58 protein-coding genes and 1 pseudogene (2 of these 59 cut by a window edge) are annotated in these 57,671 nt (G+C 37.9%); 30 read left to right on the top strand and 29 right to left on the bottom strand.

Going from position 1 to position 57,671, the window contains the following annotated elements; genetic code table 11:
- The 5 genes from rbbA to PSF67_RS13690 form a co-directional block, all read left to right on the top strand.
- Positions 1-2,026, top strand: partial view of a ribosome-associated ATPase/putative transporter RbbA gene (gene rbbA / locus PSF67_RS13670; RefSeq protein ID WP_272677091.1) — the 3' portion only. It extends 731 nt beyond the left edge of the window; 2,026 of the gene's 2,757 nt are visible here — the last part of the coding sequence; its start codon lies beyond the left edge, outside the window; it ends in the stop codon at positions 2,024-2,026.
- A 5-nt stretch (positions 2,027-2,031) separates the two neighbouring features.
- The gene (locus PSF67_RS13675) at positions 2,032-3,156 is read left to right on the top strand and encodes an ABC transporter permease (protein ID WP_168222884.1); all 1,125 of its coding nucleotides are present in this window, start codon (positions 2,032-2,034) and stop codon (positions 3,154-3,156) included.
- 188 nt (positions 3,157-3,344) lie between these two features.
- Positions 3,345-3,908 (top strand): alkyl hydroperoxide reductase subunit C, encoded by a 564-nt coding sequence (gene ahpC, locus PSF67_RS13680; RefSeq protein WP_166267479.1) that lies wholly within the window; start codon positions 3,345-3,347, stop codon positions 3,906-3,908.
- Between the two features lie 117 nt (positions 3,909-4,025).
- A complete protein-coding gene (ahpF, locus tag PSF67_RS13685; protein ID WP_166267477.1) occupies positions 4,026-5,600 on the top strand; it encodes an alkyl hydroperoxide reductase subunit F in 1,575 nt (524 codons plus the stop codon).
- A 173-nt stretch (positions 5,601-5,773) separates the two neighbouring features.
- Positions 5,774-6,040 carry a tail fiber assembly protein gene (locus PSF67_RS13690; protein WP_272677183.1) on the top strand — a complete coding sequence of 89 codons (267 nt, stop codon included), beginning with the start codon at positions 5,774-5,776 and terminating at the stop codon, positions 6,038-6,040.
- A 43-nt stretch (positions 6,041-6,083) separates the two neighbouring features.
- Here the strand turns inward: PSF67_RS13690 and PSF67_RS13695 are convergent, their stop codons facing one another.
- Positions 6,084-7,595, bottom strand: coding sequence for a phosphoethanolamine transferase (locus PSF67_RS13695; RefSeq protein WP_272677092.1), 1,512 nt, complete (start codon positions 7,593-7,595; stop codon positions 6,084-6,086).
- A 432-nt stretch (positions 7,596-8,027) separates the two neighbouring features.
- On the opposite strand from PSF67_RS13695, the pseudogene PSF67_RS13700 reads away from it, so the two are divergent.
- Both PSF67_RS13700 and PSF67_RS13705 read left to right on the top strand, forming a co-directional pair.
- A pseudogene (locus tag PSF67_RS13700) lies at positions 8,028-8,489 on the top strand (phage late control D family protein); the annotation flags it as partial.
- Positions 8,490-8,534: 45 nt separating this feature from the next.
- Entirely contained in the window at positions 8,535-8,783 is a 249-nt protein-coding gene (locus PSF67_RS13705) for an ogr/Delta-like zinc finger family protein (RefSeq protein WP_272677093.1), read from the top strand.
- Positions 8,784-8,901: 118 nt separating this feature from the next.
- Here the strand turns inward: PSF67_RS13705 and PSF67_RS13710 are convergent, their stop codons facing one another.
- Positions 8,902-11,178: a KAP family P-loop NTPase fold protein gene (locus PSF67_RS13710; RefSeq protein ID WP_272677094.1), complete on the bottom strand. Its 2,277-nt coding sequence runs from the start codon at positions 11,176-11,178 to the stop codon at positions 8,902-8,904.
- Positions 11,179-12,098: 920 nt separating this feature from the next.
- Between PSF67_RS13710 and PSF67_RS13715 the strand changes: the two genes are divergently transcribed.
- From PSF67_RS13715 to yajD, 3 genes are all read left to right on the top strand, one after another.
- Entirely contained in the window at positions 12,099-13,076 is a 978-nt protein-coding gene (locus tag PSF67_RS13715) for a DUF1852 domain-containing protein (RefSeq protein WP_102140676.1), read from the top strand.
- A gap of 29 nt (positions 13,077-13,105) precedes the next feature.
- Positions 13,106-14,137 (top strand): methionine synthase, encoded by a 1,032-nt coding sequence (locus PSF67_RS13720; protein ID WP_206276375.1) that lies wholly within the window; start codon positions 13,106-13,108, stop codon positions 14,135-14,137.
- 172 nt (positions 14,138-14,309) lie between these two features.
- Entirely contained in the window at positions 14,310-14,657 is a 348-nt protein-coding gene (gene yajD, locus PSF67_RS13725; RefSeq protein ID WP_102140678.1) for an HNH nuclease YajD, read from the top strand.
- Positions 14,658-14,739: 82 nt separating this feature from the next.
- Here the strand turns inward: yajD and PSF67_RS13730 are convergent, their stop codons facing one another.
- On the bottom strand, positions 14,740-15,321 hold the full coding sequence (locus PSF67_RS13730) for a YebB family permuted papain-like enzyme (protein ID WP_166267473.1): 582 nt from the start codon (positions 15,319-15,321) through the stop codon (positions 14,740-14,742).
- 93 nt (positions 15,322-15,414) lie between these two features.
- Complete coding sequence (pdxR, locus tag PSF67_RS13735; RefSeq protein ID WP_206276377.1) at positions 15,415-16,902, bottom strand: MocR-like pyridoxine biosynthesis transcription factor PdxR; 1,488 nt, start codon at positions 16,900-16,902, stop codon at positions 15,415-15,417.
- 103 nt (positions 16,903-17,005) lie between these two features.
- On the opposite strand from pdxR, the gene PSF67_RS13740 reads away from it, so the two are divergent.
- Entirely contained in the window at positions 17,006-17,464 is a 459-nt protein-coding gene (locus tag PSF67_RS13740) for a GNAT family N-acetyltransferase (protein WP_166267469.1), read from the top strand.
- A 98-nt stretch (positions 17,465-17,562) separates the two neighbouring features.
- Here the strand turns inward: PSF67_RS13740 and PSF67_RS13745 are convergent, their stop codons facing one another.
- The 4 genes from PSF67_RS13745 to PSF67_RS13760 form a co-directional block, all read right to left on the bottom strand.
- Positions 17,563-18,111 (bottom strand): NADAR family protein, encoded by a 549-nt coding sequence (locus PSF67_RS13745; RefSeq protein ID WP_272677096.1) that lies wholly within the window; start codon positions 18,109-18,111, stop codon positions 17,563-17,565.
- A gap of 99 nt (positions 18,112-18,210) precedes the next feature.
- Positions 18,211-18,933, bottom strand: coding sequence for an amino acid ABC transporter ATP-binding protein (locus PSF67_RS13750; protein WP_102140355.1), 723 nt, complete (start codon positions 18,931-18,933; stop codon positions 18,211-18,213).
- Positions 18,920-19,684: an amino acid ABC transporter permease gene (locus tag PSF67_RS13755; RefSeq protein WP_102140354.1), complete on the bottom strand. Its 765-nt coding sequence runs from the start codon at positions 19,682-19,684 to the stop codon at positions 18,920-18,922. Before PSF67_RS13755 ends, PSF67_RS13750 begins: the two co-directional genes overlap by 14 nt.
- Positions 19,685-19,749: 65 nt before the next feature.
- The gene (locus PSF67_RS13760) at positions 19,750-20,517 is read right to left on the bottom strand and encodes a basic amino acid ABC transporter substrate-binding protein (protein ID WP_102140353.1); all 768 of its coding nucleotides are present in this window, start codon (positions 20,515-20,517) and stop codon (positions 19,750-19,752) included.
- A 286-nt stretch (positions 20,518-20,803) separates the two neighbouring features.
- On the opposite strand from PSF67_RS13760, the gene PSF67_RS13765 reads away from it, so the two are divergent.
- The 6 genes from PSF67_RS13765 (at position 20,804) to PSF67_RS13790 (ending at position 26,291) form a co-directional block, all read left to right on the top strand.
- Positions 20,804-21,712 (top strand): AEC family transporter, encoded by a 909-nt coding sequence (locus tag PSF67_RS13765; protein WP_272677098.1) that lies wholly within the window; start codon positions 20,804-20,806, stop codon positions 21,710-21,712.
- 125 nt (positions 21,713-21,837) lie between these two features.
- Positions 21,838-23,298 carry an AMP nucleosidase gene (locus tag PSF67_RS13770; protein ID WP_425326956.1) on the top strand — a complete coding sequence of 487 codons (1,461 nt, stop codon included), beginning with the start codon at positions 21,838-21,840 and terminating at the stop codon, positions 23,296-23,298.
- Positions 23,279-23,842: a GNAT family N-acetyltransferase gene (locus PSF67_RS13775; protein ID WP_102140350.1), complete on the top strand. Its 564-nt coding sequence runs from the start codon at positions 23,279-23,281 to the stop codon at positions 23,840-23,842. The genes PSF67_RS13770 and PSF67_RS13775 overlap by 20 nt, the downstream gene beginning before the upstream one ends.
- 30 nt (positions 23,843-23,872) lie before the next feature.
- Positions 23,873-24,295 (top strand): helix-turn-helix domain-containing protein, encoded by a 423-nt coding sequence (locus PSF67_RS13780; protein WP_102140349.1) that lies wholly within the window; start codon positions 23,873-23,875, stop codon positions 24,293-24,295.
- Between the two features lie 104 nt (positions 24,296-24,399).
- On the top strand, positions 24,400-25,359 hold the full coding sequence (gene accA / locus PSF67_RS13785; protein ID WP_102140348.1) for an acetyl-CoA carboxylase carboxyl transferase subunit alpha: 960 nt from the start codon (positions 24,400-24,402) through the stop codon (positions 25,357-25,359).
- Between the two features lie 41 nt (positions 25,360-25,400).
- A complete protein-coding gene (locus PSF67_RS13790; protein ID WP_102140347.1) occupies positions 25,401-26,291 on the top strand; it encodes a LysR family transcriptional regulator in 891 nt (296 codons plus the stop codon).
- Here the strand turns inward: PSF67_RS13790 and PSF67_RS13795 are convergent, their stop codons facing one another.
- The 5 genes from PSF67_RS13795 to PSF67_RS13815 form a co-directional block, all read right to left on the bottom strand.
- Complete coding sequence (locus PSF67_RS13795) at positions 26,292-26,750, bottom strand: RES family NAD+ phosphorylase (RefSeq protein WP_272677100.1); 459 nt, start codon at positions 26,748-26,750, stop codon at positions 26,292-26,294.
- Positions 26,747-27,208 carry a type II RES/Xre toxin-antitoxin system antitoxin gene (gene parS / locus PSF67_RS13800; protein ID WP_210848088.1) on the bottom strand — a complete coding sequence of 154 codons (462 nt, stop codon included), beginning with the start codon at positions 27,206-27,208 and terminating at the stop codon, positions 26,747-26,749. The genes PSF67_RS13795 and parS overlap by 4 nt, the downstream gene beginning before the upstream one ends.
- Positions 27,209-27,294: 86 nt before the next feature.
- Entirely contained in the window at positions 27,295-27,762 is a 468-nt protein-coding gene (locus tag PSF67_RS13805) for a DUF1456 family protein (protein ID WP_102140344.1), read from the bottom strand.
- Between the two features lie 187 nt (positions 27,763-27,949).
- Positions 27,950-28,264 (bottom strand): AzlD domain-containing protein, encoded by a 315-nt coding sequence (locus tag PSF67_RS13810; RefSeq protein WP_102140343.1) that lies wholly within the window; start codon positions 28,262-28,264, stop codon positions 27,950-27,952.
- Complete coding sequence (locus tag PSF67_RS13815) at positions 28,261-28,962, bottom strand: AzlC family ABC transporter permease (protein ID WP_102140342.1); 702 nt, start codon at positions 28,960-28,962, stop codon at positions 28,261-28,263. The genes PSF67_RS13810 and PSF67_RS13815 overlap by 4 nt, the downstream gene beginning before the upstream one ends.
- A 474-nt stretch (positions 28,963-29,436) precedes the next feature.
- On the opposite strand from PSF67_RS13815, the gene leuE reads away from it, so the two are divergent.
- The 3 genes from leuE to PSF67_RS13830 all read left to right on the top strand — a co-directional run bounded on the left by leuE (position 29,437) and on the right by PSF67_RS13830 (position 31,556).
- Positions 29,437-30,078: a leucine efflux protein LeuE gene (leuE, locus tag PSF67_RS13820; protein WP_102140341.1), complete on the top strand. Its 642-nt coding sequence runs from the start codon at positions 29,437-29,439 to the stop codon at positions 30,076-30,078.
- 558 nt (positions 30,079-30,636) lie between these two features.
- Positions 30,637-31,026, top strand: coding sequence for a cytidine deaminase family protein (locus PSF67_RS13825; protein ID WP_102140339.1), 390 nt, complete (start codon positions 30,637-30,639; stop codon positions 31,024-31,026).
- Complete coding sequence (locus PSF67_RS13830) at positions 31,020-31,556, top strand: NUDIX hydrolase (protein ID WP_272677102.1); 537 nt, start codon at positions 31,020-31,022, stop codon at positions 31,554-31,556. The genes PSF67_RS13825 and PSF67_RS13830 overlap by 7 nt, the downstream gene beginning before the upstream one ends.
- A gap of 23 nt (positions 31,557-31,579) precedes the next feature.
- On the opposite strand, the gene PSF67_RS13835 is transcribed toward PSF67_RS13830, so the two are convergent.
- The gene (locus tag PSF67_RS13835) at positions 31,580-32,194 is read right to left on the bottom strand and encodes a LysE family translocator (RefSeq protein WP_102140337.1); all 615 of its coding nucleotides are present in this window, start codon (positions 32,192-32,194) and stop codon (positions 31,580-31,582) included.
- A gap of 149 nt (positions 32,195-32,343) precedes the next feature.
- On the opposite strand from PSF67_RS13835, the gene PSF67_RS13840 reads away from it, so the two are divergent.
- A complete protein-coding gene (locus tag PSF67_RS13840; RefSeq protein WP_102140336.1) occupies positions 32,344-33,228 on the top strand; it encodes a LysR substrate-binding domain-containing protein in 885 nt (294 codons plus the stop codon).
- A gap of 133 nt (positions 33,229-33,361) precedes the next feature.
- On the top strand, positions 33,362-34,465 hold the full coding sequence (gene ddlA / locus PSF67_RS13845) for a D-alanine--D-alanine ligase (RefSeq protein WP_102140335.1): 1,104 nt from the start codon (positions 33,362-33,364) through the stop codon (positions 34,463-34,465).
- Positions 34,466-34,520: 55 nt separating this feature from the next.
- On the opposite strand, the gene PSF67_RS13850 is transcribed toward ddlA, so the two are convergent.
- The 5 genes from PSF67_RS13850 to hisN all read right to left on the bottom strand — a co-directional run bounded on the left by PSF67_RS13850 (position 34,521) and on the right by hisN (position 39,243).
- The gene (locus PSF67_RS13850; protein WP_206276383.1) at positions 34,521-35,069 is read right to left on the bottom strand and encodes an adenylate kinase; all 549 of its coding nucleotides are present in this window, start codon (positions 35,067-35,069) and stop codon (positions 34,521-34,523) included.
- A 118-nt stretch (positions 35,070-35,187) separates the two neighbouring features.
- Positions 35,188-35,961: a GNAT family N-acetyltransferase gene (locus PSF67_RS13855; protein ID WP_272677105.1), complete on the bottom strand. Its 774-nt coding sequence runs from the start codon at positions 35,959-35,961 to the stop codon at positions 35,188-35,190.
- A gap of 3 nt (positions 35,962-35,964) precedes the next feature.
- Entirely contained in the window at positions 35,965-37,065 is a 1,101-nt protein-coding gene (locus tag PSF67_RS13860) for an NAD(P)/FAD-dependent oxidoreductase (RefSeq protein ID WP_166267447.1), read from the bottom strand.
- Positions 37,066-37,254: 189 nt separating this feature from the next.
- A complete protein-coding gene (locus tag PSF67_RS13865) occupies positions 37,255-38,415 on the bottom strand; it encodes an MFS transporter (RefSeq protein ID WP_272677108.1) in 1,161 nt (386 codons plus the stop codon).
- 27 nt (positions 38,416-38,442) lie between these two features.
- The gene (gene hisN / locus PSF67_RS13870) at positions 38,443-39,243 is read right to left on the bottom strand and encodes a histidinol-phosphatase (protein ID WP_166267443.1); all 801 of its coding nucleotides are present in this window, start codon (positions 39,241-39,243) and stop codon (positions 38,443-38,445) included.
- Between the two features lie 89 nt (positions 39,244-39,332).
- Here hisN and PSF67_RS13875 point away from each other — a divergent pair, with 89 nt between their 5' ends.
- Together PSF67_RS13875 and PSF67_RS13880 are read left to right on the top strand one after the other, a co-directional pair.
- Positions 39,333-40,103 (top strand): DeoR/GlpR family DNA-binding transcription regulator, encoded by a 771-nt coding sequence (locus PSF67_RS13875; RefSeq protein ID WP_272677110.1) that lies wholly within the window; start codon positions 39,333-39,335, stop codon positions 40,101-40,103.
- Between the two features lie 110 nt (positions 40,104-40,213).
- Complete coding sequence (locus tag PSF67_RS13880) at positions 40,214-41,137, top strand: alpha/beta hydrolase family protein (RefSeq protein ID WP_272677111.1); 924 nt, start codon at positions 40,214-40,216, stop codon at positions 41,135-41,137.
- A gap of 86 nt (positions 41,138-41,223) precedes the next feature.
- Here PSF67_RS13880 and PSF67_RS13885 read toward each other — a convergent pair whose 3' ends face one another.
- Positions 41,224-42,006, bottom strand: a complete 783-nt coding sequence (locus PSF67_RS13885; protein ID WP_102140327.1) for a GNAT family N-acetyltransferase — start codon at positions 42,004-42,006, stop codon at positions 41,224-41,226.
- 185 nt (positions 42,007-42,191) lie between these two features.
- Between PSF67_RS13885 and yqfB the strand changes: the two genes are divergently transcribed.
- Positions 42,192-42,521: a N(4)-acetylcytidine aminohydrolase gene (gene yqfB, locus PSF67_RS13890; protein ID WP_272677113.1), complete on the top strand. Its 330-nt coding sequence runs from the start codon at positions 42,192-42,194 to the stop codon at positions 42,519-42,521.
- A 128-nt stretch (positions 42,522-42,649) separates the two neighbouring features.
- Here the strand turns inward: yqfB and PSF67_RS13895 are convergent, their stop codons facing one another.
- The 5 genes from PSF67_RS13895 to PSF67_RS13915 all read right to left on the bottom strand — a co-directional run bounded on the left by PSF67_RS13895 (position 42,650) and on the right by PSF67_RS13915 (position 47,345).
- Entirely contained in the window at positions 42,650-43,516 is an 867-nt protein-coding gene (locus PSF67_RS13895; protein ID WP_272677115.1) for an SDR family oxidoreductase, read from the bottom strand.
- A 28-nt stretch (positions 43,517-43,544) separates the two neighbouring features.
- Entirely contained in the window at positions 43,545-44,066 is a 522-nt protein-coding gene (locus PSF67_RS13900; protein ID WP_210843684.1) for a GNAT family N-acetyltransferase, read from the bottom strand.
- Positions 44,067-44,194: 128 nt separating this feature from the next.
- Entirely contained in the window at positions 44,195-45,184 is a 990-nt protein-coding gene (locus PSF67_RS13905; RefSeq protein ID WP_272677118.1) for a D-cysteine desulfhydrase, read from the bottom strand.
- A gap of 15 nt (positions 45,185-45,199) precedes the next feature.
- Positions 45,200-46,627, bottom strand: coding sequence for a Na+/H+ antiporter NhaC family protein (locus tag PSF67_RS13910; protein ID WP_102140321.1), 1,428 nt, complete (start codon positions 46,625-46,627; stop codon positions 45,200-45,202).
- A gap of 175 nt (positions 46,628-46,802) precedes the next feature.
- Positions 46,803-47,345 (bottom strand): GNAT family N-acetyltransferase, encoded by a 543-nt coding sequence (locus PSF67_RS13915; RefSeq protein ID WP_166267431.1) that lies wholly within the window; start codon positions 47,343-47,345, stop codon positions 46,803-46,805.
- A gap of 152 nt (positions 47,346-47,497) precedes the next feature.
- Between PSF67_RS13915 and PSF67_RS13920 the strand changes: the two genes are divergently transcribed.
- Entirely contained in the window at positions 47,498-48,352 is an 855-nt protein-coding gene (locus tag PSF67_RS13920) for a helix-turn-helix domain-containing protein (protein WP_210848078.1), read from the top strand.
- Between the two features lie 2 nt (positions 48,353-48,354).
- On the opposite strand, the gene PSF67_RS13925 is transcribed toward PSF67_RS13920, so the two are convergent.
- The gene (locus tag PSF67_RS13925) at positions 48,355-49,254 is read right to left on the bottom strand and encodes a LysR family transcriptional regulator (protein ID WP_272677120.1); all 900 of its coding nucleotides are present in this window, start codon (positions 49,252-49,254) and stop codon (positions 48,355-48,357) included.
- Positions 49,255-49,371: 117 nt separating this feature from the next.
- Here PSF67_RS13925 and PSF67_RS13930 point away from each other — a divergent pair, with 117 nt between their 5' ends.
- Both PSF67_RS13930 and ada read left to right on the top strand, forming a co-directional pair.
- Positions 49,372-50,550 carry an MFS transporter gene (locus PSF67_RS13930; protein WP_272677122.1) on the top strand — a complete coding sequence of 393 codons (1,179 nt, stop codon included), beginning with the start codon at positions 49,372-49,374 and terminating at the stop codon, positions 50,548-50,550.
- Positions 50,551-50,713: 163 nt separating this feature from the next.
- The gene (gene ada / locus PSF67_RS13935) at positions 50,714-51,793 is read left to right on the top strand and encodes a bifunctional DNA-binding transcriptional regulator/O6-methylguanine-DNA methyltransferase Ada (RefSeq protein ID WP_430442030.1); all 1,080 of its coding nucleotides are present in this window, start codon (positions 50,714-50,716) and stop codon (positions 51,791-51,793) included.
- Between the two features lie 259 nt (positions 51,794-52,052).
- Here ada and PSF67_RS13940 read toward each other — a convergent pair whose 3' ends face one another.
- Complete coding sequence (locus PSF67_RS13940) at positions 52,053-52,190, bottom strand: hypothetical protein (protein ID WP_272677123.1); 138 nt, start codon at positions 52,188-52,190, stop codon at positions 52,053-52,055.
- A gap of 153 nt (positions 52,191-52,343) precedes the next feature.
- On the opposite strand from PSF67_RS13940, the gene PSF67_RS13945 reads away from it, so the two are divergent.
- Positions 52,344-53,753 (top strand): aminotransferase-like domain-containing protein, encoded by a 1,410-nt coding sequence (locus tag PSF67_RS13945; protein ID WP_231068302.1) that lies wholly within the window; start codon positions 52,344-52,346, stop codon positions 53,751-53,753.
- 54 nt (positions 53,754-53,807) lie between these two features.
- On the opposite strand, the gene PSF67_RS13950 is transcribed toward PSF67_RS13945, so the two are convergent.
- On the bottom strand, positions 53,808-55,052 hold the full coding sequence (locus tag PSF67_RS13950; protein ID WP_272677126.1) for an MFS transporter: 1,245 nt from the start codon (positions 55,050-55,052) through the stop codon (positions 53,808-53,810).
- A 531-nt stretch (positions 55,053-55,583) separates the two neighbouring features.
- Between PSF67_RS13950 and PSF67_RS13955 the strand changes: the two genes are divergently transcribed.
- Positions 55,584-56,735, top strand: coding sequence for an MFS transporter (locus PSF67_RS13955; RefSeq protein ID WP_272677128.1), 1,152 nt, complete (start codon positions 55,584-55,586; stop codon positions 56,733-56,735).
- A gap of 53 nt (positions 56,736-56,788) precedes the next feature.
- On the opposite strand, the gene ydeE is transcribed toward PSF67_RS13955, so the two are convergent.
- A protein-coding gene (gene ydeE, locus PSF67_RS13960) for an efflux MFS transporter YdeE (protein WP_272677130.1) crosses the window boundary here: on the bottom strand, positions 56,789-57,671 show its 3' portion. Its footprint extends 305 nt past the window's final position; only the last 883 of its 1,188 coding nucleotides appear in the window; the start codon falls outside the window, past its right edge; it ends in the stop codon at positions 56,789-56,791.

Here is a 57,671-nt window from a genome sequence, read left to right on the forward strand (position 1 = left end):
TGCATTTATTGAATTACTACCTGAAGAAAAACGCAGTGGGCACAAAAAAGTCGTGATCCCTCCGCGTGATACCTCGAAAGACAATATTATTGCCATTGAAGCCCAAGACCTCACCATGCGTTTCGGTAACTTTGTAGCAGTTGACCATGTGAATTTTAAGATCCCAAAAGGGGAGATTTTTGGTTTCTTAGGCTCCAATGGTTGTGGCAAGTCAACCACGATGAAAATGTTGACGGGTTTGTTACAAGCCAGTGAAGGGCAGGCATGGCTATTTGGCCAAGAAATAGACCCGAAGGATATTGAAACACGCAAGCGTGTCGGTTATATGTCACAAGCATTCTCATTATATAGTGAATTGAGTGTTGAGCAGAACCTTGTGCTTCATGCCAAGCTTTTTCATATATCTGAGGATAAAATCCCTCAGCGAGTTGACGAAATGTGCCAGCGTTTCGAACTTGATGATGTGCGAGACGTCATGCCAGACGACTTGCCTTTGGGGATCCGTCAAAGGCTATCTTTAGCTGTCGCGGTTATTCATGAACCTGAAATGTTAATCCTTGATGAACCCACTTCAGGTGTAGACCCCGTTGCCAGAGATATGTTTTGGAATTTAATGGTCGACTTATCAAGACGTGACGGTGTCACTATTTTTATTTCTACCCACTTTATGAATGAAGCAGAGCGCTGTGACCGCATTTCACTCATGCATGCAGGTAAAGTCTTAGATTGTGATACCCCTGTTAACTTGACCCAGAAAAGAGGGCTTGGCACGCTTGAAGAAACCTTTATCGCCTATTTACAGGATGCCGTGGGGGATGCAGGACAAGGACAAGAGACCGCGCCAGAGTTCCACGTTGACCCTGAACTAAAAGAACAAGCGACTGAAGCATTGAAAAAACGTTTTAGTTTGCGTCGGTTATTTAGCTATTCCATACGGGAAGGCATGGAGTTACGTCGTGACCCTGTACGTTCAACACTGGCATTATTAGGAACGGTAATTCTTATGTTTATCATGGGTTACGGTATTAGCATGGATGTGGAAAATTTACGCTTTTCAGTGCTAGATCGCGACCAAACAGGGCTAAGTCAAGGATATACACTGAACTTAGCTGGTTCACGTTACTTTATCGAACAACCCCCAATCAAAGATTATGATGATTTAGAGGCTGGTATGCGTAGCGGAAATATTACCGTTGCGATTGAGATCCCACCTAACTTTGCAAGAGATGTTGCTCGAGGGAGTAACGTTAAAATTGGTGTGTGGATTGATGGTGCGATGCCAAACCGCGCTGAAACTGTGCGTGGTTATGTACAAGCGATGCATTTAGCATGGCTGAGCACGATGGCTGCGCGCCAACCGGCTGGCGTTGCAGGGATACCGGCTATCGACATTGAGACTCGATATCGTTATAACCCAGATGTTCGTAGCTTGCCGGCAATTGTTCCCGCGGTTATTCCATTATTATTAATGATGATCCCAGCCATGCTGAGCGCGTTGAGTGTTGTTCGGGAAAAAGAGCTCGGTTCGATTATCAATCTTTATGTTACTCCGATCACCAAATTAGAGTTTTTGCTTGGAAAACAGCTCCCTTATATTCTATTGGGTATGTTTAACTTTGTGCTACTTTGTATATTATCGGTATATATATTTGGTGTTGAATTTAAAGGCAGTTTTCTGACGTTAACGTTGGCTGCATTTTTGTATATCAGTATTGCAACAGGCATGGGGTTATTAATTTCATGCTTTATGAAAAGCCAAATTGCGGCAATTTTTGGTACTTCTATCATTACGTTGATACCCGCAACTCAATTTTCAGGAATGATTGACCCTGTCTCATCATTGGAAGGTATTGGCCGCTGGGTTGGGATGGTCTATCCAACATCACATTTTTTGACTATCACACGAGGAACTTTCTCTAAGGGATTAAATTTATTCGATTTACAGTCATCATTTATCCCATTACTGATCACCATACCTTTGGTTATTGGGCTAAGTGTTCTATTCCTGAAAAAGCAGGAGGCATAGCGATGATCCGTAAAATTCAGAATATTTTTAACCTAGGAGTCAAAGAATTACGCAGTTTAGGCCGCGATAAAGCGATGTTAGCTTTGATTGTTTTTGCTTTTACCGTGTCGATTTATTCGTCAGCAACGGTGACACCTGGATCTTTACATAATGCGCCTATTGCGATTGCGGACCAAGATAAATCACAGTTATCAAACCGAATAATCAATAGCTTTTATGCACCTTATTTCTTATCCCCTGTAGATATTACGCCAGACCAAATTGATGGTTTGTTAAACCGTGGTTCATATACGTTTGCATTAGATATTCCACCTAATTTTCAACGTGATGTGCTTGCAGGGCGGCACCCAGAAATTCAAGTCAATATTGATGCAACAAGGATGAGCCAAGCCTTCTTAGGAAATAGTTATATTCAAAATATTACCTTAGGGGAAGTGAATGAATTTTTAGCAAAATACCGTAGTAATGCGAGTTTGCCTGTCGACTTGGAAGTACGCATGCGCTTTAACCCCAATTTGACACAGTCATGGTTCGGTTCTGTCATGGCAATCATTAATAATATTACGATGTTATCGATTGTTTTAACGGGGGCGGCGCTGATCCGCGAGCGGGAACACGGTACAGTCGAGCATTTGATGGTTATGCCTTTAACACCATTTGAAATTATGATGTCGAAAATATGGTCAATGGGGCTGGTGGTACTGATCGCATCCGGTGTTTCCTTAATTTTGGTCGTAAAAACATTGCTACAAGTACCAATCGAAGGGTCTATCTTATTGTTTATGTGTGGGGTGGCCTTGAGTTTATTTGCGACAACGTCGATTGGTATTTTTATGGGGACGATTGCACGCTCCATGCCCCAGTTTGGTTTGTTGATGATCTTAGTGCTATTGCCATTAAATATGCTTTCTGGCGGGATGACTGCGCGAGAAAGTATGCCTCAGCTTGTTCAAGATATTATGTTAACCATGCCGACAACACACTTTGTTAGCCTTGCTCAAGCGATTTTATATCGCGGTGCTGGCTTCCAAATTGTTTGGCCTCAATTTGCAGTTCTTGTTGTGATTGGTGCTGTGTTCTTTTCTCTCGCACTCATTCGTTTTCGTAAAACGATTGCCACCATGGCATAACCTACTGTACATAAAACATCCATTAAAAATAAAACGCTTGCTGAATTGTTCAGTAAGCGTTCTAATGCTTTGCCTATTAATTATATGAACATGATTAGGTTGTGCCTATCAAATCGATAGTAGGTAATGATTGGATTAAGCTGCTGTAAAACAGTAACTTAATAGGCAACCAAACAGGAGAACATCATATGTCATTAATTAATACTCAAATCAAACCATTTACTAACCAAGCATTTAAAGATGGCCAATTCATCGAAGTTTCTGAAAAAGATGTTGCAGGTAAATGGAGCGTTTTCTTCTTCTATCCAGCTGACTTTACCTTTGTTTGCCCAACTGAACTGGGTGACATTGCTGACCATTATGAAGAATTCCAAAAATTAGGTGTTGAAATTTTCTCTGTTTCTACTGACACACATTTCACCCATAAAGCATGGCATGCAAGCTCAGACACTATCGGTAAAATCAAATATGCCATGATCGGTGACCCAACTGGCGCATTAACACGTAACTTTGAAAACATGCGTGAAAACGAAGGCTTAGCAGACCGCGGTACTTTCGTTGTTGACCCACAAGGTATTATTCAGGCAATCGAAATTACTGCTGAAGGTATTGGTCGTGATGCAGCTGACCTGTTACGTAAAGTTAAAGCAGCACAATATGTTGCTAGCCACCCAGGTGAAGTTTGCCCAGCTAAATGGAAAGAAGGTGATGCAACGCTGTCTCCATCTTTGGACTTAGTCGGCAAAATCTAATTAATCTATCTTAATTGATTAATACTGAATAATTCAGGTTGCAGGTGTTTAGGCCTGCAACTTGGATCATGACGGGTATATGTACCCGATTTTATGATAAAAATTAAAGGGGATTACATGCTCGACAATAATTTACAGGCACAGTTGAAAGCCTACTTAGAACGTTTAACTAAACCCGTTGAATTAGTTGCTAATATAGATGACAGCCAAAAATCAAATGAAATCAAACAGCTGTTAGAACAAATTGCATCACTGTCAGATAAAGTCACTGTACGTGAAGAGCGCAATAGCGCACTAAGAACACCGTCTTTTTTAATTACTAACCCAGGTACAGATAGTGGTTTGCGTTTTGCAGGTTCACCTCTGGGACATGAATTTACCTCTCTTGTGCTAGCATTATTGCAAATCGGTGGTCATCCATCGAAAGAAGCGCAAGAGTTATTAGAGCAAGTCAAAGGCCTTGAAGGCGAATTCCACTTTGAAACTTATTACTCTTTATCTTGCCATAACTGCCCAGATGTTGTTCAAGCTCTGAACTTAATGGCAGTTTTAAATCCAAATGTTAGTCATACCGCCATTGATGGCGCGCTTTTCCAAAACGAGATTGATGAACGTAATGTCATGGGCGTTCCTGCGGTTTACCTGAATGGAAAAGAGTTTGGTCAAGGGCGTATGACACTCAGTGAGATTGTGAGCAAAGTTGACACGAATGCCGATGCGCGTGCGGCGAAATCACTGACAGAGCGCGAGCCTTTTGAAGTCCTCGTGATTGGTAGTGGGCCAGCAGGAGCTTCAGCAGCAATCTATACTGCACGTAAAGGGATCCGCACAGGCGTGATAGGCGAGCGTTTTGGTGGCCAAGTCATGGATACGGTTGATATTGAAAACTATATTTCCGTTATCAAAACGGAAGGCGCTATTTTTGCAGGTGCGTTGAAGAACCATGTGGACAGCTATGATGTTGATGTTATTGATGGGCAGTCAGTGACAAAATTGATCCCAGCTGCGCAAGAAGGTGGTTTACACCAAATCGAAACAGCATCAGGCGGGATCTTAAAATCACGCAGTATTATTATTTCAACGGGTGCTCGCTGGAGAAATATGGGCGTTCCAGGGGAACAAGAATACCGGACGAAAGGTGTTACATTCTGCCCACACTGCGATGGCCCATTATTTAAAGGCAAGCGTGTTGCCGTGATTGGCGGTGGTAACTCAGGTATTGAAGCGGCTATTGACCTAGCGGGTGTCGTTGACCATGTGACTGTACTGGAGTTTGCACCAGAACTGAAAGCGGACTCAGTATTACAGCAAAAAGCACGTAGCATGAAAAATGTGGATATTATCGTTAATGCGCAAACCTTAGAAGTAAAAGGTGATGGCAGTAAAATGACCGGCCTTGAGTATAAAGACCGCACTGATGATAGCGTACATTTATTAGAAGTGGCGGGGGCATTCGTACAAATCGGTTTATTGCCTAATACCAATTGGTTAGGCGACACCGTTGCCAGAAACCGTATGGGCGAAATTGAAATTGACGCTCGTAACGAAACCAGTATTAAGGGTATTTTTGCTGCTGGTGACTGTACTACAGTACCTTATAAGCAAATCATTATTTCAGCCGGGGAAGGAGCCAAAGCCGCACTTAGCGCCTTTGATTACCTCATCCGCACAAGTACCAGAACCGCTGAATAGGTGTAATTTACTTTATATTCAGTGAGTTGTAGTCAAAAGGCACTCGGGGGCGAGTGCCTTTTTTTTGTGCATAATCTGTACAAAAAAGGCTCAAAAGTGCCTAAAAGTGTTCAAGTGTGGACAACTTGTGGACGATCTAAACGCTGATTTGGTGGTACTTAGGCTTCAAAGTTATACAAAACTTTAACGGATTCCCAGAATGGAAAGAACTTGGAGCGGCTGAATTGAGAGAAAAAGAAGTTTACATAGCTAACAAATGTAAAGTTAAACTGATCAATCATGTAGATGAAATCATAGCTCCATTACAAGATGCATTAGATTTAGGGATTGCTTTAGAAAGTGAGGAATTACAATTAAGCGCTTGGAAAAAATATCGGGTAATATTAAATCGAGTAGAGACTTCAACTGCGCCGGATATTATTTGGCCAGTTTATCCGTAATATTTTAAGGATGCCTTATGAGTGAAGTCATCCCATTTTATTCTTATTTGGAATAATCATCGGGTAAATCATCAAACATGCGATAATTTCTATTAAAGTCAATTATTTTATTTTGGTTAGGGCAGTCATTTTCAGACAACATATCACAATTACTTTCAATGTTACTTTCTTCTATTCCTGTCCACTGTGAAAATAAAGACATAAAATTTAGCCCACTACGACGACTATTTATCATTTCTTTATACTTAGAATTATAAGATGTGATGAAAAAAGGCACTTCATAGTTTTGTTTATACTTATCACTATGTGCCAATTCATTTTTGTCATATGTTAAAGATAACGCATGATCAGAAAAATACATCATTGACCATTTTGACTTAGTTTTACTTAGATCAGAATATATTTCTGATAACAATTTATCTGTGTTTTTTATACTCTGGACATAACAAGAGAATTTTTTATTTTGATAGAAATGGTCAAACTGCTCCTCTGTTCTGGTGCAAAATGGCGTATGACTTCCCATAAGATGAACAACAATAAGTTTTTTAGGTTCTTGGGAGTTCAAAGCCAATTTAAATTCTGGCAACAATGCATCGTCTGGAGAGACTAATTTATCATCTGAACTTCTTCTTTTAATAAAGAAACTATTATTTGCTCTTCGTCCAATAGCGGCAACTGAGCCGTCATATTCACCAACAAATCCTTGATTAGATAACCAGTAAGTACCAAAACCTGCTTTGTTAGCTAATGTCATGATGTTATTACCGATTTTAGGATATACAGATAAGCTATGTGTTAAAGACGGTTGTGTCGAACTCGCCGCAGATATGTAGTTAGTAAAAAAAGTCCCATTGATTGAGCTCATAAATGGCGTGTTTTGTATTTTAAAACCATATTCTTGCATAAAATCTTTTCGGACACTTTCACCAATAATAATCACGTAAGTATCATATTGGTTATTAACCTCTGTGATCTTAAAAGTGTCATCACTTGTATATAATTCAATCTCATTGATTAAAGAATATACAGAATAAATGAGTTCTGTAAAAAAACGGGTTTCTGGTGTTCCTGAATTAGCCGCTCTCTCATATTTACCACTTAAAGCATATTTTGAGGGAGTGAAGAAAAAAACCACCATTGCGATACTTAATATCGTCTTTTTACGATAATTCATCGGATTGGCTTTAATAAAGCTAACTAAGATTCCAAAAACGAATATTAAGATAGAATAAATAAAATATTTGTTATCTATATTTGATATAAATTCTCGTGATTCTTGTATGTCAGTATAATAAAAGGAAGCAACTGTATTATATGTAGGGGGGCCATAGATCAACCCGACTGGTAAATAAATAGCAGCTAAAATGGTGAAAAATAAAACAACAAAACGGTAGGCGCTATTTTTCACATAAAGCAAACCAATGCTTATAAAAAATATATACAGTGGCTTGAATGGATAGCCCATTACCTTGTGTAACAAAGAAAAGAGAAAGAATAATGCGATAAACTTCAGCATTATTTTGCTTAAAATTACATTTTGTATTTTCTGGATCATAACTCGATTTTTAAAAATTCACTCTTAATTTTTGCCACGTAGGCTAGCACAAATAGAGTAAACGAAACATAACAATAGGATTGAATCTTTAATATAATTAGAAAAATTTATCATTAATTGAGCTGCGTCACTTATTATAAAGTTCTATATAATGGCTATGCTCATGGTTGTTTGTGTTATCGGCAGGATAATGCAAAAGCCCAATGCGCCAGAATCAAAGCCCATCATGACAGCAACAGAGCCCACCATACCGGCCCCTGATAATCCTCTGTTTTTAATGACAGCTTTGGCGGGGGGATTTCTTCTACTTGTCCAAGGTAGGTCTAGCCATCAATAAACAGGTCAAACATAAAAAGTTTTTTAGGCATATCCATAATTCAAACTCCTTAGCCCAGTTGGTCAAAAACAGCGAAATGCTTGGCGCGATAGCCACGATTGGCAGACCGTCAAGCGTACACCGGCGTACAAGCTTATTGGTTAGATTTGAACTACGGCAAACAAAAGAAAACCAGTCTAAAACGCAAGCAAAAGCCCAAAAAAGAGAAGTCGAGCAAAAAAGAGGGCGATTATATCGAGGGTGCCGAGGGTAACGTTTTTGTGATGCGACAAACCTTTAAAAACGAGCAATCCGCTAAACGTGCCGCCGCGGCCAAGTGGTCAAAATTACAAAGGGGCTTAGCAGAATTTAATATTACGTTGGCCGAGGGGCGCGCAGACCTTTACCCTGAAATGCCCGTCACGGTAACCGGTTTTAAACCGACCATTGACAGTCACCAGTGGGTGATTAGCCGAGTGACACACACCATTGACGGGAACGGGTTTATAACTCATTTAGAACTGGAAATAAAAATCAAAGATATTGATATGACGGATGACGAGCAAAACGAAACATAATTGATTATAATAACATCAGGCATACCCATAACCCAAGGTTATAAAATGGCGTTCAATTGTCCAAAGTGTGGCGCTGTGACTTATACCAAAACTAGTAAATCCATGAGTAGTGAAACCCGTAGAAGTTACCACCAATGCCAAAATATGTTGTGTGGTTGTTCTTTTACGACAATAACCTCAGTGGAAATCTATCTAACAAAAACAATCCCACAAGAGTTGCCAGAAGGCTTTGAAATCCCGATGGAAAAGTTACCTAGATCACATCGGGGAGAGAAGCAGATGGAGATGTTTTGATGGTATTAACTATACCCTACATTAGTAGGGTATAGTTAAATCGAACAATTGTATTGTAAATAATCTTTAAGGTGAAATAAAAACGTAAATAAAGATATTTCATTGAGTTATGAATTAACTACCAATCCTCTACAATTCCATTTTCTCTATTGTTAATCGCTTCTCGAAAAATTTCTAATGTTTCTTTTTCTTTATTAGTTAATTTAGTTTCGTCAATTTCACTTATCTTATTTTGTATTGACATAATGTCTAAGAAATTTTCTATATTTTCAAGTTTAATATATTTTGAATTTTTAATTACATAATCGTTAAACCCTTGAGATGATGAATTTTGAATGAATTTAGATAAAACACTTAAACATCCATCAATAGTCTGAGTCTGAATTTGTAACCAGTTTATCACTTTTTTCTTATTACCCCAGCGTTTCCATCGGTACAAGAATGAAACTAGATGTTCATGAGAAATAAGGTCATTAGGGGTATTTTCAGACATATCATCTAATTTAGTCACAAATTCAGCTTTAAGAATATCAAACTCTTCATCTCTAAGTATGTAATCATTATCTTGCTTATTTCTTTTATTTTCTTCTACTTGTAAAATGTGCTCAACTATAGAAATACCTTTAGAAGCTTTAAAGCATTCTAATAACAATTTCCCTCTATCTTCTAAGTTATTAATACGGTTTAAAGTTAAGATAACAAGCCTAGTTGCATGAGTATTAGAACTGAAAATCGTAAATCCAATATGTTTATGGTCAATTTGATCTCCAATGTCTAAAAGACCTTTAATGTAACTTGAACAATTATCTAAGGGAATTTCATCTGAAAATGCTTCAAATTGTGAAAGGGCATTTTTCAAAATATTGCGTTCTTTAAGAGATAAAATAAATGAAGAAAATTTTTCTGAATCATTTGTAAGTTTAAGCATATCTTGTAAATCAGAGTTTGAAAGCTCACCACTTGGGATTGAAAATTGAAAATATTTATCAAAATTAGAAGAATGACAAACCCGCATTTCCTTTAACCACGTTCTAGCATAGCTACCTGCGTACTGTGGCCCTCCTATCGCCCATTCAATTGTTGGGAAAAGTTGCATTATGAGTTTTTTGAGCGATTCTTTTTTTTCTTCAGAAGTATTTTCTAGTATTTCATTGATTAATGAAGCTACGATTTCTTTTTTATTATTGAAATTACTATAATCACTTTCAGTTAATATTTTTTTTGAAATGGAGATTTTTTTATATACATTTGGTTCAAAAACTCTTAAGCATTCAAGAGCCATTAAATCTACAGGATTAACTTCAAAAGTATTTCTACCTTTAAGTAAATTAAAATGAAATGATAGAGTTGAGATATATCTATAAACATTTCTTAAATTATCAAAATATAAACCAAGCGAACCATAAAATAAATTACCCCATCTATTTGAATTAAACATTGCTATAACTGATTTATCTTGTTCAATAATTTTATCTAGCTTATTTAATAATAAATTATGAAGTCGTGAAGTTTCAATTTTAGGGATATCAAAAGGTACTTGAATTATTTTTTCTAGGTAGTTACGACCTTTTTGAGAACCATCATTCATTTTTTCCTCTACTAAATCCCTTTGAAATAGGAGAAGGAAAACAACATTAGGTAGTTCCAGATTTGCTTTTATAAGTTGAAAAATCATTCTCAGTTGAGTGGATGTTAGTCTATCTAAATCATCAATTACAATAATCATAGGTGATTCACGCTCTTGCAATAGACCTGTTAATTCTTGCCTTATCTCACTTAAGTTTTGTTCTTTATTTTTTGCTTTTTCATTAATATTTTCGCTAAATAATTCAAGAAAATCTTTTCCCCATTTCAATACTGCAGCTAAAATACCTAAAGAAGCTAAAATAGTGATACTAGTACTCTTAACCCATTCTTGATTAGAAAAGTTACTTCCAATTCCTATAAAAGTTGCTATGGAAAATAGTACTGGTAGTGCTGCTGAAAACCCTGAAACTAATAATTTCCCTGAATTAAGGTATGAACCATATTTTTTAAAAGTAGCAGCTAACTTTTTGCTAGATTTACTCTTATCCGTTCGACCTATTGAAATTGATATTTCTTGGAAAAATGATTCAAGAATTTTTTCTTGAGCGGCCCATTCCCATGGGGAAAATTCTATAATATTAGGTTTTTTTTCAGTTAGTTCTTTTAACTTAGATAGCGCCATATTTTTAATAGAAGATTTACCAGACCCCCAATCGCCGTGTAAGGCTAGTACTAGACTATCATTACCATGCCAGCTTGCCATTGCATTTGCTAGATCTTCAGAAAATCCTGAACGACCTAATATGTCATCTTCTATTTGTGTTATAGGTCTGTCAGAAGTAAATTCGTATAAATCTTTAGATTTCATATGGTTCTCGTAAAAGTAACAGATATAGAAACTAAGTATTCATCTAATATGCTTTAGTTCCATTAGTATGTTTATATACAGTAAAAATTAACTTATTGTAATTCCTTTATTAATTTTATATGTACATGGAAAATTATGATCTATCAAGAGGCTCAAATGTCATCTACAGAAATTCGTTTGTGAAGTGTATTTTGATAGTCTCTCAAGTATTAATGTAAAGATTAAGATATCTATCAATTAGTTGAAAAATAAGCAAAAATAAAGCCTCTCATCAAAAGAGGCTTTATAAGTGTGGTCAATATGTGGACATCAACCATTGACTAAATCCATTTAAATCAATTGTTTAACTCACTTTTAGAACGCCGCACTTAGCGCATTTGATTACCTAATCCGCACAAGTACCAGAACCGCTGAATAGGTATAATTTACTTTATATTCAGTGAGTTGTAGTCAAAAGGCACTCGGGGCGAGTGCCTTTTTTTTGTGCATAATACTGTGCCACCTTTTATTATTGTAGTTAATTTTAGTTAGTAACTTAGACTGTATGACCTAAGTGTTTTCTAAATGCACTAAATAAATTTATTTCACTAACCAATGTTTAAGTCTTCGAGTCGAATATTCATCCCCTCTAGGAAATTGTCCATATAATATACTTAACATCATGAATTATAATGAAAAATAATATTTCTTAGTTCTTCGTCACATAATTAAAATAAGTGAAATAGATGATCATGAAAATCATTCACGTTCGAAATGAAATTAAGTCGCTTTCACTCAGTCAACAGCTCTGGCATAAATTAGATAACGCGAGCAAGTTAACGTATTTACAACATAAATATTGATGAATGAAAAACGAAAACTTCTAGAAAATCAAGAAGTAAATTTAGTTTCTATCTTAGAATTTAGGGTGTGGCGAGACGATGAACAAAAATTTTACATTTACGATTAAAAGTAGTCTTTTTGATGAAAATTATAATCCTTCTGAAAATACACGTATAACAACTAACTTTGCTAATTTAGCCAGAGGGAAAAATCGCCAAGAAAATTTGCGTAATACGCTTGTCATGATGAACAACCGTTTCAATACATTGGCCTATTGGGATAACCCTAAAAGTGACCGTTATTCAGTCGAGTTGGAAATTATTTCTGTCGAGATGAGTGTTGAAGGGAATGGTCATACTTTCCCCGTGATTGAAATATTAAAAACCAATATTGTTGATCATAAATCGGGCGAGCGAACTGAGGGCATTGTTGGAAATAATTTTTCATCTTATGTACGTGATTATGATTTCAGTGTTTTATTGCTAGATCACAATAAAGACCAAGCCAACTTTAGTATCCCAGAAAACTTTGGTGACTTGCATGGGAATATCTTTAAATATTTTGTGAATTCGGACGAATACAAAGCGCATTTTAGTAAGGCGCCAGTGATATGTTTAAGTGTATCAAATAAAGATATTTACCACCAAACTGGAAATACCCATCCTATATTGGGTATTGAATATCAGCAAAATGGAGCTTCATTAACGGATCAATATTTTAAAAAGATGGGGTTACAGGTTCGTTATTTCATGCCTAAAAATAGTGTTGCACCGTTGGCATTTTATTTTACGGGAGACTTGCTGAGCGATTACAGCAATATTGAATTGATTAGCACAATCAGCACGATGGAAACATTCCAGAAGATTTATCGGCCAGAGATTTACAATGCGAACTCTGTGGCGGGGCCATGTTACCAACCGAGTTTGACGAACCAAGACTATTCATTAACAAAAATTGTTTATGACCGCGAAGAACGTAGCCGATTGGCTATTGAGCAGGGGAAATATACAGAAGAACACTTTATTGAACCCTATAAGCATATTCTAGAGCAATGGTCTGCTAACTACGCGCTTTGATTAATTATAAAAATTTAAGGTCAATTATTATGAAAACATTATTACCAACATCTACCGCTGGCAGTTTACCCAAACCTTCTTGGCTTGCTCAGCCTGAGACGCTTTGGTCTCCTTGGAAGTTGGAAAACGAAGAACTTGTAGAGGGAAAACAAGACGCACTGCGTTTATCCTTAGAAGATCAACTGCGCGCAGGAATTGATATTGTTAGCGATGGTGAACAAACGCGTCAGCACTTTGTGACGACATTTATTGAGCATCTCAGTGGCGTTGATTTTGAAAAGCGAGAAGTGGTTAAAATTCGCGATCGCTATGATGCGAGCGTGCCGACAGTGGTTGGAGCGGTTGAACGTCAAAAACCTGTTTTTGTGGAAGATGCTAAATTTTTACGTAAGTTAACGAACCAGCCGATAAAATGGGCGCTTCCTGGCCCGATGACAATGATTGATACACTGTATGATAACCATTACAAAAGTCGTGAAAAACTGGCATGGGAATTTGCTAAGATTTTGAATCAAGAGGCAAAAGAGCTTGAAGCTGCAGGGGTTGATATTATTCAATTTGACGAGCCTGCTTTTAATGTGTTTTTTGATGAAGTGAACGATTGGGGTGTAGCTGCATTAGAAAGAGCCATTGAAGGGCTAAAATGTGAAACCGCAGTTCATATTTGTTATGGATACGGCATCAAAGCCAATACTGATTGGAAGAAGACACTGGGTTCTGAGTGGCGGCAATATGAAGAGGCTTTCCCAAAACTACAAACCTCAAATATTGATATTATCTCTTTAGAATGTCATAACTCTCATGTTCCTATGGACTTAATTGAACTTATTCGTGGTAAAAAAGTGATGGTGGGGGCGATTGACGTAGCGAGCAATATCATCGAAACACCAGAGGAAGTCGCTAATACATTACGTAAAGCGCTCCAATTTGTCGATGCCGACAATCTTTATCCATCCACTAACTGTGGCATGGCTCCGTTATCTCGTCGTGTTGCAACTGGTAAGCTTAATGCATTAAGTGCTGGTGCTGAGATTATCCGCAGAGAATTGTTGAATAAGTAATTTAAGTATAAATTAACGAATAAAAGGACCCAGAGTTGATGGAGTACCCTATAAAGTTGGGACTTCATGGTACCTGGGTTTTTTTGTTGTTTTGAGTTTCTTTTTTTGCTCTAAACTGAGGTATATTAGGCGTATTATCTCAAAATTACTATTTTCAACAGGAATATCGGCAATGGCTTTGATCCCTAAAAACTATGCGCGATTAGAAAGTGGCTATCGTGAAAAAGCACTTAAAATTTACCCATGGGTTTGTGGACGCTGTACCCGCGAGTTTGTGTATTCAAATTTGCGTGAATTAACCGTGCATCATATCGACCATGATCATACCAATAACCCAGAAGATGGCAGCAATTGGGAGCTGTTATGTCTATTTTGTCATGATCATGAACATTCTAAGTACACCGAAGCTGAAATGTATGGCACGAATGTCGTGGCAGGGGAAGATGCGCAAAATGACGTTGAGGCAGCAACTTATAACCCGTTTGCTGACTTGAAATCGATGTTAAATAAGAAAAAATAAGTCTCATTGTAAATTCAGTCGATTATATCAAAAAGCACTCTATTGAGTGCTTTCTTGTGCGAGTTTAAATCCGTATTGGTTGTTAATGTATATCCTCATGACTGCGGTATATGAGCGATAATTCAGGGTGATGCCATAGACTTGCAGGAGTCACTGTTTTACGTTCCCACGGAATTTGTCCAATAAACCATAATTTCCAAAAATTTAATTTTGCATTCGGGTTTTTAGTTAATAATTCTTTGAAGGTTTCTAATTCCCCTATTTGAACTGATAACGCAGATTGATAAATATCGAAAACAAACTTTGAACAAAACTGCCTAGAAGACTCATAATTAAATCCAGTGTGATAAAACTTATTTAAACGAGCAGGAACTTCGGAAACTAATGCAGATTTTTGTTCATTGGTTAATGTATGTGTAAATCGACGTACGCTGTAACGTTTATCAGATGAACGGGCAATAAAGCGAGATAAGGTCGTGGTTGTTGAAAGCGGAACGCGACTTTCTGCAATCAAGTAGTCTTCGCCATTATGGCCGACAATCATACCAACATGGTTACTCCAACATAAAGAAGCCGAGGCTATTTGCCTAAACAGCTCGGTTCCAATACTGGTAAAGACAACATCGCCAACTTCGTACTCATGGGGATAATTTATTTTTGTCATAAAAGTACCTCAATATAAACAATGCTATTAAGGTACAGTTATAAAGACTAGAAGAATTCTCGCTATCGGATAAACGCTGAAAATCATTCTTGTTTAACTAGGGTATATATTAGTCAATTGTTCACTAAGTAATTTTATATTGCTAATTATCTCGTCTTCGCAATGAGCAGCATAGCCAAATAGAATTGCATTTTGGTGAGAACTTTGAATACAGTAGCGCGATAACGGTTGTGCTCCAAAGCCTAACAGACGGCATTGGTTAAGGATCACGTTAGTATCATAACCGTCTTTAACCCAACAGACAGTATGAATGCCTGAATCCGTCATTTGTACATTAAATAGGTGAGGGAGATAGTGATTAATGGCATTGATAAACGTATTTTGCCTATCGTAGCATATCTTCCGTATTTTTCTGACATGGCGTGCATAGTGGCCTTCTTGGATAAACTGGGCTAAAGCGGCCTGTTCTAAATAACCACAATGGCTATCGCTATAATATTTCATCATGGTGAATGCTTCACTCAGAATTTCTGGCACAATTAAGAAACCTAAACGAAAGCCAGGATACATCATTTTAGAAAACGTCCCTGCATAAATAACACGTTGATGATTATCTAAGCCTTGTAGCGCTTGAATTGGCTTTGATAAAAAGCGAAATTCACTGTTGTAGTCATCTTCAAAAATCCATGCGTTGTTTTGTTGTGCCCAATCCAATAATGCTAAACGCCGCGGTAAGCTGAGGGTTGTGCCTAGCGGAAACTGGTGAGAAGGCGTGGTATAAATTAATTTTGCTGTTTCATGGTGTTTTGCACCGTAGGCAATATCCATTCCTTCCCTGTCAGATGAAATAGCAGCAATATCAGCACCTGCAGCGGTGAAAATAGCTCTGGCGCTATCATAACCAGGGTCATCTAACCATACTTTGTCCCCTTGCTGTAATAAGATTTTTGCTACTAAATTAATGGCTTGTTGCGTCCCATTAACAATAATAATTTGTTGTGGTTTGCAGTGAACCCCGCGAGTCGAACGGACGTAATCTACCAATAAGTTTTTTAGCGGTGTATATCCATCAGGATGATTAAAATGTGCAATAGTCTGTTTGGATTTACGCCAAACACGGCCTAGTAGTCTTCCCCATAATTCATGTGGAAATTGGTCAACACAGCCAATACCAATATTAAACATTTGGTACTTGTTGGTGTCCGGGCGCGATTTTTCCCATAAGTTCGTTAAAGTAGAAACTTTAGGATTCAGATTTAATGCAGGATATCTAGATTGGTCATTCTGCTTAGTACTATCTATGGTACCAACTAATTCATCAGGAATGTGGGGAGAAACATAAGTTCCCGAGCCTTTTTTTGAATAAATATATCCTTCATCAATTAATCGTTCAAACCCAGCAATGACCGAGTTTCGTGAGATCGACATCATTTCGGCTAATGCTCTAGAGGAGGGGAGTTTAATGCCGACAGCAATACGACCATCTAAAATAGCGTTACGTATTGTGTGATAAACATTTTCCTTAATATAGCCTTCTTCAAGTAAAAGTAATGGAAACTGTGCATGCTGTTGGCGTCGCATAAAGTGGATCCTAAATAAATAACAAAAGTGTCTCTTATACAGAGCCAGATTGCTATGTACTATAGCGCCATTATGTAATATGTCTACAAATGGAAGGGTTATTATGAATAAAACGGCATTACCAGTGACAGTCGAATTTGTTACTCCTGATCATTACTCAGCATGGTTAGTATATTGGTTGGAATACCAAAAATTTTATAAAGTCGATTTAAGTGAAGAAATTACCTTAAAAGCATGGGCGCGTTTTTTTGATGAGAATGAACCGATGTATTGTGCTGTTGCACTTGAAAATGGCAAAGTTGTTGGCTTTGTGAATTATTTATTTCACCGGTCAACATGGGCTGAAAATGATTTTTGCTACCTTGAAGATTTATATGTGACGCCAGAAATGAGAGGGCGGCATGTCGGGAAGCAATTAATTGAATTTGTGCATGCACAAGCACAAGAAAAACAATGTGGCCGCTTATATTGGCATACACAAGAAACCAATCTACGTGGGCAAAAACTGTATAACTGGGTGGCAGAAAAACCTGGTGTGATTGAATATAGGATGCCTTTGTAATAGAGCTCAGCAGTATATTCTATATTTTAATAAAATATTGGCAGGCCCGCGGTTTAACAACAACGGGCTTTTCTGTTTTATCAGAAAATAAGCAAAAATTAGAGTGTTAAATTGGCTAGTTGGCTTCTAATGTCCATTAATGCGAAACCGAGCAGATTTAACCCTTTCCATGTTAATGGGTTTTCAATATTTTCAGCATCCTCAGCAAGGCCTATTCCCCATATTTTATCGACAGGGCTAGCTTCAACGAGCACGCGCTCATTTGTGGAGAGTAAAAATTGTCCCAATTCTTTATTCTGAGAAAATTTTGCCATATTAGCCGTAACGACAATAGCGAAACGATTTTCATCCCAAACATCTTGCTTAAACCCACGAACTTCACGGCCAAATACTTTAGCCGCTCCAGGATTTGGTGCATAAATAATTTTATCCAGCGTTTCTAAATCGCCAAATAAGCGTGCTTTCTCGGCCATCATAAAATGTTCTGCACTGGCAAAGCGGTGGTTATTGACAATAAATGGGGAAGGGTACCATTGGCTGAAACAGCTTTTTGTTATTTGATTTTGTTTGGCTTGGTGGCCCCAGAAGAAAACATATTTAAATTTTTTCCCTGAGCGATATTGTTTGCAGAGGCTTGTGATATCCATAAATTAAACTTTATTAAGTAATAATATTCTTAGCTTATCGATAATAAAAAGATTTGGGTATCAGAAAAACCTGCTTAGCATGCTAAGCAGGTAATAAAACTAAAGTACTTTACTTAAAAATTCCGCAGTTCGTGGGTTTTTAGGTGCAGTAAAGAGTTGTTCTGGTGTGCCTTCTTCTTGAATAATACCTTGGTCAATGAACATGACTCGGTCAGCAACTTCACGCGCAAATCCCATTTCATGGGTGACGATGACCATCGTCATACCTTCATTTGCAAGAGTTTTCATCACGGAAAGTACTTCACCAACTAATTCGGGGTCAAGTGCAGATGTCGGCTCATCAAATAACAGAATAGATGGCTGCATGGCTAACGCTCGGGCAATCGCAACTCGTTGCTGCTGCCCTCCAGATAAACTGGCTGGCCATGCATCAATTTTATCTAACAGTCCTACTTTGATCAGGAGTTGCTCAGCTTGCTTAAGCGCCACTTCCTTTTTTATACCTTTCACTAAGGTAGGGGCCATCATCAAGTTTTCTAACACAGTCATATGAGGGAATAGGTTAAAACGCTGAAACACCATCCCCACATTTTCCCTCATCTTATTTAAATCAGTTTTAGGATCATGAACGTCAAAGCCATTGACTTTAATCTCACCGCCATCTGGACGTTCTAGTGCATTTAAACAGCGTAGAAAGGTGCTTTTTCCTGAACCAGAAGGGCCAATGACACAAATCACTTCTTGAGGTTTAACTTCGCAAGAAATGCCTCTGAGTACATGGGCATCACCAAATTTCTTTTGTAAATTATTAACGTAAATCACTTCTGCCCAACCTTCTTTCCATATATTGCACCAACTGAGCAAGTATAAATGTCAGCATCCAATAAATCACAGATATCGTTAAGTAGGGTTCCCAGTAAGTTGCATAAGCACCGGATACAGTTCTCGCTGCATAGGCGAGATCTGCCAAGCCGATAGCGGAAGCGAGGGAGGAATCTTTAACAATCGCGATGGCATTATTTCCCAGTGGGGGAAGAATGCGCCGGAAAGCTTGCGGAAGAATAACCTTACGCATTGTTTTTGCCCAACTCATGCCAAGAGCACGAGAAGCCTCCATTTGTCCTTTATCAATGGACTGAATACCCGCACGGAAAATTTCAGAGACATAAGCTCCTGAGTTTAAAGTAATTGCAATGACACAAGATAGAAATGCACCGTAATCTGAGCGGAGCATTTTAGCGGTGTCAACGGACATTATCCCAGATGTAACAAATAACCCATCACGAGGGTTAATAAACAGTGGCACTAAGGCAAAGTGAACAACCATTATTTGAACGAATAATGGAGTACCACGGAAGGCACTGACATAGAAGCGAACCGGCCACTGTACAAAATAATGTAAAATAGGTTTCCAAATTCCTTGTTCAGCTTTGGCCGTTCTTCCTAAGCCGAGGGTTAACCCCCATAGTGAGCCTAAAATAACGCAGATGATGGTCGCTTTTATCGTCATCATTGCGCCTTCAGCAAATAATGGAGCGTATTCTTCAATTATTTCCCAACGAAACGCAGACATCTTAATTTTCACCCTGATTTATAACGTGAAAAAGCCATCCAAGGATGGCCTTAAGTTAGATTAAATTATTGTTTTGGTAATTGAGGAACGTTTTCATCAAACCATTTTTGGTAAATTTTATTGTATGTACCGTCTTCGATGATCTTATTTAAGCCGTTATTTATCTTTTGCTGTAATTCACTATTTCCTTTAGCGACAGCAATACCAAAATATTGTTTTTCGAAATGGTTATCGTAGATCAGTTTAAATTTTTTCTCAGGGTGGGTTTTTATGTAGTATTTAATGACACCGACATCACCAACCGCAGCGTCAATGCCATCTTCGAACAGTTCTTGTAATAAAAGCGGAGTATTGTCAAAACGTTTGATTGCTGTGCTGTTTTTACCTATTACATCAGAAACAACAATATCACCAGTGCTGGAGTTCACGACGCCCACATTCAGGTCTTTTAAGCTATTTAAGTCTTTTACATCAGAGGTTTCGCTGATGACGATCGCTTGCTCAGCAGGGAAATAAGGGTTAGAGAAATCAACCATGTTTTTGCGTTTATCTGTAATCGTGATCCCTGAAATTAAGATATCTCGATCACCAGACGACAAGGTTGCAAAAATCCCTTCCCAAGGTGTATTGACAAGCTTAACGTCAAAACCTTCTGCTTCTGCAACCGCTTTAATGATGTCAATATCAAAGCCTTCAAGCTGTTTCTGGCTATTTTCATATTCGAATGGGCGGTAAGTCCCGCCAGCACCAACGGTATAGCTTTCTTTTGCGTAAACATTCCCGGCGAAGGCTGCTAATGACATACAGCCAGCAAAAACTAATTTCTTAAACATACCAACCTCTTTAATTATGCATTTATAGTGAATAAAAATACATAATATTTCCGTTGCAGGCAAATGATTTTTATATAGCGAAGTGAGATAATTTTAGGGTTTAATTTTTTATGGGTGGAAAAATATTCATTTAAAGATAAATAAGTGAAAGTTGATTAAATCGAAAATAAATTGAGAAAAGGAAAATATAGGAATAGCGCTTTTTTTACCTATCAGTTACAAAAATTTAACGATAGACTGATTAACAAACTTACTCAATACTCGAATAAAAACAGATTACGCTCTCATGGATAAGATTCTATTAGTTTTGTGGCCATTATTTGCTCTCATTGCAATGGGATTTGTATTACGACGTTCGACAATATTCGCGACTGATTTTTGGCCGAGTGCGGAAAAATTAAACTACTTTATTTTGTTTCCCGCACTGTTAATTAACAGTTTAGCCACCGCGCCTTTAGATAATCCTAAATTACCCTATCTAGCGAGTGCTATCCTTTGTGTTTTAGCGATTAGCTCTGCGCTAACTCTAGGTTATAAATATTTATTCAAAATACCTATCCCGAGGTTTGGTGCGTATATCCAAGGAATTACGCGGTTTAATACTTATTTAGGGTTGGCTATTGTTGCTGATTTATTTGGCAAAGAAGGGATCGCTATTGCTGCGGTAATTATGGCTGTTTTGGTGCCAAGCTGTAATGTCATTGCGGTACTTTCGTTATCTTCGGGGCAAAAGGTTTCAGTTAAGCAAATTTTATTGCCGATCATAAAAAATCCATTAATCATTTCCTGTGTCGTTGGTGTGTTATTAAATATATCACCTATCGGATTGCCATTTGGCTCTGACCAATTTTTAAAATTACTCGCAGCCGCCAGCTTGCCACTGGGGTTAATATGTATTGGAGCCGCATTACAAACAGCAACGCTAAGAAATGAATTTAAACCTATTATGGCATCGACATTGCTACGTTTATTTCTTATGCCTATTTTAGCGGTAACAGTGGCGGGGCTATTTTCGTTGCCAAATCTTGAAACCATCCTATTAGTACTATTTTTTGCTATCCCTACGGCGCCAACAGCCTATATTTTAACGCGTCAGTTAAATGGGGACAGCCAACTAATGGCAGGTATAATTACATTACAAACCGTGGCAGCGGTGTTCACATTACCAATTATTCTATCCTTTGTAGTGCATTGATCATGATAATAAATGCATTGCTGAAGATATAAGTACATTAATCGCAATATATTTTGCAACTGTCACATTGATACTCTATGTTATCGGAGATGATTTTATCTGATGATGAGGAGTTGTGTGTGTCTTTGGAAAAATGCCAGAAATATGAAAACTTATCTATTGACGATGTTTTAGATAAACTTTCGTTGTTATATCGCAATGCAATTGATTCATTAAGAGATGCTATCGCTATTTATGTAGAAGAAGGCCGCATACCAGATATTACTGAAAGGGATAATGGGTTATTTGCTTACCCTGAGCTGTGTGTTACATGGGAAGGGAAAGTCGACCACTGCGAAAAAACACGTGCTTATGCACGCTTTGTTAAACGCGGTAATTACACCATTACGGTGACTCAGCCAGAGCTATTTCGTGCTTATTTAGCTGAGCAACTGTCTATTTTGCAGCAAGATTATGATGTCACTTTTGCTGTTCGCCCTTCAAAAATTGAAATTCCTTATCCTTTTGTCATTGATGGTTCAGATTTAGTGTTGGATAGGAGTATAAGCAGTCATTTAGCTGCACATTTTCCGATAACCGATTTATCTCATATCAGCGATGATATTACAGATGGTTTGTACTCTGCTACGGATGAAATGCCGCTGTCTCATTTTGATGCATTGCGTGTGGATTTTTCATTAGCGCGTTTGAAACACTATACAGGAACCCCTCCTGAACATGTCCAACCGTACATTTTATTCACCAATTATAATCGCTATGTCGATGAATTTGTGAATTGGGCATGTGAGCAGGTCCGTGATCCTGAAAGTCGTTATATTGCATTATCTTGTGTAGGACATAATTATTTAACTGCTGAGAATGCAGACCCACAAATTGCCACTTCTGATTTAACCTGGAAAAAATTTCAAATGCCTGCATATCATCTAATCGCTAGAGATGGTGCAGGAATTACTTTAGTGAATATTGGTGTTGGGCCTTCAAATGCAAAGAATATTTGCGATCATTTAGCCGTTTTACGACCACATGCTTGGTTGATGATTGGCCATTGTGGCGGGTTAAGAGAAAGCCAAAAAATTGGCGATTATGTTTTGGCCCATGCTTATTTGCGTGATGACCATATTCTTGATGATGTATTACCGCCAGATATTCCTATTCCAAGTATAGCGGAAGTCCAGCGCGCCTTATATGACGCAACAAAACAAGTTAGTAATATGCCTGGGGAATTGGTAAAACAACGTCTCAGAACAGGAACCGTTGTTACAACCGATGACAGAAATTGGGAATTACGTTTTTTTGCAACAGCTCGCCGTTTTAACTTAAGCCGCGCGGTCGCAGTGGATATGGAAAGTGCCACAATTGCAGCTCAGGGTTATCGTTTCAGGGTTCCCTATGGCACGCTGTTATGTGTTTCTGATAAACCATTGCATGGCGAGATTAAATTACCCGGTCAAGCCAACAGTTTTTATGAAGGTGCAATCTCAGAACACTTGCAAATAGGTATTCGTGCTATTGATTTATTAAGGCAAGAAGGGGATAAATTACACTCAAGGAAATTGAGAACATTTGATGAACCCCCATTTAGATAGCAAGGAGATGCAATCAATGGCTGTAATACCTGTGCTTGAAACAGAAAGATTGATATTAAATAAACATCAAGTGAGTGATTTTCCTGCACTTGCGAAATTATGGGCAACTGAGTCGATGGTTCGCTACATTGGTGGTATGCCATCTAGCGACCGCGAATCATGGATGCGCATGCTAGCTTATGGTGGTTTATGGCCGTTATTAGGATTTGGTTATTGGGCTGTCCGTGAAAAAGCAAGTGGCCAGTATATTGGTGATTTAGGGTTTGCTGATTTCCATCGCATGGTTGAACCCCAAGTTAAAGGTATTCCAGAAGCGGGTTGGGTCATTGCACCTGAATTTCAAGGAAAAGGTTACGCAACAGAAGCAATGCAGGCCGCATTGTCTTGGCTAGTAAAAGAAAATAAGTTCCGGCAATCTATTTGTTTTATTGAGCCGAGGAACTTAGCCTCTTTACGGGTGGCTGAAAAGTTGGGTTACGTAGTTGACCGTGAAATTTTTATGAATGGCGCAATCACGGTATTATTACGGCAACAATTAGCTTAAGTTGTGAATGTTAGAGCGGGTTATAATTTCATGCATGATGAACTGGATATTTCTCAAGTTAGCCAATTATCAGGTCTAGCGGCATCAACCTTACGTTATTATGAAGAAAAAGGGTTGATTAAACCGATTGGGCGCAAGGGGTTAAAACGGGTTTATCACGGGAAAGATGTTATCACCCGCTTATCTTTAATTGCATTAGGGCAAGAAGCTAAATTTACACTCGACGAAATTGCTATCATGCTCAATCATAAGGATGGCCCTAATATTGAACGTGCGAGCTTACTTGAAAAAGCTGAAGAAATTGAGCAAACCATACAGGGGTTATTAGCCTTAAAAAAGGGTATTTTGCATATTGCGAACTGCCCTGAAGAAAATCACTTTTTATGCCCTAATTTTCAAAAAATTATGGAAAACAGCTTAAAATTAAACTCACTAAAGAAAAGTCAGCGTTAAACATTATCCCACCATTGATAATAATCAATCCTATTTTAAAGCATAGAATGGGATTTATTCTCTGGTTACACTCCTAAGATTACCGTCACCATTTTAGGAAAGTTATGACTAACCATTTTCTTGCATTTGAGAAACCCATCGTTGAACTCAATGACAAAATTGAAGCGCTTATTGCTTTCAAACAAAAAGGGCATCCTTCAGAAATAAAGTTAGAAGAAGAGATCATGCTCTTGAAAAAAAAGAGTCATTCGCTGACGAAAACGATATTTGCATCTCTTGGGGCATGGGAAATTGTCCAGTTAGCTAGACATCCACTAAGGCCTTATCCCCTTGATTATATTTCATTGATATTTACTGAATTTCAAGAGCTAGCAGGTGACCGCGCTTTTGCTGATGATAAGGCGCTGGTGGGAGGGCTTGCTCGTTTGGATGGTAGGTCTGTTATGGTGCTGGGGCAACAAAAAGGGCGTACAACAAAAGAGAAAGTTATGCGTAATTTTGGTATGCCGTCGCCAGAAGGCTACCGTAAAGCACTCCGTTTAATGAAAATGGCAGAACGTTTCCATTTACCTATTTTGGTATTTATTGATTCTGCTGGGGCTTACCCCGGTGTTGGCGCTGAGGAGCGAGGGCAAGCAGAAGCAATTGCACGCAATATCATGGAAATGTCACATTTAAAAACCCCCATTATTTGTGTTATTACAGGTGAAGGTTGTTCTGGCGGTGCATTAGGAATTGGTGTTGGCGATCGTATTAATATGTTGGAATACAGCACGTATGCAGCGATATCCCCGGAAGGTTGCGCTTCTATTTTGTGGAAAGATCCCCAAAAGGCACAAATTGCAGCGGAAGCAATGGGTATGACCGCGCCACGGTTAAAAGAGCTTGGTATTATCGATACTATTATTTCTGAGCCCTTGGGGGGAGCACACCGCGACTATCAATTAGCTGCACAACAATTAAAACAACAGTTACTGACTGATTTAAATGAACTAACTCAATTAGATATGGAAGTATTGTTGGCGGAACGGTATCAAAAAATAATGGATTTTGGTTACTGCTAATGCTATTAGTTCAGGTTAATAGAAAACTGTAGGGGTTAAATATGGCTGTTGACCTGAATTTATTGAAAGTGTTTATTGCTGTTGTGACACAAGGGAGTTTTGCCAATGCAGCAAAGTTACTTTCAATGCCGACATCGAATGTGAGTCGTTATATTAAACAGCTGGAGCAACAACTTAATAGCCAATTAATTGAACGCACAACCCGGCAAATGCGGTTGACCGAGACGGGAAACATTTTATTTGAGCAAAGTCAAAAGCTAGTCAGTGAATTAGAACAGGTTGTGGTGCAAATTTGTTATCCACAGCAAATTACGGGAACGTTACGGCTAACTATTCCGAGTGAATCTGGTAGTTTATTGTTAGCTGATTTATTAGCAAAATTTGCATTGTCCCACCCACAATTGAATATTCATTGTGATACTCAATTAATCCCCCAAGATGTCATTAGTGATGATATAGATCTATTACTCACTTTTCATCGTGGTCATCTTGAAGACAGTAGTTATCATTCACGCCTGGTTAAATCATGGCAAAGCGTTGTGGTAGCAGCTCCTCAGTTAATTGAAAAAGTGGGAAAACCACGTTCATATACTGATTTAGCCAGTATGCCGTGCATTTCGAGTTTGAGTGCGTTACAGGGGCAACCGTGGATATTTATTGATTCATCTGGCTTGCAGAAAAAAGTGATAATTAACAGTAACTACCGAGTGAATAGTGGCGCACTGGCTTATGCTGCTGCAATGAATGGGATCGGTTATGCCATTCTGGCATTAGAAGCATGCGCAGAGCAGATTAAACAGAAGAAATTAGTGCGCATAGAATTCGATGAAGTATCGCCAGCGCCAATAGAACTTCGTGCAGTTTATGCGAGTCGTAGTGCATTATCGCCGAAGATAGACGCTTTTTTACAGTATTTGTTAGCAAATATTTAGTTATGCTAAGCGTGGATCAACGCTAAAATCCAGTGGTTTAACCGTCCGTATGGCTTTTTGAAATTGCGGATGCAACGGGTTGATTATTGCGTTGTATTCATAGGGAATAATACAAGAGGGAATTAACAATACTAAGCTATCTTGGTTATTAAGCCATGTAGTGCCAATATCCATTGTAGAGGTTGACGCTGGGTCTTGCTGCCAATCCGTTGGAAGGTGGTCTAACGACAATTTCATTACGTACTTATCATTGATATCTATGGATAGTAAACTGAACTGGTTTAATAGTATGTCTTGATTGATGTGTACGAGTATTTCAAGGGTTGCTAATGAAATACTCGTCGATGTATAAACAGCGGGAGTCCCTTTATGATTCCAACGCCCACCATAGAGCATAGCCCCTTGGCCCGACCATGCATCGTGAGCAAAACTGGATTTAACCAACCGATATAGGATCATGAGAATACACCATGTTCAATACGGCCAATTAAATCAATCACTTCAATGGCTCCGCTTTCTGTTGCGATAAGCTCAATAGGGCGTAAATGACCCAAGCCTTTCACTGGGTGATTGAGCCAATCACTTGCTGCGTGTTTATCACCATTAAATAAACGCACTGCGGCATCAAATACCCTTACTAGACGTGCAATTCGTTCACTTTCATCAGCATTTAGGGGCTGGCCAGCATTTTTGCGACGAGCGATATTGCGTTCATTGATACCAGATATCCGCAATAGTTCTGCTTTGCTCACCCCTGACCACTCTTGGATATTGTCTAAGACAGAGACAGATAGGCCTTGACGTAAATAATGGGTTAATTCAATACCCCTTTCAGCGGGTAACCCGACATGGCGCCATAGTGGCTTAAAAGCAGAAGCTGCGGGTTGAAGCGGCGTTGTGGGGATATAGTTTCTCATTTGAACCTCCTGACATTTGTCACCTTCATTATAGACAAATGTCAGGGGGATGTAAAATAAACGAATAAAAAACGAGCAGGATACGGTTACTTATCACCACGTAGGCGAATTGTCAGGCCTTTTAGGAAGTAACGCAGTAATTGGTCTCCACATTCTCGGTAGTTTTTATGACCTGGTTTGCGAAATACAGCGTTAAGTTCAGGCTTAGATACACGAAAGTCAACAAGCTGATAAATTTCAATCATATCTGTATCTTTTAATTCAAAAGCCACGCGTAATTTTTTGAGCATAATATTGTTATTAAGGCGGCTATCAACTTCAGGTGCGGGATGATTTTCATCTTTTCCACGACGGTGATAAATTAAACCGTTTAGAAAATGCCCCATGACATTGTCGTTACATTCAACATATTCAGGCTCATTATCTTTTTTTAACCAAGCCACCATTTCTTCTTTTGTAACATCCAAATCTGCAAGTTTTACGATTTTAACCATTTGGGCGTCACTTAAGTCCAACATATAGCGAACGCTGCGTAAAACATAATTATTAAGCATGGTATTGTATTATCCATTATCTATAAAAGTTAATTGGCTATTTATTGAGTAAGGCCAATAAAGTATTCACTATGACAATCAATGACAGGGTGAAATTGAAAAGGAATGTATTTTGAGAGGGGCATATTATGAGGGATTAACCAAGATAAAGCAAAGTGCTAAACGATGCTTTATCCTGAATAATAAGTTAACCGATGAAATAAATAAGGGAATAGAAAAATATTAAGGTAAGACCGACAGTTAACAGCATATTTTTCAATACTGAGGCAACAACGACACAGAATAACGCCCCCCATAAATAAGGATTATCTGGGAAGGAACGTAGCTCATGGTTTTCCAATAAGATAACAGGAGCACAAATTGCGGTTAATAAGCAAGGTGCTGAGTACCCTAACGCTTGACGAACCACAAGTGGGAGGCGTATTGGCAACTGTGGTATTAGAAAAATATAACGTAGAGTAAAAACAACCGCTGTTAAGGTAATAATTAAAAGCCAAATCATTTTTCTTCCTTCAATATACGTGAAACAGCCACTGATACAAACATCCCACCCACACCTGCGATAACAATAGCACTGCTAAAGGAGTACATTGAAAGTACGATAGCGACAACGAGCGAAAAGATAACGCCACAAAGTGTGCTTATTTTTCTGGTTAATGGAACGACGATTGCGAGCAAAGTTGCAACCACAGAAAAGTCGAGATGTAAGCGGCTCAAATCGCCCACAATATTGGCCATGGCAATCCCACAAAGGCTAGTAATTAACCACACAAGATAAAAACTAAACCCAGCACCAAAGAGATAGGGAAAACTTAAACTCTGGCGTTTAGCAGCGCTAATCGCAAATAGTTCATCAGTCAGCAAAAAGCCGATGCTAAGGCGCTGAGGTGTTGTAAAGTCTTTAACTTGGGGGCGCAAAGTCAGCCCATAGAGTAAGTGCTGGGAAGTAATAAAAAAAACAGAAATAACAATTGTGATATAGCCTGCACCCGAGTTAAGCAACCCAAGAGTGACTAACTGTGCTGCGCCTGCAAATACCATTGCAGACATCGCTACGCTTTGCCAGAAATCGAGACCAGTTTCGACAGCCATTGAACCAGCTAAAACTCCCCAAGGAATAACAGCGAGATTGAGAGGAGCGGTATGAACCGCGCCTGCCATCATCGCTTTTTGCCATTGATTATTTTGTTGTGACGCCATTTAAGCTAACCTTATTGTAGTTATGAGCACTTATATAATTTGATTGATTTTAAAGAGATAAAATATTAGTGGTGGGATATTTTAGTTTCATACAGGCTTTATCCGACTTTACTTCTAAATAGCACCGACTTTTATGTTATAACGCGAAACCTTAATCAAATCACTACTGCTATTTCTATTTATTCCACGGCATTAAATACCGTTTAAGATTTAAATTTTGGTTTTTATCTCTATTTGGCCGACTGTTTATAGCTAGCTTCTGATTAAGAGGTTTGTTTTGGATTATTATTTCAATTTAATCCTCCGGTTCAATGTTGTTTGTCTAGTATTTTGCATTTAATTGGTTTTATATATCGTAATGCAATTATCAGGCAGTGATATCTTTTATAAGTCATATAAAGCCTGTATCATAATAACCATAAAGAAACAATGTGAATTTTTTGTTATAACTTTTATTGAGTTAGCGGGTTTCCTATGCTTGAAAATCTCGGTATTACAAATTTATGGACTTATCTTATCGGTGTTATTTTTATTACACTGGTACCAGGCCCTAATTCTTTATTTGTTTTAACTAGCAGTGCAAAATATGGTGTGAAAAATGGTTATAAAGCCGCATTAGGTGTCTTTACAGGAGATGCTATACTCATTTTTCTCTCATTTTTAGGCGTTGCATCTTTAGTAAAAACATCACCTATCTTTTTTAGTGTTATAAAATACGCAGGGGCAGCTTATTTATTTTATTTAGGGATGAAAACCCTGTATAGCGTATTATATAAAAAAGAAAATACAGGTGATGTTGATTCAATTATCTTAGAAACCAAGGGTACCTATAAAAAAGCTGTTTTTTTAAGTTTACTAAATCCTAAGATGATCATTTTTTATGTTTCATTTTTTATCCAATTTATTGACCCAGCTTACCCAAGTGCAGGTGTGCCATTTTTCATTCTTGGCCTAATTTTAGAAACCTGCAGCATGATTTACTTATCACTGCTGATCTTTGGTGCGGTTGCTGTAACGAATATGGTCAAACATAATAAAAAACTGTCTAAGTTCTCTAATAGCTGTATTGGTGCCGTATTCTTGATGTTTGGAGCAAAACTTGCACTAACCGCATAATGGTTTTATCAGAAATTGAATATCCTTTGGCGTAGGTTTTCCGTTAACCCATGGGGTTTCATTTGGAGCCCCGTCCTCAGAATACATAACTTGTTGCTTATAATAATCAAATGAGTTTTCCAATTTAGTCCCCTAAAAGTTTACAGCTAACCGTATCAACTAAGCATACGACAATTTATTTTGAAAGACCGCGCTTTGAATGCCCCATATTTTCAATAATTAACTCATCCTGCAAATCTTTTGGGCGCAGTAACAATCACATGGCTCAGGCTCGTTACCAAAAAACGTTGATAAAATAGCAGAGCAGATTTCTCGTGGAGAATTGACGCCCAGAGCTCGATTTACGATCCATAGAGCTTTTGCTAAGCAAGAGGGTATTTCATTAGTGACAGTGTCACAGGTGTATCGTGAGCTTACTGAAAAAGGCTTAGTGAGTGGTGAAAACAATAAAATCAGTCATTCTCTATATGGTGGACTTAGAATAAAGCACAAAAAATTTGATGTTTTTTATCGGATTAACGTCTAATAAGATGTATCAATAGAATAGTTAATGGAAAAATGATGTTAAAACACTTAATTGAAGTAGCAAAGCAATATGCTAAACCCGCCACCTTTAATGGTTATATAGAAACTGGCTATGTGGCTTCGGCATTAGAAACAGAAGATGGTGAGATCTATAGTGGTATCAGTATTGATTCTGCATGTTCACTTGGCTTTTGTGCGGAACATGCCGCTATTGCAGATATGCTTAAAAATGGCAAATCAGTCATTAAAGCCATTGTTGCCGTTGATGCTTCAGGTTGTATCGTGCCGCCTTGTGGGCGCTGCAGGGAGCTGCTAAGTCAGTTGTCGGATAAAAACCAGTCAACTGTCGTTGCTGTCAATGAAAACACGCAAGTGACATTAGCAGAGCTAATGCCATATGACTGGAAGGCAACAAGGTGTTAGGTTCGACACCAGAAATACAAGGTAAGAATGGCACAATAAAAAAGAGAAGTGGTGAGATGAGAGAGGAAATTAAACATTTTACGGCAACAGCAATGATCCGTAATGAGCATGGTGAGTTTTTATTACACGAACATCAAAAACTTGGTTTTTGGTTACCCCCAGGTGGCCACATTGAAGAGAATGAAGAACCACAACATGCTGTTTTTCGAGAAGTTCTTGAGGAAACAGGGCTAGAGTGCCGAGTGATTAGTTGCGGTTTGCCATTTGCATCACAAGTGCATGATTCATCTCATACACAAGTACTACCGTCGCCCATTGCTATTTTGAAAGAATTTATTGCGGATAAAAAGAAAGGAAACCATTGGCATATTGATATGATTTACTTATGTGAGCTATTACCCTCATCACAACCGCCTTTTGCTCCATTTGAATGGGTGCCATTTGAGAAACTCACCAAACTCAATATTCCTGAAGATGTTATTGAGTTGGCGAAAGTGGTTAATGAATTCTATCGGTTGCAGGGCAAATAGCGATCATTTGTGTGAATATAAGATTAATTTACATTAAAGAATAATAAAGATAATCCCAATAGAATGAGTAGAGTACCAATTGTTCTATCCATAACGAATTGGTAGTTAAGAATTTTGTTTCGTACTACAGGTGTTGCAAAGAAAATAGCAATTAGACTAAACCAAAGCCAATGAGCGAAAGAAATAAATAGGCCATAACTCAAATTTAACCAAATTGAGTTCTGTGTACTGATAACTTGGCTATACACAGAGACCACAAAAAACATGGTTTTTGGGTTTAACGCATTCGTTAAAAAACCATTTTTAAATGCATTTAAGGCCGATAATGGCTTTGAGGTGGTCTTGTCTGAGGATATTTTGACTTTATTAGTCAATGATTTAAACCCGATGTACACCAAATAAAATACACCAATAAGTTTAACGATTAAGAATAATGTTGGTGAACTCAAAATGACTAAAGTGATGCCGAAAACGGTATAAAACACATGAACTTGCACACCTATAGCGATACCTAGAGCACACAGTAAGCCTGTTTTAATTCCATAGGTATAACTATTACGAGTTACCATAGCAAAGTCCGGTCCCGGACTAATAACAGCTAAAATGGTTATAGTCGCTACTGCAATAATTTCATTCATATTAATTTCCTAAAAGGTAATAAAAACAGACCAAAAATGTATTTTTTTTGAAATCGCTTGTTTATTTATTGTTTTTATTATCAATAGATTGAATAAAACTAAAAAGCGATTTATCCTGACGCAAATCTGTCAGTTTTAGTTACCTATATATGAAACTACCACCATTAACGTCATTACGTTTTTTTGATACTGCTGCAAAAGCAGGCAGTTTTGTGCAAGCGGCACATGAGTTGAATGTGACTCATAGTGCGATTAGCCGACAAATTCGTTTATTAGAAGAATACCTTGGTGTTGAGTTATTCGAACGAAGGAACCGTGCTGTTTTTTTAACAGCGAACGGCCAAATATTGTTACAAACCACTAGTTCGATATTTGAACAGCTCAAAGATGGTATTGAAAAGATAAAAAACAGCACATTTCCTGATGTTGTTAGCTTGTCTTGTGAACCAACAATTGCAATGAAATGGTTAATACCTCGACTTACGCATTTTTATCAGCAATATCCTCATATTACAGTACATTTAGTCGCAGCTGGTGGTGTAATTGATTTCACAAAAACGAACGTTGATTTAGCATTGAGGCGTAATGATTTTAAATGGAATGACAATCTTTGCGCGGTAAAAGTGTGTTCAGAACGAATGGGAGTCGTGGTTCGGCCTGAACTTGATTTTAAGAAAAACGCTAGTCATATAGCACTGCTATCAACCACATCTAGACCCAATGCATGGGAAACTTGGCAAAATATAAAAGAAATAGCGCTTCAAAATAGTAAAACTATTACATACGAGCACTTTTACTTGTGTATTCAAGCGGCCTTAGCTGGGCAAGGGGCGGCTCTCGCGTCATTTTTGATGGTTGCCGACGAAATACAATCGAAACAATTAGCCGCGCCATATGGTTTTATTGAAGATAATTCAGCGTACTATTTATTGTCATCGAAACCTGTTGAGCAAGGTAGTGCAGCGGCTATTTTTACGCAGTGGCTAATTGAACAGGTGAATATCAGTATTGAAACTCTGATAGATAAAAGATAATTAGCTATCAAAAAAAGAAGGTTTGGTTATAAAGCCAGCGAGTCTTAATGAAAAATAAATAATTTATGCCATAACCTTTTCTTTGCATGCTATATTTCTCGGCTAGGTCTAGTGTTTTATGTCGGAGCAAATAATGAGCAAAATACGAGTCGGTGTTATTTTTGGTGGTCGATCAACAGAACATGAAGTTTCACTACAGTCCGCTAAAAATATTATCAATGGGTTAGATCGCAATAAATTTGATGTATGCCTTTTGGGGATTAATAAAGAAGGGCAATGGCATGAATATAACGAATCTGATTATTTATTGCATGGTGATGATCCCTCTCGTATTGCGTTAAATACGCCTAAGCGAGCCATCGCACTTGTTCCAGGTAAAACGAGCGAGCAATTTATTTCGTTAGAAGATGCCAAGCCATTGCCACAAATCGATGTTATTTTTCCTATTGTTCACGGTAACTTAGGCGAAGACGGCTCGCTACAAGGGTTATTGCGCATGGCGAATTTGCCGTTTGTAGGCCCAGGTGTTTTAGGCTCCTCTGCCTGCATGGATAAAGACGTTACCAAAAGATTACTTAGAGACGCAGGCTTAAATATTGCTCCATTTATAACAGTGCTCAAAAATGAACGTGCAACAACTGAATATGAAGCGACCGTGGCGCAATTAGGCTTACCACTTTTTATTAAACCAGCAAATCAAGGTTCATCTGTCGGGATCAGTAAAGTCAGCACTGAATCGGAATTTAACGCGGCACTGGATTTTGCCTTCTTATTTGATATGAAAGTCCTTATTGAAAGCGCAGTAAAAGGGCGTGAAATTGAGTGCGCCGTATTGGGTAATGAAGAACCTCTTGCCAGCCCTTGTGGTGAAATCGTATTACACGACAGTTTCTATGCGTACCACACTAAATATATTGATGAAAATGGCGCTTCTGTCGTGGCTCCTGCACAATTAGATGATGCAGTGAGTGATAAAATACGTGAGATTGCCTTATCCGCATACCGCGCATTAAATTGTAGTGGAATGTCCCGTGTAGATGTTTTCTTAACGGAAAACAATGATGTAGTCATCAATGAAATCAACACATTGCCTGGCTTTACAAATATCAGTATGTATCCAAAATTGTGGCAGCAAGGTGGTATGACATACCCACAATTAATCAGCCGACTGATTGAGTTAGGAATTGAAAAATTCCAACAAACTGCGATGTTAAAAACGGCATGTGATGAGCTTTAATCGCTGAGTAAAATACTAACTATCTCGGTGGTTTTTATGACTACCGAGATGTTTCTTAACCCTGAACTTGAGCTTTCATCTGCTGTAAAAATAAATTTGTTTCTTTTGGAGAAGTGAGCCGAACAAACTGAATATGGCGTAAATTGAGATTTGCCATATGACTTAGGTTTCTTTTCTTATTTGGATAGTAGGTCTTTAGCAGCCACAAAATTATCGAATCGCGGCTGAAAAATGCATTTTTCCAACGTTCTTTATTGCCTGTATCTTCCCACAGCTCTTGCCCAGAACAAATGCGCGCTAATGTACGCGTAATAGACTGATAAAGGGTTCGAGGCAAGGAATAATCCAACCAAACCACCATATCAACCTCTTTCCATTTAATGGGTTGAGTCCGTGTATAGTTTCCATCAAGGACCCATCCAGATCCCGCGTTATCTAATGCAGCGGTGAGTTTCTGGCTAAGCTCATCATCCGAAGAACCTTGCCAATTTGCTAGCCAATATAAGCTATCTAACTCAATAGAAGGGACATTTAACAACAAAGAAAGTTGCTGGCAAAGGGTACTTTTACCGCTGCCACTCGAGCCAATAATATTAATTTTCATATGTAAACATCAGACGGATTTTGTTATTAGGATTGATTTGGAATGGCTGAATCTGGAACCATTGCCTGAGCAATGATCCCAGATTAGATGCCTCTACAAGTAACTCAATTGTTGTAAATTATTTGCACCAGACATAATTGATATAGCGGAATAGTGGCTCAAAACCGAATTTTTTATGTAGGTCAAAACCTGCTTCAGACGCATCTAGGAAGCAGTGCTCTACGCCTTGCTGGCGGCAAAATGCAAGTGCGTAATCAATGAGTTGTGAAGCGTAGCCATTACCTTGGTAGCTTGGCTCAGTACCAATATCATCAAAACGGGCTAACGTTCCTTCAATCGTCACAGTCATTGAGGTCGCAGGCTCGCCATTGACGAGTAACACAAGGTGAAACTGTGGAGCGCCTTGCTGTAGTGCATCTTCATGATAACGCACATATTCCTGAATAACCTGGTCGTGCTCTTCTGACAGATAAAATGCAGAAACCAGAGGCTTTGCCCACAAGGACAGATCGTGATTCGCTAAGACGATATCGACTTGGTTATCAGGCAGTTCAACTTCATTTTGCTTCGCTAAGGTTAATGCCATCGCAGTAGTGACGCTGTCACGTTTATACCCTAAAGATTCGGCTTCATTAACCACCTGCGGGAGCATCTCTTCGGGGATCACTAAGGTATGGTTTTTCTTCTGTGAAACAAACAGGTTGTGAGCCTGCATAAAGGCGTGACTGGTCGAGTCAGGCTGCAAATAAATGAAGTTAAACGCCGGCGAATTAAGGGGCGTTAAATAGCAAATTGTGTGTTGTGCAATCTGGATACTATGTTCACAAATAGATGTCCAAAACGTTTTTTCAATCGATTGATAATGTCTTAAATAGTACAACGGAATATTCATTTGTCAGTTACCTGATACAAAACGAGTTAATCGATATGGGCCAAGGGCAGCTTGTTCTATTCCATGCAAGATTTCATCTTGAGCCAATTGGCATATCAAAGGCGCTAGCGTGATCGCAGCGTGCATACTGATAATATATAAACCTTCGAAATCAGCAACTTTTCCGACAATTGGCATCTCATCTTTAGGCATAGGTCGCATTCCTATGAAAGCGTTTTCAAGATTTAACGTATGACTACCTATAAATGAATTTTTAATCGTTGTAAGGGCGTTTTGTGCGATAGCCACCGCATTGTGCTCAGGTTTTTCACTAATATAGTCTTCAGCACAGAGTATTTTACCTGAACCTGCTGGCCGTAGCTCCATTTGTGGTGTCGAAATGATATGTTGAACCAATGTTTGCTCGGTGGAGCCATTGATATGCACAATGATAGAGGGCGAGGCTATAACAGGTAATTCAACATGTAGCGATTGCATAAGTGCAGTCGCGTCTGTACCCGCAGTCACGATAACCTGTTCAGCCAAAAAAGTATCTGTTTGAGTCTTTACGCCAATGATGCGTCCACCTTCCTGCAAGATAGCTTGAACTTCCTGCTCAGGTAAGTAAATAACGCCTTGTTCAATAGCAAAGGATAATAGCGTTTTTGTTGCATGAATGGGGTCAACACTACCTTCATCTGGGCAAAATGCAGCGAGTTCAGGTAAAACAGATAAGCAAGGTTCCATCTTGTGAACGGTTGACTTGTCCAATAATTCGACATTAAATCCACTCTGTTGGTGGTGGTAGACATATTCTGCAGTTGCTGAATCTGTTTCTTGCCAGCTGAGAGCACCTGTCCACTGGATATTTAACTTTCCATCAGTGTGTTCATCGAGTTCATGCCATGCAACAAGCGCCTGTTGGCGCAGTTGACTATAGGCATCAGGCCTTCCATATGACACATTCAACCAAGCGAAAGCGTGCTGTGTGACACCTTGGCCTGCGTGTGCTTTATCAAGCAAAATGACCTGCTTATCAGATTGTTTTGATAAATACCAAGCTAATGTTGTACCAACAAAACCAGCTCCAATAATAATAATATTTTTTTTATGAGTCGGGTCCATTAAGCCTCAGTGTTTACAACGAAATCGATAGCAGGAAAATTAGAAAGGATTTTAATAGTTTAATGAATAATTATATAGATGAAACCTATAAATAAAGCACGATTACACCCATTTTTATCAGATACGAACAATTGATGACAGAAAACGGAGAATAGGGCTACAACCTAGTAGCCCAATGAGACTAAAAAATTAAACACGGATAAAACGAGTCACAAAAGCAATAATAACTAATAGTGCAGAGATTAATAATAATGCAGTCGCCAACGATAGTTGGAAGGCAACAAAACCAATAGCAGCTGGTCCCGCCAAAATACCTAAATAGCCTAAAGTAGAAATTGCGGGTACGGCAAGAGCCTCTGGCATCGTTTTTTGCTTCCCTACAGCAGAAAACATCACTGGTACTATATTAGATGAACCCGCACCGACTAATGCAAAACCCATGATGGCCAATATGAGATGAGGAGATAAGACAGCAATAACAAAACCGAGGCAAGCAAGTAAAGCACCTAAAAATACGACACGTGCGGAACCGACTCGCATAACAATTTTGTCGCCCAGTAATCGGCCAATAGTCATGGTTGTAGCAAAAGCAGCAAACCCTAAACCGCCTAAAGTCTCTTTTAATCCATGGTGTTCAATTAAGAATACAGCGCCCCAGTCAAGTACTGCGCCTTCAGCAAGAAAAACGGCAAAACAGACGATGCCAATCACCAAAACAACGCCTTTTGGGATAGCGATAAGCGGGCCAGTTGGGGCATTAGCGTAAGGGATTAAACCGTTATAGCAAATAGCTAACAAAACCACTGCAACAACTGAAATGATGATTGATGACATTGTTGCGGAAGCACCAAGTAGCAAAACTAAACTCATGGTACCTGCACCCGCGATGCCACCGACACTATAAAAACCATGAAAACCAGACATGATTGGTTTATCAGATGATTTTTCAACAATCACTGCTTGAATATTCATCGCGCAATCCGTTAAACCAATGAAAATCCCAAATAATAATAAGGCAATAATGATAAAGTTAACTTGCGATAAAGAGGATAAAACGGGGAATAACAAACTAAAGGCGATGGTGGAAAAAACCATTAAGCGGCGGCAGCCAAACTTGGCAGCTAATGCTCCAGTCACTGGCATCGCAATAAGTGCCCCTCCACCAAAACATAATAGCAGCATGCCAAGGGTAGCATCATTTGCCCCTGTGTTAAGTTTGACATAAGGAACAATGGCTGCCCAAGCCGCGGTAACAAAACCAGCAATAAAAAAAATAATTCGAGTAGAAACTTGCTCCCTTTTAGCGGGTATCAAGGAAACATGGCTATTAACTTGTTGAGTAGATTGCATTTTATAGAGTTTCTTAAAAAGATAAAATTAACTACCTGTATTTAAGATAGTCAGAATTTGTTCATGAAGATATGGGCAGCCCGTTGCAACAACGGCACCGCCAGCTTCGGCTCGGTTGCCATCCAATGTAGTCACTATGCCACCCGCACGTTCTATAATAGGGATTAGTGGAACAATATCATAAGGTTCCAGTGCGAATTCGACACAAATATCGATTCTACCCGCTGCTAACATTGCCATTGCATAGCATTCTCCTCCATAGCGAGTCATAAGTACCTGTTTCTCCAGCGCCATAAAATGAATGTCTGGCCGTGCTGCAATAGGTTCTGGTGATGTGGTATGCAAAATGGCTTGCTCGAGTTTGACTTGCTTGCGAGTAGATAAGCGATATTGCCCGTGAGAGCTACTGGTCCAGCTTCCGTGTTGGTCTGCCCAAAAGCGTTCGCCAATATAGGGTTGGCTCATCATCCCCATAACCGCCTTGCCATGCTCAGTTAGGCCTATCAGGTTTGCCCATAAAGGAAGACCACAAAGGAAAGGGCGGGTTCCATCAATGGGGTCAAGCACCCATTGAATGGGACCAGTTCCCGTTATTCCATACTCTTCACCCATGATAGAATGCGTTGGGTAATGTTTGGATATCAGTTCTCGCATGGCTTTTTCTGCTAGCTTATCTGCTTGAGTGACCGGGTCGAAGCGATAGTTCTCTTTGGGTTTGTTTGCAATAACGCTGAGTTCATGTGTTCGATAGTATTCAAGGGAAATTTTACCGGCAGTATTTGCAAGCTCATGTAAGAAAAAGCTATCTGGTAACGGAGAGTGCGCCATTTAGTTGTCCTCGAGTGCTTGAACAAGATAGTGTTTGACATCTTTTCTTGCTCGATTATGATTGATAAAAATAGTTAATGAGGAATTCCATGCTCGATTATGTCGCTTTTCCAGAACAAAGGCAAAATAAAATTCGCCAGCTACTACAAGATGAAGGGCGAGTGGTTTGCACGAAATTAGCCCGTGAAATGCAAGTTTCAGAGCATACTATTCGTAGGGATTTAAATGAACTAGCACAAGAAGGCGTTTGCCGCCGAGTCCATGGTGGAGCGGTTAGTATGCTTGAAGAAAAGGGCACATTCGAGCAGAGAACGGCACAAAACCAAGATGAAAAGATCAAAATAGCGAAGGCTTGCAATAAACTAGTCAAACAAAATACCTGTATTTTTATTGATTCAGGTTCAACTAACTTAGAAATCGCTCGTTATTTACCTTCAGAACTATCGTTAACGGTTGTGACTCACTCTCCATCAATAGCATTGGAATTAATGAAAAAACCACTATATGAAGTGATTTTAATTGGTGGGAAATTAAACCGCCAAGTTGGCGCGAGCATTGATATTTCTGCAGTAAATCAAATAAACCAAATTCATTTTGACCAATGCTTTATTGGTGGCTGTGCTTTAGATCCACAAATGGGGGTCTCGATATTCGATTATGAAGAATCTAAATTTAAGAAAATCCTTTTTGAGCGCAGTAATCAAGTTATTATGGGAGTGACCGCGGACAAGTTACCCGGGGTCGCGAGGTATAAGATTGCCAATTGTGATCAAATTTCAATCTTAGTTATGACAACAGAATTGAATAAACAAACGGCTGACTTGTTTACTAATATGGCAATAAAGATCGCACAAGCATAGGCCATTATATCTAACGTTTATCTTATATCGTGAGGGCATTTTAGGTGCTATTTGTTATAAAAAACTCAATATAATATCGTCGAAAGGCCCTTACAAAACATGATGAGTGTATGATGAAATTAAAAATTGCCGTGTTGTTATTTTCAACTTATTCGTTAAGTGTATTTGCTCAGGATTTACCTGTGAATATGCAAACTCTTCACCTAGCGGGCAAAGAAATAAACTATTACTTAATCCAAAAGCAAGCAGAAAAATCAAAGGATTTATTAGTTTTATTACAGGGTTCTGATTGTAAAAGTGTTATTAATAACCCAAACATGTTGAAAAACTTCGGTGTTGTATTTCCTGATAATGATATTTTATTAGTTGAAAAAACAGGGCTAAACAGTCATGTGGGGACTAAAGATGAAGAAGCTTCGGAAGAAGAATGTCCTGTTGACTATATGTCGAAAGACTCGCCATTAGAACGCGCCAATAATTATATAGTGGTATTAAAACAATTGAAAAATGATTACCAACACATCGTGTTATTAGGCGGAAGTGAAGGTGCGTTGGTGACTAATTTAATTGTTGCTCAAGAAAACTTTATTACCGCATCCGTTGCATTGAATGTTGGTGGTCAATATTTTATCAATGACGTATTGTACAGTATTGAAAATAATACACCTAAAGAAGAGGTTGCAAACTCAAAAGAAGGTTTTAAACAATTTGCAGAAGCGGTAAAACAAAAGCAATTAAATAACGACCAATTTGTCAGTGGACATGGTTCAAAATGGTGGTATGAGATGCTTACCATTGATAATTTAAAACTTATCCAGTCAGTCAAAACTCCACATTTAGTGATACAAACAATGGCGGATACCAATGTGGATGCTCATGGTACAGATAATATGATGCAACAAATCCGTAATCCCCATGTTAGTTATCGAGCATATCAAGATTTAGACCATTTTTTCAAAGATAAAAATGGGCAATTGCAGGCAGAACAAATTGTGACAGATATTCAACATTGGTACCAAACGGTGACAAAATAAAGTGGATATATTAGTGGGATTACTCCCATTATTATGTCACCCCCGTACAATTAGGCACCTCGGTTATTAAGATGCATTTAATAAAATCACTCTGCAATGTAGCTGTAGTAATTAAATATAGGTTCAAAACCCAGCTTTTTGTAGATAGATAATCCATCGCTGGATGATTCTAATACACACTGTTTAACCCCTTGCTGATGGCAAAGGTATAGCGCATGTTTAATAAGTAAAGTCGCTAACCCTTTACCTTGGTATTGAATATCAGTACCAATATCATCAAGTCGAGCTGTTTGATTATTAAATGTCATAGTTAAGGTTGAGACTGGTTGCTGATCTGCAAATAAGACTAAATGCACCATATTAGTTTGTTTATCAAGCGCTCTCTGGTGATAACGAATATACTCGTCGGTAACAGTTGAGTCACTTTCATCTGTATCAGAATCGACAGGGAATGCTGTAATTAAAGGCTGAGCCCAATCTTTCAGTTGATCATTGCTCAGTGCTACCTGAAAACCAGAATTAAGCTGTGGTGGTGAATTGTATTGTGATAAAGCCTCTTGCGGCAAAATCATTGCGGTTGATTCACCATCTGCGATTAATCCACGTGTCGCTATTTCCGTCTCAAATGCTGAAAGTACCTGTTCATGAACAACCAATACATAAGGTTTAGCTTGCTGTTTGAATAACGCTTCGGCCTTTTCGTAATCTGAAATGAGAGCGCCTTGGTGGAGATAAATATAATTAAATATAGGTAATGGCAGCTCAGAAAAATAAGCACTAGTTTGGTTGCTGATTTTCACCGCATTTGCACATATTGCAGCCCAAAAATAGTGTTCTTGTTGATAGAACAAATTTTCATTGTTATTCATTATGTGTACTCAATTTATTGTAGTAGATAATATTTTTATAGTTTGATTGTATATAAAACTGAGTGTTCACTATAGTGTTCGTAAAATTGGAAGCACAAAAAGAACCATTTTATTGCAATTTATTAGGTTTATAAGAAAATAGGGGCTCCTAACAAAGGCATTGCATAAGAAATAAGAGAAATATTATGAATAACGCCCCTGACACGATAACCTTTTTTGAGCGTTTACTTCCATTGGTGGTTTCCGGTAAAAAAATTATCACTATCCGTGATAAAAGCGAAAGCCATTATATTCCTGGGACTATTGTGAAGGTATACGCGCTGGAAACAGGTGAATATTATACTGATATTAAAATATTGTCGGTAGAGCCAATTTCTTATGATGACATTTCTGAATACCATGCTAAGCAAGAAGCCATGAGTCTAGAGACGTTGAAAGCGCTTATCAAAGAGATTTACCCAACCGAGCAATGTTTATACGTAATCACTTACCAATTGCTGAATAGCACTGATTAATCACGATGTTTTGAAGATGAGCAAATCAGCACGGTGATCTTCATTGGCGGAATATTAATTATTTTGGGAATACTGACTGTGAGTAAAAAATAATATAAAAATAGGCCAAGTAGAGGCCTATTTTACGTTTATTTAAATTGTTCTTGGTGCTTTAAAATAAATTCTTTAAGTGATCTCGGTGCTTTGCCTGTTATTGTTTGAAAATTATCGAAAACCATTCCTGAGCGGTCTAATTTTCCATTAGTAAAATCTACATAATGGTCATAGATACTTTTCATATAGGCGAGCTCTAAATTATTTTTAAGGGCATGTTGCCAAAATTCATCGGGATTTTCTGCCTGATAGCTGAAAGGGATCCCCAACTCTTCTGTTAATAACTCAGCTATTTGTGTGTAATTTCTATTTTCATAACCAAGGCGATAAATTTGGCCTGCGTGCTGTTGCGGGTTAAGTAAGCAATAAGTCGCAAGTTCAGCAACATCGGCGCAGTCTACCCAACTGAGTACCGCATTGCCAAAATAAGAGCGCAAGACGCCTTTTTGCAAGTTATCATCTCCTTGATAACCCAGTAAGTTTTGCATATAAGATTCGGGGCGAAGGTGAGTAAATTGTATTCCTGACCATTCAATATAGCGTTCAATAAGTTGGTGCCATGCCCAATGTGCCACTTGCGCGTCATCGTCCCCACAGGCACCTAAATGCACGATATATTTCACGGCTGATTTTTTTGCGATATCAACAAAAACCTTACTTTGTACAAGCATATCAATGGTATAGCCTGTCATCATGAAAACAGAGTCGATATCTTGTAAAGCGGTTTCAATAGTATCTGGCTTATCATAATCCATAACAACAGTTCGATAAGGTGTGTTCTTCAATTTAGCAGGATCTCTAACCGCTAAAACAATATCATGATAGCCTTTTTCCTGTAATGATTGAACGAGGTAGTGACCAACCTGGCCTGTTGCACCAGTGATAAGAATTGTATTTTTCATGAATATCCTATAGTGACAATATATTCAGTTAAAGTGTTTTGCTCATAATATATTCAAGAGATTGCTGAGTTTCGCTTGTAAATAAAATTTCTTTCATAATATGCATATCGTTTGACTGATAAAATGTCATTGCTCGATTGTTACTTGCGAGAACATCTAGCCATAGCAAAGAGTCACCTTGCTGTTTTGCGAGCGCTTCAATTAATTTAAATACGATTTTTCCATAACCTTTACCTGTAGCGCCAGGAGAAAAGTAAAGTTTATTTAATAAAGTACCAACTAAATCGGTTTCAGGTATACAGGAGTGATAGGTTAGTTTTACTAAACCGATTGGGCTTGTATTTTCAATAATATACCAATCAATATACTGTTGATTAAGGTCTGCAGTGATTTTAGCTGTGCTGTACTCTTGACTTAAATATGTGTTAAGTTCATTTTGGTTATTCCATAATGTAGCAAAATGATGCAAATAACTTTCCGTACCTATTTTATGTAGCAATAATGCATCATGTTTCGTGGCTTTTCTTAGTATATGGGGAACTTGGTTCATAAATGTTATCTCCTGTGCTTTATCAGTGTATAGCAATCAATTGATAAACGTCATAGAAGAGGAAAAGTAGAGCACTTTTGGTACTAAATAAGAAGAAAAAAGGGCCATTTAGCCCTTTTAACTGATAATTATTTAATTGTTTGGCTAATATCTGAGTAAGCAAATAATGCTTGAGCTCCACCTGTATGAATAAACAGAACGGGAGTTTTTTCTTCCGAGTTTTCTAAGTAGTCAATTAATCCAGCCATGGCTTTACCGGTATAAACTGGGTCTAATAAAATACCTTCTTGCCTCGCTAATAAATTGATTGCAGCGAGGCCTTTTTGGTTTGGCATTCCATACATCGGGGCAAAGAAATTATCCCATAATTGTACTTTTGGGGTTTTCGTTAGAGCCAGACATTGAGCCAACTCGGTTTGTAATTTCTCGACTTTAGGGGCTTGGTCTTGCTGCTTTCTTGAAACGGTTACGCCAATCACTTGGCTTTGTGGTAATAGTTCTTGCAAACCAATGGCAAGCCCTGCGTGTGTCCCAGCACTCCCAGATGCAACAATAACTTTATCAAATTCTATATGTTCTGGCTTCTGTTGAGCTATCTCAATAGCACATTGAATATAGCCTAAAGCACCTAATACATTTGACCCACCCACAGGAACAATATAGGCATCTTTAAGAGAAAGAGTTTCAATTAGTGCTTCCATTTGAGATTGTGGGTCAGTTAATTCATCACACATGACACAACGAGTAGCAAATAAGTCGGTTAATAATTTATTACCATTATGCAGAAAGTTAGGGTTATCACTTTGAATTGGATTTTCTAACAAAGCGACGCATTCAAGCCCATACATGGCAGCAACAGCCGCGGTTTGGCGAACATGGTTTGATTGAATTGCCCCCGCAGTAACAATAATTTTTGCTTTTTTGGCTAGTGCATCGGCCATTAAAAATTCGAGTTTACGCAATTTATTTCCCCCCATGGCAAGAGGGGTCATATCATCACGCTTTATATAGACCTCACGGCCAAACTTATGCGATAAATTATTTAATCGATTAAGAGGAGTCGATGCGTTAAGTAGATCTATTTTTACGAACTGTGCTAATTGTTGTTGAAGAGACATCTAAACTCCCAATAATTAATAAGAGAAACCAAGGTAAAGGTAAATAGCAAGTACAACACTGGCCGTTACAAGAGCATAAGGCATTTGTGTTCGGATATGTTCAATATGTTCGCAGTCTGTCGCCATTGAAGCAACAATAGCATCCGCAGAGATTGGAGAGGTCATATCACCAAATATTGAGCCAGAAATTGCCGCACCTATCATATATTCTACAGGCATTCCTACAGACAGGCCTAATTGAACTCCGATAGGGATCATTATAGCGAAAGTTCCCCAAGAGGTACCTGTTGCTAAAGACATAATGGCGCTAATTATAAAGATAAAGCCAATAGAAAACCCTGGCGCCATAACGCCCTGAGTAACTTCAGCAATATAAGCACCTGTATTTAACTCAGCAGAAACATTTCCCATTAAGAATGCTAAAATCATAATTGAGCTAATTTTTAGCATGTTGGCATAACCGATAAACAACTCTTTGAAGAACGCATCAATATTTAATAGGCGTCGGCCGACAAACCAACAGAAAGAAACCACTGTACCAAACATGACACCCCAATATACGGATGTCGATCCACTTCCTTTGCTAAAATCACCGTCGCCTGTAATATACAGAGCAATAGGTACCATTAACACCGTCGATAAAATAGGAATAAAAAAGTTTAATGAGGAATGGGCATTAGGATGGTCAATAATCTCTTCTTCGCTATCTTGGCTTTGTAATTGGGAAATATTCCCTGCAATGAAATTCTGTTGATATTTTTCTTCCGCTTTTTTCATGGGGCCCCATGAAACGTTAGTAAATACATAGAATAGAATAGTTATAATGGATAGCCATGCCATCAAGTTGTATCCAATCGAAGTAATTAAAATATCAAAAGGTTCACCTTGAATCAGCCCTTGGGATATTTGTACCCCGATTAACCCCATTATTACCGCTCCCCAGCCATTAATAATGGCGGAGGAACAAACAGAAACACACGCCGTTTGGATAATATAGGACATTTTTTCAGGGGCAACGCCATATTGTCGTGCGAGATTCTTAGTTGAAGCTCCGGCTACTAGCTGGTTAATAGAGCTTTCAATAAAAATAAGAGAGGTAATGATAATGGCGAGCAATTGAGTAGATTTACGGTTTTTAATCAGTTTTGTTTTATTTGTGAGTAACTGAACTAGAGCGCGAACTCCGCCTGTAACGACAACAAGTCTCATGATCCCACCAATCATAACCATAAAGACAATTGTTCGCGTATTCCCCGCCGATGAAAACGTATCTATAATACCATCAACGGTACCTTGCACACCTAATAGTAGATTGTGGTCATGAATAACAGTAAAACCAACGAGTATTCCTAACATTAATGAAAGCATGACTTGGCGAGTTAATATCGCCAAAATTATCGTCACAATGGGGGTAATAACGGTCCAAATACCATAGTCCTGCATGTGTTTACCTGTGATCCTAGTGAAAGTATGAATTTTATAATTATCGAAAAATCATAGCATTAATAGGAACACGGTAGAATAATTTTATTCAGCTTGAAATGAGTTGTGACAATAAATTAATAAGAAAAAGGCCAAACAGATAAATGCTGGCCATATGTATAGATGGAATCAAATATTACTGTCGAGCTTGCCACTCTTTAGCGGTTATTTTACTGACATCTTCTGTCTTAGTTTCACCAATTAATTCAATAAATTGAGGTTCAAGAGTTGCATAGTATTTGAAGCCACATTTTTCTTGGGCAATTTTAGATTGTTCGTTACCTTGAAAGTAACCGCACCATAAATTATCTAATTTTAAATTAGTGAATGCATGGTGCATGATGGCGTTAATTGATTCTGGTATAAGGCCTTTACCCCAGAAGGGTACACCAATCCAATAACTAACTTCTGCATCATTTTCCCCAATGGGGAAATTACTTTCATGGCTAAATGATAATCCAATCAGACCAATAGCTTGGTTTTCATTTTTTAACGTTACAGCGTAAATTTCATCACGCATAAAAATATTCTTGATGATAGAAAGACTCTCTTCTTCACTTTTATGAGCTGGCCAACCTGCGATTGGGCCAACTCTTTCATCTCTTGCATAGAAATATAAATCAGCGGCATCTGTTTCTTGCCAAGGACGCAATACTAACCTATTTGTTGTAAGTACCATTTTCTAGTCTCTTCGTAAGGTGTTTTTAAACTTGGAGGCCATTTTAGGTATTTATGGAAATAAAATAAGGGCGTAACTTGTTAAGTTTGGGTACTTATGACAACTTTTTTGTTATGCTTGCGTCATATGAAGCAAATTAAAGCACAATAATCATGCAGCATTTAAAAAATTATCAGATTGATTTGCCTGAAGCCATTCGGATTGGTGAAAGCAATATGGATGAAATGCAATGTAAACCGATTAAGACATCTTATGTGACGGTTTGTATATGCAAGCAAGGACATGCAGTATTCAATATTAATTTTAAACGGCACCCGGTACGTAAAAACGATATTATCGTTTTATATGATGACTCCTTTGCAATGCTGCAAGCCAAAACACGCAATTTTCGTTTGGAATATTGGTTGATTGATAAAAAGCTAGCAACAGAAATTGCTTATGCATTACCACGTCAACTGTTTGCTTTTTTTAATGATTTTCCTGTTATTTCAACGCCATTAGGAAAAGTGGAGCTACTTGAAAACTGGAGGTATATTCTTCTAGCTATAGTGCATAACTGGGGCGAACATGGGTTATTACAGTTAAAAAATCATTTGCAAAATTTATTTTTAGAAATTAATCATCATACTCAACACACATTTAGTAAACCAGAAAATAAAAGCCGCCAAGAGCAACTATGCTGGCGTTTTTGGGACTTAATTACAATTTACTGTAAACAATATAAAGAAGTAAAATTCTATGCTGAAAAATTGTCTATTACGCCATTTTACTTATCTAAGATTAGTCAAAGTTTCTTTAATGACCCGCCAAAAGTATTAATTGATAGGCAAGTTATTCTAGAAATAAAAGCATTATTAGAAGTTGGTAATCTGTCCATTAAGCAAATTGCTGATGAATTAAATTTTGAAGATACATCCTATTTATGCCGCTATTTTAAACGGCATACAGGAATGACATTAACGGGATTTAAAAAACGAGTTGCACAAAGAGAGCAGGGAAATAAATAACATTAGTATGGTTCAATTTTTGTTGAGTACTTTTTTATAAACTCAATAAAACAGCGCAGCCGTGGCGAAACAGCTTGGTTACGGTAATAAACTGCATTTATGGGCTGACGGATCTCAATGGTTTCTTTTGTTAACACTTGTACTAACTCCCCACTTGCGAAAGCGTCTTGCGTGACGAAATCAGCAGAACATAAAATTCCAGCACCTTGAATGGCAAGGTGAAATAAAACTTCACCGCTGGCGCCTGCAATATCGGGGGTAATTTTTAATAACTGTCCATCATGCGACGTAATAGGCCATGTATTTAAGGACTCTGGATGAGTAAAACCTAATAGGCAATGTTTTTTCAATTCATCAACGCTCTGTGGTACGCCATATTTTTTTAAATAGGAAGGACTAGCAACTAAACGTTTCTGGCTAAAGCCCAGTAAAGTAGCATTGAGCGATGAATCCTTGAGTGTGCCAATACGAAATGCAACATCAATTCGTTTTTCTAATAGATTAGTAATCCCTTCATAGTTATGGATTTCAAGTTCGATTTGCGGATAAAGTGCATAAAATTGTGGGATCAACGGGGCAATAACATGTGTAAGGAAGGGGGTTGATGCATCTATACGTAATTTACCTGAAGGAATAGCTTGCCGTATTGATAGCATATCTTCAGCTTCTTGAGCTAGTTCAACTATTTTTCGCGATTTCTGCAAAAATGCAGCACCTTCATCACTGAGTTTAATCGAACGAGTTGTTCGGTAGATTAACGTCGTATTTATTTTTTCTTCAAGCCTGAGTAATAAACGACTTACTGTCGATATCGTCATGTTTAATTGTTCTGCTGCTGCGGTGATAGAACCACAATCTACAACGCTAATAAAGGCTTGAAGCTCTTCAAAAGCTATTTTCATTATTGCATATCCGGCAAAAGTTATTTTCACCTTAACGCCTTTTTCATTGAGTATCAATGTGAAAAAATTCTGCTCATTAATAAAAATGTTAATAAATTATTTCAATAAGGTTTTTATATGAGAATTAACACGGCATTACTAGCATTAGCAATAGGGGCTTTTGCTATTGGAGCAACAGAGTTTTCGCCAATGGGAATGCTTCCTTATATTGCTGATAATATACAAGAAAGTATTCCATCTGTGGGTGTGATAGTGGTTATTTATGCCCTTGGTGTTATGGTTGGAGCTCCTATTATGACACTATTATTGGTAAAAAAGCGGCCTAAAGTAGCACTAGTATTTTTGATGTCGATCTTCACTGTTGGGAATGTATTATCGGCAATGTCACCTGATTTAGTGACGCTGTCACTTTCACGATTCGTGACGAGTTTGAATCATGGCGCATTTTTTGGATTAGGTGCAATTGTTGCGGCAAGTGTGGTTCCTCCGGGGAAACAAGCAAGTGCAATAGCGGCTATGTTTATGGGGCTAACAATAGCCAATATCGGAGGAGTACCTCTGATGACGAAATTAACACAAGTTGCGGGATGGCGGCAGGCATTTTATTTAATTTCAATTTTAGGCATTCTGACGATTATTAGTTTAATTTGGGCTTTACCAAGTAACCTAATGGGGACAAAAGTAAATGTAAAAAGTGAATTACGTATTTTACGTCGCCCTCAAGTCCTGTTAGGCATGTTATCTACTGTATTAGGTGCAAGTGCAATGTTCACGTTGTATACCTATATTACACCAATGTTAATGAGTTTTATCCAGGCTTCAGACCAAATGATCACGATGATGTTAGTGATTATTGGTGTAGGTTTTACTATTGGTAATTATATTGGTGGATTATTTGCAGATAAGTCGCTCTTTGGCACTTTAATAATATTTTTCATTATGTTGGCATTAAGTATGGCTATATTCCCATTTATTGCGGTAAATGCTTTTGGTGCGGGTGTAGGCCTAATGATATGGAGTATTTTTAGTTTTGGTATTGTACCACCAATTCAAATGTTAGTCATGAATGCAGCTACAGGGGCTCAAGCTTTAGCTTCCTCTGTTAATATTGGTGCCTTTAATCTAGGAAATGCTATAGGTGCAGCAATTGGCGGGATAGTTTTATCTTATGGTTATAGTTATTCAATGATTAGTTTCATGGGAGCAATAGTTGCTGTTTTAGGTATTTTGGTTATTCTGGTTTCTTTTCGCAAAAAATCCGATATTAAAGTAGAAGCTGAAATCGCATATGACTAATTTAATTACACTTATTCAACTGATGATTATTATAAAGTTACAGTTAAATAAATTAAAAGGATTATCGCACTAGATAAATACAATCTGAATTAAAAAGCAATGTTCGGAGTTTTTTGGTACTGAAATTTGCCATAATTAATGTAATTATCTAGCGGAGGGTGGCATGATGACAGCTAAAAATTTGTGGAAAACACCGGAACAGAGATGGCAAGCGGTAATTGAACGAAATAAAGCCGCAGATGGTCATTTTATTTACGGTGTAAAAACATCAGCTATTTATTGCCATCCTTCTGCGGCTGGGCGTTTACCAAATAGAAATAACGTTGAATTTTTCGATAGTGAACAGCAAGCGATTAGACAAGGCTATCGTGCTGGAAAACGTTTTCGAGCAGAAAATTCACGATTAGCCCAATTTTATCAAGAACAAATTGAAAAAGCTTGCCGTTATATTGAACTGCAGGAGCAAGCGGTGAGTCTGGCAAGTTTAGCTGATTATATTGGTATGAGCCGTTACCATTTACATCGTTTATTTAAAGCACAAACCGGGTTAACCCCAAAGGCATACGGGGATGCTTTTCGCCACAAAGCATTGCAACGGCAGCTCCAAGAAAAAAAACGAATAACTGACGCCATTTATGATGCGGGTTATCAATCAAATAGTCGCTTTTATGAAGTTTCATCTAAACGATTAGGTATGACACCAAGTGAATGGAAATCAGGTGGCGGTGGTAATAAAATTTATTTTGCTCTTGCGGTTTGCTCATTGGGGACACTACTCGTTGCACAAAGTCCGATAGGTGTTTGTGCTATTTTATTAGGGGATGACCCTGAGCAGTTATTGAATAATTTACAGGATAAATTCCCAAAAGCAGAGCTGATTGGAGGAGATGACGGTTTTGAACAACTGGTAGCTCAGATAGTGGGTTTTATCGAGGCACCTGAAATTGGTTTAAATTTACCATTAGACATTCAAGGTACTGCATTTCAACAGCGCGTCTGGCAAGCTTTACGAAATATTCCATTAGGAGAAACGGTAAGCTACAGAGATATTGCAGAGAAAATTGGCAAGCCTAGTGCAGTCAGAGCAGTAGCTAATGCCTGTGGTGCAAATATGTTAGCTGTCGCTATTCCGTGTCATCGAGTGGTTAGAAGTAATGGTGACCTTTCAGGCTATCGTTGGGGCATTGATCGAAAACAAGCGCTATTGCTAAAAGAAGCCCAGTATAAGGCAGATAATAGTTAATGATAGCTAAGAAAATCATGGGTGGCCATAGTTTTCATATCATTATGTCTAATAAATTACTTTAGCTAGAATATTTAAGATTAACAGCACCTATATTAATATATAATGGGTGCTGTATTAGTAAATACAATATGATATCTAAAACTAAAATATTATTTTTAGAAGTAGCTATTTTCATTTATTGATATGTGAAAAACCCATTACAAACCCATTAAAAACTATCCAGGTAATATGTTTTTTTATACGGTTGATAATAATGCTATATTTTTTGTCCTTTATATTTTTCACGTCTTTTTTCTCGAATAAAAGTATTTGCTTTCTTAAATATCCAAACAATAGGTTGTAATAAGATGAATTTAGGGTGTGGCTTTCCTCTTATGTTTTTTTCATATTCCATAAGTATTCCTAATAAAGTATGAATTTATATTTAGGATTACATGGAGAACATTTTTTAAAAAGTGACAGATTTGTTTTTTTGCAAAATACAGATCAAATTCAGTCATTTTTGTATTACATTATCCTTACGGGGAAAATGAGAAGGGTTTATAATGTGTTACTGTACAAACAAATAGCACAAGAACTACAGGAAAAAATTAAACAAGGTGAGTTTCTTAGCGGTGAAAAGATGCCGTCAGTGAGAGATATTGGGCGCACTCATCAAGTCAGTATCACAACTGCACAACTCGCGTACCGTGAACTGGAACGTTTACAACTGATTTATGCAGTACCCAAATCAGGGTATTTTGTGATACCAGAAAAAACAGAGGCTCTTTTGCCTAAAGTGGCAAATTATATTCAAAAACCCGTACAAGTTGCTCAATGGAATCCAACAATGGATTTTCTGCGTGTATCCGAGCGGCATGGTGTGACATCATTATCTTGTGCCGTCCCTAATATAGAAGATAAAAGTTTAGAGCCACTATGGCAAGAAATGACCATGGTTGCACGTCGTAAACTTTCCCTAACTCTGGAATATGATAGCTTGCAAGGGCTAGCGTCCTTAAGAGAACAAATTCATTTAATTTCCGATGATAGTCATCTGTTTACGCCTGATGATATTGTGACCACGACGAGTGGTCATCAATCATTATCAATCGCTTTGCAAGCGTGTACACAAGGTAATGATGTTATTGCAGTTGAATCGCCAACATTTCCAGGATTGTTACAAACGTTGTATGGCTTAGGTCGGAAAATTATTGAAATTCCTATTGACCCTGAAACTGGAATAGACCTCGATAGGCTAGAGGAAGCATTCGAACGCTGGGAAGTAAAAGCAGTTGTTGTGACGCCGAGTTGCAATAACCCAATGGGCTGTATCATGCCTGATAATAACAAACAACGTTTATTGAATATTGTTGAAAAATATCATGGAACAGTAATTGAAAATGATTGCCTCGCAGGGTTGGCGTATCAGTATCCAAGGCCTTCGACAATACAATCGCTAGATAACAATGGACATGTAATTTTATGTAGTTCTTTTTCAAAAACGGTTGCACCAGGTACTCGTACGGGGTGGATAATCCCCGGGAGATATAAAGAGAAAGTTCTGCATTTAAAATATTTATCTCACTGCTCTGGTGAGATTTTTATGCAGCAAGTTATGGCGAACTTCTTAAAGGAAGGGCATTATTTTTTGCATTTGCGCCGAATGAGACAGCATTATAGTGAACTACAATGCCAATATAAAGAGTTAGTTGAAACCCATTTTCCTGTTAATACTCGTATTTCGCGGCCACAAGGAGGATTTTCATTGTGGGTTGAACATCTACCGGTTGATAATCGTAAATTACTCGATATTCTACATCGTAATAAAGTCACTGTTCTAACCGGGGAACATTTCTCGACTGGTGGATGTTTCCTTAATCATTTACGAATAAACTACGCGCTTCCATTAATCGCAAGGCGACGCAATGCAATTAAAATATTAGGGGAAGCATTAAAAGTCACAAGTTTAAAATAATATAAAGCCCCTTATTCTGTAAATATGTCTAATGAATAAGGGGGCTATCAGTTGTTAAATAGCCGTTTTTGATTGGCTATTTTTAGAATAAAACAAGTAAATCAAATAGATAATAGTGAAGCTAGCTGTGTAACCCGTAAAAATCATCCAGAAAGTTTTCCAATCTACCACGCCATTGACCGTATTTAATTCGATAACCCAACCACATAATACAGCACCTAAAAAAGTACCAAAACCGTTAACTAATGTGGTGAATACACCTTGAGCTGTTGATCTAAATTCGGGAGCAATTTCTTTTTCCAAAAATAGCGCGCCAGCGATATTAAAGAAATCAAATGCGCAGCCGTATACAACCATGGACAAAAATAAAGCGATGGTACCAATTACAGTGAAATCACCATAGGCAAATAAACCTAATCGTAAAATCCACGCAATCATACTCATGAATAGGATGGTTTCAATTTTGAACTTTTTGAGTAGCAGAGGTAAAAGCAAAATGAAGATGATTTCAGAAAATTGCGATATTGATAAAAAGATAGTGGGATATTCAGAAAAAATAGAGCCTCTAGCTTCGGGCATTAATGCCATATCTTGTAAGAAGGGGACGCCAAAGGTATTGGTTATTTGTAAGACAGATCCCAATAGCATGGCAAAAAATAAGAATACCGCTACTCTTCCTTTTTTAAATAGTAAAATAATATTTTGGCAACTAAAGCTGGATTTTTCTCCTTTTTTCTCAATTTTACAGCTCTGCGTTGAAATAAAGAATACAGAAAAAATACTGAGCACAACCGATGCAATTGCGCCGACATATAATTGATAAAAACTCATTTCCAATTTTAATAAGCTAATTGTCCACATAGCGACAATAAAGCCTACAGTACCGTAAACTCGTATTTTGGGGAAATAGACATCAGAATCGAGTTTCTTGGCACTCAACATTTCAAAAACAATGCTATTACAAACAGAAATAGTTGGCATATAAAACATTAGATGAACTAATGTCATAATAAATAGCAGGGTTATTGAATGACTATGAGCCATAGCGATTAAAAATACAGCAGAAATAATATGTGATGCAACGTAAACAAGCTTTCGGTTATTAATTTTATCTGCAATAAATCCGATGATAATTGGCGAACATAAAGCTGAAATGCCTAATGTACTAAAAATCAGACCAATTTCACCGCCTTTGAAGTGCAATGTATTGAAGAGATAAGACGCGAAAGTAACTAGCCATGATCCCCAGATAAAAAATTGTAGAAATGAAACAAATTTCAACCGAGTCGTGATATTCATGTTTATACACCTTCCGTTAGCTTAAACATGCTTTAATTTAATTATTAAATAAACTGTTCTTTTCAATTCATTTAATAACCAAGTATGGAAGCATCTATCTTGTTATTGTTTGTGCATTATAAAATAGCTAGTGAGAGTTTTTTTTGATATGGAGGCGGATAATCATCGATTAATAGCTGGAGTTAGCCTATTTATATAGGAGATATTACGTATTCAAACACATAGAAATAATAAAATTAGCTATTAATTCTCGTTTCTGTATTCAAAATATCTGAACAATAGATAATATTTATTTAACTTTTTCATAAGTTAGTTGAATTTAATTAACGTTTAAGGTTTAATGGCTGTCTCTTCACGTTTGTCTTCCAGTTTACTGTCTCAGCTAATTATCTCAATATTTCCAGTCGTTAAACATCACTTGCTCCCTAGCAACTCATTACCAAAAAACTCCCTCATTTTCTTAAAAAAACGCTATAAACCTCAATCATAGCAATGATTGGGAAATTTAATGTATGTCAAAACGAGAATATTATGATCTCCACTCATTACTTACTGCTTTTATCTGCAGTAGCGGTATACCTTGTTGGCACCGCAGAATTCATGTTGTCGGCTATTATATCGCCGTTAGCAATTGTGTTTCATGTTCAGCCCGAACAGATTACTTGGCTGATATCGGCTTATGCTTTGGCCTATACCTTGGCTGCTCCTATTATTGGTTTCTTATCAGATAGAATTGACAGGCGTAAAATTGTGCTCACGGCTCTCTTGTTATTATCGCTCGACAGTTTAGCTATCATTTTTGCGCCTAATTTATTGATTGCTCTAGTTTTAAGGGGGCTCGGTGGATTGGCTTCTGCCGCACTTGTTCCCGTTATCTTTGCCCTTGTTGCTGATGTAATTAGTGAAAGTCAACAGGCTATAGCAATGGGGAGTATTATGATGGGAATGACAGTCGGTATTATTACAGGGCCTATCATTGCAGGGGTATTAGTTCAATATTTTGCTTGGTATGCTCCATTTGTATATACCGCAATAGGATGCTTATTGGTATTTATCATAGCGTTATTTACGCTACCGCACTCTCAAAAAACGATCGGAAGAAAATTATCTTTTAAAGCGATAAAGCACGTAGGTATTGTCAGATTCATATTAGCTAAAAGCATATGGAATGGCGTGTCGGTCTGTATGTTTTTGCTTGCAGGTGAAATATTAAGGCAACGATCCTACTTAGAAAGTGTGGAGGTCGGTAGCTTAATGGGATTATTTGGAATTGGGCTATTATGTGGTAATGGCTTAGTTACAAAAATTGAAAAAATTAAAGCATCAAATAATGCAAAACTCGTGGTTATTATTTTAATAATTATGGTTACGATTACCTTATTTCTCAGTGGGTGGCTTTCGTTAATTGGTTATGGATTATGCTTAACTGTTTTAGGGGGGATGTTGGGTCTAGCATCACCGATAAGTACAGCAATGTTAGCAAGAAAAAGCGCAGAGAATAAAGGTTTTATTTTGTCTATATCCGAAAGTGTTAACAACTTGATTTTATTATCTGCATTACCAATCTTTTCTTTACTCTTTGCAAAAAATTATCTTAACGTTTCTATAATCTTGACTATTGTATTATTGAGCTCGGCTATTGTTTTAGTTTTTCCTTCTAGAGAAAGGGCAAAGAAACTATAGATAGGGTATTTTCTCCACTGACAATAGTTTTTCGGTGGAGAAAATGCGAGGGGTCAGACAACTAATAATTGTTTTTTTCTTAGACGCATTCCATTTAACATGGATAGCCAGGCTAAAAATGTAATAAACATAAGAATAATGAAAATAAAATAGGGTGGAAGTTCAGTTAGTACAACTCCTGTTAACATCGGATTAAATGCACCACCAAGTAGCCCTAGAGATTGAGCCGAAAAATAACTGGCCTTCATTCCGTCAGGGGCAATACTATCAATTAACATATATTCTCCAGGGGCATAGATTAACTCACCTAGAGTGAAAATAAAGGCGCCAAGAGCCCAAAGGTATAAATTTTCATGAGAATACATAAAGGTTCCCAATCCTAAAATGAAAAATAGGCTACCTAATGTCATTAATTTTCTTAAATTATCTGGAGTGATCCGTTTGCCGACCGTATATTGCAAAGTTACAACGACAATTGCATTCACAGGTAAAATAACGCCAATAACTACTTGGGCAAAGTCGCTGTTAGCAACGGTAATGGCATACTGCGATATCCAAGTCGTAAAAGTACCGAAAACTAATGAGCCTAAGAAGGTGGATAAAATAAACCATGCTAGGACTTGATCTCTTAGCATAGCGACAGGGTTCCATTTACGGATCTGGCCTTCTTCTAAAGGTATTGGTTTTATGCTTTGCACAAACCTATGTATAAAGAATATAGGGAAAGCGGCAGAAATTGCAGCTAAATAGAATGGTAAGTTAATGCTATACATTAATAACCAAGTACCAATAGGTGGCCCAACGGTCCAACCTATATTAATGAATGTATAATTTAAGGAAAATATTTTTGCTTTTAATGCAACGGTAAGAGTATCTGCAAAATAGGCTTTTAGTACCGTTGAGAACACGGAATAAGAGCAATTTATTAGCGAAAAG

This window comes from Providencia sp. PROV076 (assembly GCF_028483405.1).
In the GTDB taxonomy this organism is placed as follows: domain Bacteria; phylum Pseudomonadota; class Gammaproteobacteria; order Enterobacterales; family Enterobacteriaceae; genus Providencia; species Providencia huaxiensis.

Coding starts and splice junctions, on each gene's coding strand:
- ahpC (WP_166267479.1), top strand. CDS start 3,345: ATGTCATTAATTAATACTCAAATCAAACCATTTACTAACCAAGCATTT.
- ahpF (WP_166267477.1), top strand. CDS start 4,026: ATGCTCGACAATAATTTACAGGCACAGTTGAAAGCCTACTTAGAACGT.
- PSF67_RS13695 (WP_272677092.1), bottom strand. CDS start 7,595: ATGATCCAGAAAATACAAAATGTAATTTTAAGCAAAATAATGCTGAAG.
- PSF67_RS13705 (WP_272677093.1), top strand. CDS start 8,535: ATGGCGTTCAATTGTCCAAAGTGTGGCGCTGTGACTTATACCAAAACT.
- PSF67_RS13710 (WP_272677094.1), bottom strand. CDS start 11,178: ATGAAATCTAAAGATTTATACGAATTTACTTCTGACAGACCTATAACA.
- PSF67_RS13715 (WP_102140676.1), top strand. CDS start 12,099: ATGAACAAAAATTTTACATTTACGATTAAAAGTAGTCTTTTTGATGAA.
- PSF67_RS13720 (WP_206276375.1), top strand. CDS start 13,106: ATGAAAACATTATTACCAACATCTACCGCTGGCAGTTTACCCAAACCT.
- yajD (WP_102140678.1), top strand. CDS start 14,310: ATGGCTTTGATCCCTAAAAACTATGCGCGATTAGAAAGTGGCTATCGT.
- PSF67_RS13730 (WP_166267473.1), bottom strand. CDS start 15,321: ATGACAAAAATAAATTATCCCCATGAGTACGAAGTTGGCGATGTTGTC.
- pdxR (WP_206276377.1), bottom strand. CDS start 16,902: ATGCGACGCCAACAGCATGCACAGTTTCCATTACTTTTACTTGAAGAA.
- PSF67_RS13740 (WP_166267469.1), top strand. CDS start 17,006: ATGAATAAAACGGCATTACCAGTGACAGTCGAATTTGTTACTCCTGAT.
- PSF67_RS13745 (WP_272677096.1), bottom strand. CDS start 18,111: ATGGATATCACAAGCCTCTGCAAACAATATCGCTCAGGGAAAAAATTT.
- PSF67_RS13755 (WP_102140354.1), bottom strand. CDS start 19,684: ATGTCTGCGTTTCGTTGGGAAATAATTGAAGAATACGCTCCATTATTT.
- PSF67_RS13760 (WP_102140353.1), bottom strand. CDS start 20,517: ATGTTTAAGAAATTAGTTTTTGCTGGCTGTATGTCATTAGCAGCCTTC.
- PSF67_RS13765 (WP_272677098.1), top strand. CDS start 20,804: ATGGATAAGATTCTATTAGTTTTGTGGCCATTATTTGCTCTCATTGCA.
- PSF67_RS13775 (WP_102140350.1), top strand. CDS start 23,279: ATGAACCCCCATTTAGATAGCAAGGAGATGCAATCAATGGCTGTAATA.
- PSF67_RS13780 (WP_102140349.1), top strand. CDS start 23,873: ATGCATGATGAACTGGATATTTCTCAAGTTAGCCAATTATCAGGTCTA.
- accA (WP_102140348.1), top strand. CDS start 24,400: ATGACTAACCATTTTCTTGCATTTGAGAAACCCATCGTTGAACTCAAT.
- PSF67_RS13790 (WP_102140347.1), top strand. CDS start 25,401: ATGGCTGTTGACCTGAATTTATTGAAAGTGTTTATTGCTGTTGTGACA.
- PSF67_RS13795 (WP_272677100.1), bottom strand. CDS start 26,750: ATGATCCTATATCGGTTGGTTAAATCCAGTTTTGCTCACGATGCATGG.
- parS (WP_210848088.1), bottom strand. CDS start 27,208: ATGAGAAACTATATCCCCACAACGCCGCTTCAACCCGCAGCTTCTGCT.
- PSF67_RS13805 (WP_102140344.1), bottom strand. CDS start 27,762: ATGCTTAATAATTATGTTTTACGCAGCGTTCGCTATATGTTGGACTTA.
- PSF67_RS13810 (WP_102140343.1), bottom strand. CDS start 28,264: ATGATTTGGCTTTTAATTATTACCTTAACAGCGGTTGTTTTTACTCTA.
- PSF67_RS13815 (WP_102140342.1), bottom strand. CDS start 28,962: ATGGCGTCACAACAAAATAATCAATGGCAAAAAGCGATGATGGCAGGC.
- leuE (WP_102140341.1), top strand. CDS start 29,437: ATGCTTGAAAATCTCGGTATTACAAATTTATGGACTTATCTTATCGGT.
- PSF67_RS13825 (WP_102140339.1), top strand. CDS start 30,637: ATGATGTTAAAACACTTAATTGAAGTAGCAAAGCAATATGCTAAACCC.
- PSF67_RS13835 (WP_102140337.1), bottom strand. CDS start 32,194: ATGAATGAAATTATTGCAGTAGCGACTATAACCATTTTAGCTGTTATT.
- PSF67_RS13840 (WP_102140336.1), top strand. CDS start 32,344: ATGAAACTACCACCATTAACGTCATTACGTTTTTTTGATACTGCTGCA.
- ddlA (WP_102140335.1), top strand. CDS start 33,362: ATGAGCAAAATACGAGTCGGTGTTATTTTTGGTGGTCGATCAACAGAA.
- PSF67_RS13850 (WP_206276383.1), bottom strand. CDS start 35,069: ATGAAAATTAATATTATTGGCTCGAGTGGCAGCGGTAAAAGTACCCTT.
- PSF67_RS13855 (WP_272677105.1), bottom strand. CDS start 35,961: ATGAATATTCCGTTGTACTATTTAAGACATTATCAATCGATTGAAAAA.
- PSF67_RS13860 (WP_166267447.1), bottom strand. CDS start 37,065: ATGGACCCGACTCATAAAAAAAATATTATTATTATTGGAGCTGGTTTT.
- PSF67_RS13865 (WP_272677108.1), bottom strand. CDS start 38,415: ATGCAATCTACTCAACAAGTTAATAGCCATGTTTCCTTGATACCCGCT.
- hisN (WP_166267443.1), bottom strand. CDS start 39,243: ATGGCGCACTCTCCGTTACCAGATAGCTTTTTCTTACATGAGCTTGCA.
- PSF67_RS13875 (WP_272677110.1), top strand. CDS start 39,333: ATGCTCGATTATGTCGCTTTTCCAGAACAAAGGCAAAATAAAATTCGC.
- PSF67_RS13880 (WP_272677111.1), top strand. CDS start 40,214: ATGATGAAATTAAAAATTGCCGTGTTGTTATTTTCAACTTATTCGTTA.
- PSF67_RS13885 (WP_102140327.1), bottom strand. CDS start 42,006: ATGAATAACAATGAAAATTTGTTCTATCAACAAGAACACTATTTTTGG.
- yqfB (WP_272677113.1), top strand. CDS start 42,192: ATGAATAACGCCCCTGACACGATAACCTTTTTTGAGCGTTTACTTCCA.
- PSF67_RS13895 (WP_272677115.1), bottom strand. CDS start 43,516: ATGAAAAATACAATTCTTATCACTGGTGCAACAGGCCAGGTTGGTCAC.
- PSF67_RS13900 (WP_210843684.1), bottom strand. CDS start 44,066: ATGAACCAAGTTCCCCATATACTAAGAAAAGCCACGAAACATGATGCA.
- PSF67_RS13905 (WP_272677118.1), bottom strand. CDS start 45,184: ATGTCTCTTCAACAACAATTAGCACAGTTCGTAAAAATAGATCTACTT.
- PSF67_RS13910 (WP_102140321.1), bottom strand. CDS start 46,627: ATGCAGGACTATGGTATTTGGACCGTTATTACCCCCATTGTGACGATA.
- PSF67_RS13915 (WP_166267431.1), bottom strand. CDS start 47,345: ATGGTACTTACAACAAATAGGTTAGTATTGCGTCCTTGGCAAGAAACA.
- PSF67_RS13920 (WP_210848078.1), top strand. CDS start 47,498: ATGCAGCATTTAAAAAATTATCAGATTGATTTGCCTGAAGCCATTCGG.
- PSF67_RS13925 (WP_272677120.1), bottom strand. CDS start 49,254: ATGAAAATAGCTTTTGAAGAGCTTCAAGCCTTTATTAGCGTTGTAGAT.
- PSF67_RS13930 (WP_272677122.1), top strand. CDS start 49,372: ATGAGAATTAACACGGCATTACTAGCATTAGCAATAGGGGCTTTTGCT.
- ada (WP_430442030.1), top strand. CDS start 50,714: ATGATGACAGCTAAAAATTTGTGGAAAACACCGGAACAGAGATGGCAA.
- PSF67_RS13940 (WP_272677123.1), bottom strand. CDS start 52,190: ATGGAATATGAAAAAAACATAAGAGGAAAGCCACACCCTAAATTCATC.
- PSF67_RS13950 (WP_272677126.1), bottom strand. CDS start 55,052: ATGAATATCACGACTCGGTTGAAATTTGTTTCATTTCTACAATTTTTT.
- PSF67_RS13955 (WP_272677128.1), top strand. CDS start 55,584: ATGATCTCCACTCATTACTTACTGCTTTTATCTGCAGTAGCGGTATAC.